Annotated in this window: 56 protein-coding genes (1 of these 56 cut by a window edge); 16 read left to right on the top strand and 40 right to left on the bottom strand. The window is 67.6% G+C overall.

Features of this window, described 5'->3' with window-relative positions:
• Positions 1 to 532: 532 nt before the first annotated feature.
• Positions 533 to 1,822: a tyrosine--tRNA ligase gene (gene tyrS / locus BEMPMBAN_RS15110; RefSeq protein ID WP_159231324.1), complete on the bottom strand. Its 1,290-nt coding sequence runs from the start codon at positions 1,820 to 1,822 to the stop codon at positions 533 to 535.
• Positions 1,823 to 1,841: 19 nt separating this feature from the next.
• Positions 1,842 to 2,453, bottom strand: a complete 612-nt coding sequence (locus BEMPMBAN_RS15115) for a DNA-3-methyladenine glycosylase (RefSeq protein WP_159231326.1) — start codon at positions 2,451 to 2,453, stop codon at positions 1,842 to 1,844.
• A gap of 80 nt (positions 2,454 to 2,533) precedes the next feature.
• On the opposite strand from BEMPMBAN_RS15115, the gene BEMPMBAN_RS15120 reads away from it, so the two are divergent.
• From BEMPMBAN_RS15120 to BEMPMBAN_RS15130, 3 genes are read left to right on the top strand one after another with little or no spacing between them, the layout of a single operon-like run.
• Positions 2,534 to 3,298, top strand: coding sequence for an ABC transporter ATP-binding protein (locus BEMPMBAN_RS15120; protein WP_159231327.1), 765 nt, complete (start codon positions 2,534 to 2,536; stop codon positions 3,296 to 3,298).
• Entirely contained in the window at positions 3,232 to 4,059 is an 828-nt protein-coding gene (locus tag BEMPMBAN_RS15125; protein ID WP_159231329.1) for an ABC transporter permease, read from the top strand. The genes BEMPMBAN_RS15120 and BEMPMBAN_RS15125 overlap by 67 nt, the downstream gene beginning before the upstream one ends.
• Positions 4,060 to 4,064: 5 nt before the next feature.
• Positions 4,065 to 4,688, top strand: coding sequence for a TetR/AcrR family transcriptional regulator (locus BEMPMBAN_RS15130; RefSeq protein WP_159231331.1), 624 nt, complete (start codon positions 4,065 to 4,067; stop codon positions 4,686 to 4,688).
• Here BEMPMBAN_RS15130 and BEMPMBAN_RS15135 read toward each other — a convergent pair.
• From BEMPMBAN_RS15135 to phnD, 14 genes are all read right to left on the bottom strand, one after another.
• The gene (locus BEMPMBAN_RS15135) at positions 4,685 to 4,885 is read right to left on the bottom strand and encodes a Trm112 family protein (protein ID WP_159231333.1); all 201 of its coding nucleotides are present in this window, start codon (positions 4,883 to 4,885) and stop codon (positions 4,685 to 4,687) included. The two genes, BEMPMBAN_RS15130 and BEMPMBAN_RS15135, sit on opposite strands and share 4 nt — an antisense overlap.
• 3 nt (positions 4,886 to 4,888) lie before the next feature.
• Positions 4,889 to 5,401, bottom strand: a complete 513-nt coding sequence (locus tag BEMPMBAN_RS15140) for a hypothetical protein (RefSeq protein ID WP_159231335.1) — start codon at positions 5,399 to 5,401, stop codon at positions 4,889 to 4,891.
• Positions 5,402 to 5,460: 59 nt separating this feature from the next.
• Positions 5,461 to 8,451, bottom strand: a complete 2,991-nt coding sequence (locus tag BEMPMBAN_RS15145) for an acyl-CoA synthetase (protein ID WP_234897479.1) — start codon at positions 8,449 to 8,451, stop codon at positions 5,461 to 5,463.
• A gap of 79 nt (positions 8,452 to 8,530) precedes the next feature.
• On the bottom strand, positions 8,531 to 9,712 hold the full coding sequence (locus BEMPMBAN_RS15150; RefSeq protein WP_159231337.1) for an alpha-D-ribose 1-methylphosphonate 5-triphosphate diphosphatase: 1,182 nt from the start codon (positions 9,710 to 9,712) through the stop codon (positions 8,531 to 8,533).
• Positions 9,697 to 10,368 carry an ABC transporter ATP-binding protein gene (locus BEMPMBAN_RS15155; RefSeq protein WP_159231339.1) on the bottom strand — a complete coding sequence of 224 codons (672 nt, stop codon included), beginning with the start codon at positions 10,366 to 10,368 and terminating at the stop codon, positions 9,697 to 9,699. Before BEMPMBAN_RS15155 ends, BEMPMBAN_RS15150 begins: the two co-directional genes overlap by 16 nt.
• Positions 10,365 to 11,207: an ATP-binding cassette domain-containing protein gene (locus tag BEMPMBAN_RS15160; protein WP_159231341.1), complete on the bottom strand. Its 843-nt coding sequence runs from the start codon at positions 11,205 to 11,207 to the stop codon at positions 10,365 to 10,367. Before BEMPMBAN_RS15160 ends, BEMPMBAN_RS15155 begins: the two co-directional genes overlap by 4 nt.
• Positions 11,204 to 12,070: an alpha-D-ribose 1-methylphosphonate 5-phosphate C-P-lyase PhnJ gene (locus tag BEMPMBAN_RS15165; protein ID WP_234897480.1), complete on the bottom strand. Its 867-nt coding sequence runs from the start codon at positions 12,068 to 12,070 to the stop codon at positions 11,204 to 11,206. The genes BEMPMBAN_RS15160 and BEMPMBAN_RS15165 overlap by 4 nt, the downstream gene beginning before the upstream one ends.
• Positions 12,067 to 13,071 (bottom strand): carbon-phosphorus lyase complex subunit PhnI, encoded by a 1,005-nt coding sequence (locus tag BEMPMBAN_RS15170; RefSeq protein WP_159231343.1) that lies wholly within the window; start codon positions 13,069 to 13,071, stop codon positions 12,067 to 12,069. Before BEMPMBAN_RS15170 ends, BEMPMBAN_RS15165 begins: the two co-directional genes overlap by 4 nt.
• Entirely contained in the window at positions 13,071 to 13,631 is a 561-nt protein-coding gene (locus BEMPMBAN_RS15175) for a phosphonate C-P lyase system protein PhnH (RefSeq protein WP_159231345.1), read from the bottom strand. The genes BEMPMBAN_RS15170 and BEMPMBAN_RS15175 overlap by 1 nt, the downstream gene beginning before the upstream one ends.
• The gene (locus tag BEMPMBAN_RS15180) at positions 13,628 to 14,044 is read right to left on the bottom strand and encodes a phosphonate C-P lyase system protein PhnG (protein ID WP_159231347.1); all 417 of its coding nucleotides are present in this window, start codon (positions 14,042 to 14,044) and stop codon (positions 13,628 to 13,630) included. The genes BEMPMBAN_RS15175 and BEMPMBAN_RS15180 overlap by 4 nt, the downstream gene beginning before the upstream one ends.
• Positions 14,041 to 14,775 carry a GntR family transcriptional regulator gene (locus tag BEMPMBAN_RS15185; RefSeq protein ID WP_159231349.1) on the bottom strand — a complete coding sequence of 245 codons (735 nt, stop codon included), beginning with the start codon at positions 14,773 to 14,775 and terminating at the stop codon, positions 14,041 to 14,043. Before BEMPMBAN_RS15185 ends, BEMPMBAN_RS15180 begins: the two co-directional genes overlap by 4 nt.
• Entirely contained in the window at positions 14,776 to 15,606 is an 831-nt protein-coding gene (gene phnE / locus BEMPMBAN_RS15190; RefSeq protein ID WP_159231351.1) for a phosphonate ABC transporter, permease protein PhnE, read from the bottom strand.
• Entirely contained in the window at positions 15,603 to 16,415 is an 813-nt protein-coding gene (locus tag BEMPMBAN_RS15195) for a phosphonate ABC transporter ATP-binding protein (RefSeq protein ID WP_234897481.1), read from the bottom strand. Before BEMPMBAN_RS15195 ends, phnE begins: the two co-directional genes overlap by 4 nt.
• Before the next feature lies 1 nt (position 16,416).
• Positions 16,417 to 17,310, bottom strand: coding sequence for a phosphate/phosphite/phosphonate ABC transporter substrate-binding protein (gene phnD / locus BEMPMBAN_RS15200; protein ID WP_159231355.1), 894 nt, complete (start codon positions 17,308 to 17,310; stop codon positions 16,417 to 16,419).
• Positions 17,311 to 17,437: 127 nt separating this feature from the next.
• Between phnD and BEMPMBAN_RS15205 the strand changes: the two genes are divergently transcribed.
• Both BEMPMBAN_RS15205 and BEMPMBAN_RS15210 read left to right on the top strand, forming a co-directional pair.
• The gene (locus BEMPMBAN_RS15205) at positions 17,438 to 19,201 is read left to right on the top strand and encodes an ABC-F family ATP-binding cassette domain-containing protein (protein WP_159231358.1); all 1,764 of its coding nucleotides are present in this window, start codon (positions 17,438 to 17,440) and stop codon (positions 19,199 to 19,201) included.
• The gene (locus tag BEMPMBAN_RS15210) at positions 19,198 to 20,451 is read left to right on the top strand and encodes a hypothetical protein (RefSeq protein ID WP_159231360.1); all 1,254 of its coding nucleotides are present in this window, start codon (positions 19,198 to 19,200) and stop codon (positions 20,449 to 20,451) included. Before BEMPMBAN_RS15205 ends, BEMPMBAN_RS15210 begins: the two co-directional genes overlap by 4 nt.
• Here the strand turns inward: BEMPMBAN_RS15210 and BEMPMBAN_RS15215 are convergent.
• The 14 genes from BEMPMBAN_RS15215 to pheS form a co-directional block, all read right to left on the bottom strand.
• On the bottom strand, positions 20,408 to 20,920 hold the full coding sequence (locus BEMPMBAN_RS15215) for a hypothetical protein (protein ID WP_159231362.1): 513 nt from the start codon (positions 20,918 to 20,920) through the stop codon (positions 20,408 to 20,410). The genes BEMPMBAN_RS15210 and BEMPMBAN_RS15215 overlap by 44 nt on opposite strands.
• Complete coding sequence (locus tag BEMPMBAN_RS15220) at positions 20,917 to 21,483, bottom strand: hypothetical protein (protein WP_234897482.1); 567 nt, start codon at positions 21,481 to 21,483, stop codon at positions 20,917 to 20,919. Before BEMPMBAN_RS15220 ends, BEMPMBAN_RS15215 begins: the two co-directional genes overlap by 4 nt.
• Complete coding sequence (locus tag BEMPMBAN_RS15225; protein WP_159231364.1) at positions 21,480 to 22,070, bottom strand: hypothetical protein; 591 nt, start codon at positions 22,068 to 22,070, stop codon at positions 21,480 to 21,482. Before BEMPMBAN_RS15225 ends, BEMPMBAN_RS15220 begins: the two co-directional genes overlap by 4 nt.
• A gap of 22 nt (positions 22,071 to 22,092) precedes the next feature.
• Complete coding sequence (gene argH, locus BEMPMBAN_RS15230; RefSeq protein ID WP_159231366.1) at positions 22,093 to 23,505, bottom strand: argininosuccinate lyase; 1,413 nt, start codon at positions 23,503 to 23,505, stop codon at positions 22,093 to 22,095.
• 82 nt (positions 23,506 to 23,587) lie between these two features.
• Positions 23,588 to 24,787 carry an argininosuccinate synthase gene (locus tag BEMPMBAN_RS15235; protein ID WP_159231368.1) on the bottom strand — a complete coding sequence of 400 codons (1,200 nt, stop codon included), beginning with the start codon at positions 24,785 to 24,787 and terminating at the stop codon, positions 23,588 to 23,590.
• 25 nt (positions 24,788 to 24,812) lie between these two features.
• The gene (locus BEMPMBAN_RS15240) at positions 24,813 to 25,298 is read right to left on the bottom strand and encodes an arginine repressor (protein WP_159231371.1); all 486 of its coding nucleotides are present in this window, start codon (positions 25,296 to 25,298) and stop codon (positions 24,813 to 24,815) included.
• Complete coding sequence (gene argF, locus BEMPMBAN_RS15245; RefSeq protein ID WP_159231373.1) at positions 25,295 to 26,221, bottom strand: ornithine carbamoyltransferase; 927 nt, start codon at positions 26,219 to 26,221, stop codon at positions 25,295 to 25,297. Before argF ends, BEMPMBAN_RS15240 begins: the two co-directional genes overlap by 4 nt.
• Positions 26,218 to 27,411: an acetylornithine transaminase gene (locus BEMPMBAN_RS15250; protein WP_272952239.1), complete on the bottom strand. Its 1,194-nt coding sequence runs from the start codon at positions 27,409 to 27,411 to the stop codon at positions 26,218 to 26,220. Before BEMPMBAN_RS15250 ends, argF begins: the two co-directional genes overlap by 4 nt.
• Positions 27,408 to 28,280, bottom strand: coding sequence for an acetylglutamate kinase (gene argB, locus BEMPMBAN_RS15255; RefSeq protein ID WP_159231375.1), 873 nt, complete (start codon positions 28,278 to 28,280; stop codon positions 27,408 to 27,410). Before argB ends, BEMPMBAN_RS15250 begins: the two co-directional genes overlap by 4 nt.
• Positions 28,277 to 29,473 carry a bifunctional glutamate N-acetyltransferase/amino-acid acetyltransferase ArgJ gene (gene argJ / locus BEMPMBAN_RS15260; protein WP_159231377.1) on the bottom strand — a complete coding sequence of 399 codons (1,197 nt, stop codon included), beginning with the start codon at positions 29,471 to 29,473 and terminating at the stop codon, positions 28,277 to 28,279. Before argJ ends, argB begins: the two co-directional genes overlap by 4 nt.
• The gene (gene argC, locus BEMPMBAN_RS15265; protein WP_159231379.1) at positions 29,470 to 30,504 is read right to left on the bottom strand and encodes an N-acetyl-gamma-glutamyl-phosphate reductase; all 1,035 of its coding nucleotides are present in this window, start codon (positions 30,502 to 30,504) and stop codon (positions 29,470 to 29,472) included. Before argC ends, argJ begins: the two co-directional genes overlap by 4 nt.
• A 40-nt stretch (positions 30,505 to 30,544) precedes the next feature.
• The gene (locus tag BEMPMBAN_RS15270) at positions 30,545 to 31,054 is read right to left on the bottom strand and encodes a GNAT family N-acetyltransferase (RefSeq protein ID WP_159231381.1); all 510 of its coding nucleotides are present in this window, start codon (positions 31,052 to 31,054) and stop codon (positions 30,545 to 30,547) included.
• A 7-nt stretch (positions 31,055 to 31,061) separates the two neighbouring features.
• The gene (gene pheT / locus BEMPMBAN_RS15275; protein WP_159231383.1) at positions 31,062 to 33,548 is read right to left on the bottom strand and encodes a phenylalanine--tRNA ligase subunit beta; all 2,487 of its coding nucleotides are present in this window, start codon (positions 33,546 to 33,548) and stop codon (positions 31,062 to 31,064) included.
• Positions 33,548 to 34,591, bottom strand: a complete 1,044-nt coding sequence (gene pheS, locus BEMPMBAN_RS15280; RefSeq protein ID WP_159231385.1) for a phenylalanine--tRNA ligase subunit alpha — start codon at positions 34,589 to 34,591, stop codon at positions 33,548 to 33,550. Before pheS ends, pheT begins: the two co-directional genes overlap by 1 nt.
• A 70-nt stretch (positions 34,592 to 34,661) precedes the next feature.
• Here pheS and BEMPMBAN_RS15285 point away from each other — a divergent pair, with 70 nt between their 5' ends.
• Together BEMPMBAN_RS15285 and BEMPMBAN_RS15290 are read left to right on the top strand one after the other, a co-directional pair.
• Complete coding sequence (locus tag BEMPMBAN_RS15285) at positions 34,662 to 36,245, top strand: FMN-binding glutamate synthase family protein (protein ID WP_425294980.1); 1,584 nt, start codon at positions 34,662 to 34,664, stop codon at positions 36,243 to 36,245.
• Positions 36,246 to 36,491: 246 nt separating this feature from the next.
• Entirely contained in the window at positions 36,492 to 36,818 is a 327-nt protein-coding gene (locus BEMPMBAN_RS15290) for a hypothetical protein (RefSeq protein ID WP_159231389.1), read from the top strand.
• 189 nt (positions 36,819 to 37,007) lie between these two features.
• Here the strand turns inward: BEMPMBAN_RS15290 and BEMPMBAN_RS15295 are convergent, their stop codons facing one another.
• Positions 37,008 to 37,820: an adenylate/guanylate cyclase domain-containing protein gene (locus tag BEMPMBAN_RS15295; protein WP_159231491.1), complete on the bottom strand. Its 813-nt coding sequence runs from the start codon at positions 37,818 to 37,820 to the stop codon at positions 37,008 to 37,010.
• Between the two features lie 209 nt (positions 37,821 to 38,029).
• Here BEMPMBAN_RS15295 and BEMPMBAN_RS15300 point away from each other — a divergent pair, with 209 nt between their 5' ends.
• Genes BEMPMBAN_RS15300 through BEMPMBAN_RS15310 form a run of 3 tightly spaced genes read left to right on the top strand, consistent with a single transcriptional unit; the run spans position 38,030 to position 41,152 of the window.
• Positions 38,030 to 39,043 (top strand): oxygenase MpaB family protein, encoded by a 1,014-nt coding sequence (locus BEMPMBAN_RS15300; protein ID WP_200845992.1) that lies wholly within the window; start codon positions 38,030 to 38,032, stop codon positions 39,041 to 39,043.
• Between the two features lie 4 nt (positions 39,044 to 39,047).
• Positions 39,048 to 40,334 (top strand): acyl-CoA dehydrogenase family protein, encoded by a 1,287-nt coding sequence (locus BEMPMBAN_RS15305; protein WP_159231391.1) that lies wholly within the window; start codon positions 39,048 to 39,050, stop codon positions 40,332 to 40,334.
• Between the two features lie 35 nt (positions 40,335 to 40,369).
• On the top strand, positions 40,370 to 41,152 hold the full coding sequence (locus BEMPMBAN_RS15310; RefSeq protein WP_159231394.1) for an SDR family NAD(P)-dependent oxidoreductase: 783 nt from the start codon (positions 40,370 to 40,372) through the stop codon (positions 41,150 to 41,152).
• Between the two features lie 30 nt (positions 41,153 to 41,182).
• Here the strand turns inward: BEMPMBAN_RS15310 and BEMPMBAN_RS15315 are convergent, their stop codons facing one another.
• From BEMPMBAN_RS15315 to infC, 4 genes are read right to left on the bottom strand one after another with little or no spacing between them, the layout of a single operon-like run.
• Positions 41,183 to 41,926, bottom strand: a complete 744-nt coding sequence (locus BEMPMBAN_RS15315) for a TrmH family RNA methyltransferase (RefSeq protein WP_159231396.1) — start codon at positions 41,924 to 41,926, stop codon at positions 41,183 to 41,185.
• Between the two features lie 23 nt (positions 41,927 to 41,949).
• Positions 41,950 to 42,348, bottom strand: a complete 399-nt coding sequence (gene rplT / locus BEMPMBAN_RS15320; RefSeq protein WP_159231398.1) for a 50S ribosomal protein L20 — start codon at positions 42,346 to 42,348, stop codon at positions 41,950 to 41,952.
• A gap of 49 nt (positions 42,349 to 42,397) precedes the next feature.
• A complete protein-coding gene (rpmI, locus tag BEMPMBAN_RS15325) occupies positions 42,398 to 42,592 on the bottom strand; it encodes a 50S ribosomal protein L35 (RefSeq protein ID WP_159231399.1) in 195 nt (64 codons plus the stop codon).
• A gap of 6 nt (positions 42,593 to 42,598) precedes the next feature.
• The gene (gene infC / locus BEMPMBAN_RS15330; protein WP_159231495.1) at positions 42,599 to 43,210 is read right to left on the bottom strand and encodes a translation initiation factor IF-3; all 612 of its coding nucleotides are present in this window, start codon (positions 43,208 to 43,210) and stop codon (positions 42,599 to 42,601) included.
• 228 nt (positions 43,211 to 43,438) lie between these two features.
• On the opposite strand from infC, the gene BEMPMBAN_RS15335 reads away from it, so the two are divergent.
• From BEMPMBAN_RS15335 to BEMPMBAN_RS15350, 4 genes are all read left to right on the top strand, one after another.
• Complete coding sequence (locus BEMPMBAN_RS15335) at positions 43,439 to 43,798, top strand: DUF1844 domain-containing protein (RefSeq protein ID WP_159231401.1); 360 nt, start codon at positions 43,439 to 43,441, stop codon at positions 43,796 to 43,798.
• A 61-nt stretch (positions 43,799 to 43,859) separates the two neighbouring features.
• Complete coding sequence (gene lysX / locus BEMPMBAN_RS15340; protein ID WP_159231403.1) at positions 43,860 to 47,198, top strand: bifunctional lysylphosphatidylglycerol synthetase/lysine--tRNA ligase LysX; 3,339 nt, start codon at positions 43,860 to 43,862, stop codon at positions 47,196 to 47,198.
• 9 nt (positions 47,199 to 47,207) lie between these two features.
• The gene (locus BEMPMBAN_RS15345) at positions 47,208 to 47,456 is read left to right on the top strand and encodes a hypothetical protein (RefSeq protein WP_159231405.1); all 249 of its coding nucleotides are present in this window, start codon (positions 47,208 to 47,210) and stop codon (positions 47,454 to 47,456) included.
• Between the two features lie 29 nt (positions 47,457 to 47,485).
• A complete protein-coding gene (locus BEMPMBAN_RS15350; RefSeq protein ID WP_159231407.1) occupies positions 47,486 to 48,652 on the top strand; it encodes a winged helix DNA-binding domain-containing protein in 1,167 nt (388 codons plus the stop codon).
• On the opposite strand, the gene BEMPMBAN_RS15355 is transcribed toward BEMPMBAN_RS15350, so the two are convergent.
• Together BEMPMBAN_RS15355 and uvrA are read right to left on the bottom strand one after the other, a co-directional pair.
• Positions 48,629 to 48,898, bottom strand: coding sequence for a GNAT family N-acetyltransferase (locus BEMPMBAN_RS15355; protein WP_234897483.1), 270 nt, complete (start codon positions 48,896 to 48,898; stop codon positions 48,629 to 48,631). The two genes, BEMPMBAN_RS15350 and BEMPMBAN_RS15355, sit on opposite strands and share 24 nt — an antisense overlap.
• A gap of 26 nt (positions 48,899 to 48,924) precedes the next feature.
• Positions 48,925 to 51,825, bottom strand: coding sequence for an excinuclease ABC subunit UvrA (gene uvrA, locus BEMPMBAN_RS15360; protein WP_159231411.1), 2,901 nt, complete (start codon positions 51,823 to 51,825; stop codon positions 48,925 to 48,927).
• Positions 51,826 to 51,978: 153 nt separating this feature from the next.
• Between uvrA and BEMPMBAN_RS15365 the strand changes: the two genes are divergently transcribed.
• On the top strand, positions 51,979 to 52,656 hold the full coding sequence (locus BEMPMBAN_RS15365; protein ID WP_159231413.1) for an MBL fold metallo-hydrolase: 678 nt from the start codon (positions 51,979 to 51,981) through the stop codon (positions 52,654 to 52,656).
• A 46-nt stretch (positions 52,657 to 52,702) separates the two neighbouring features.
• Entirely contained in the window at positions 52,703 to 53,587 is an 885-nt protein-coding gene (locus BEMPMBAN_RS15370) for a fructose bisphosphate aldolase (protein ID WP_159231415.1), read from the top strand.
• A gap of 47 nt (positions 53,588 to 53,634) precedes the next feature.
• Here BEMPMBAN_RS15370 and BEMPMBAN_RS15375 read toward each other — a convergent pair whose 3' ends face one another.
• From BEMPMBAN_RS15375 to BEMPMBAN_RS15385, 3 genes are all read right to left on the bottom strand, one after another.
• A complete protein-coding gene (locus BEMPMBAN_RS15375) occupies positions 53,635 to 54,078 on the bottom strand; it encodes a universal stress protein (RefSeq protein WP_159231417.1) in 444 nt (147 codons plus the stop codon).
• Between the two features lie 167 nt (positions 54,079 to 54,245).
• Complete coding sequence (locus BEMPMBAN_RS15380) at positions 54,246 to 54,884, bottom strand: cutinase family protein (protein WP_234897484.1); 639 nt, start codon at positions 54,882 to 54,884, stop codon at positions 54,246 to 54,248.
• Between the two features lie 155 nt (positions 54,885 to 55,039).
• Positions 55,040 to 56,233: the 3' portion of an MFS transporter gene (locus BEMPMBAN_RS15385; RefSeq protein ID WP_159231421.1), read on the bottom strand. 183 nt of this gene lie beyond the right edge of the window; 1,194 of the gene's 1,377 nt are visible here — the last part of the coding sequence; the start codon falls outside the window, past its right edge; the stop codon is at positions 55,040 to 55,042.

The raw sequence follows: 56,233 nt of genomic DNA on the forward strand, positions 1-56,233 counted from the left end.
CGCCAGCGTTCGTCCTGAGCCAGAATCAAACTCTCCAAACAAAAACTTCTCGCACCCAAAAGCACAAGCAGAATTCGAATCAGAACAAGCCTGACCTAACAAAAAGACACCAAAAACTGGCATCAAAAACAGTCACACCCCCAAACGGGAAAATGCAGGCATGACCAAAAAACAAACAAAAACCACCAAACACACTATTGAGTTCTCAAACAACACACCCGCCCACCCGCGCCACCGAACCCGCGGCCAAAGCCGCGTTCTGGTAGTGCGGACGGTCAGGAAACCACCGAAGTGGTGCTTTCCCTCTGGGAGGCCGTCGCGCTCTGCGGGCTGGGCCCGCGCTGCGACGACTTCAACAAGTTACGTGAGGGAAAACTGAGAGTCAAATGGCCTGCTAGGGCGTGTCTTTCAACCTCGGCCCCGCGTGCGCACCGTGGGGTGCGTCGACTCCTGAACAAGCTCAACGGACCCGGTCCCGGATTTGTTCCCGGACCCCCGACAGGCCTGTGACCACAGCGTTCGCCGTGGTGAATCATCCAACGCGCTCGACGCCGGCGATATTCCGCTTGCCCCGCCGCAGCACCAGCCACTTGCCGTGCAGGAAGTCCGACGGCTGCGGAACCCAGTCGTCTGTGGCGATCTTCACGTTATTGACCGAAACCCCACCCTCGGCGATGGTCCGCCGGGCGGCGCCCTTGCTCGCCGACAGCCCACTGGCGACCAGCAGATCGGTGATCGTGTCCGGACCGTCGGCGACGTACTCGGCCACCTGGCTGTCACTAGCCTCGCGCAGCGCCGCGGACAGGGTGGCCTGGTCGAGTTGGGCGAGTTCCCCGCGCCCGAACAATGCCTGGCTGGCGTGCTCCACCGCGGCGGTCGCCGAGTCCCCGTGCACCAGATCGGTGAGCTCACGGGCGAGTCGGCGCTGGGCTGTGCGCTCGTGCGGACGATCGACGGTGGCCTGCTCGAGTTCGGCGATCTCGCCGGCCGACAGAAAGGTGAACCAGCGCAGGTATGGGATCACGTCCGCGTCGGCGGTGTTGATGAAGTACTGGTACCAGGCGTACGGGCTGGTCATGTCGGGATCCAGCCACAGGCTGCCGCCGCCGGTGGACTTGCCGAACTTCTTGCCCTCGGAGTCGGTCACCAGCGGCGTGGTCAACGCGTGCACCGCGGCACCGGCCTTCTGCCGGACCAGTCGGACGCCGGCGATGATGTTGCCCCACTGATCGGACCCACCGATCTGCAGTGCGCACCCGTACCGCTGGTGCAACTCCACGAAGTCATTGGCCTGCAGCAGCATGTAGCTGAACTCGGTGTAGGAGATCCCCTCGCCGTCGAGTCTGCGGCGCACCGTGTCCCGGTCGAGCATCACATTCACCGAGAAGTGCTTGCCGATGTCGCGGAGGAACTCGATCGCCGAGAGTTCACCCGTCCAGGCCAGGTTGTTGGCGACCACGGCTCCGGTCGGCGAGTCGTCGAACTCCACGAAGCGCTCCAACTGGCCGCGGATGCGTCCCGACCACTCCGCGACGGTGTCGGCGGTCTGCAGTGTGCGTTCGCCCACGTCGCGCGGATCCCCGATCATCCCGGTGGCTCCACCGGCGAGCACGATGGGTCGGTGACCGGCCTGCTGGAAACGCCGCAGTGTCAGCAGCGGTATCAGATGTCCGGCGTGCAGGCTCGGCGCAGTCGGGTCGAAACCGGAGTAGACCGTCACCGGTCCGTCGGCCAGCGCTTCAGCCAGCGCCGTGCGATCGGTGGACTGCGCGACGAGCTCACGCCATTCCAGTTCGTCGAGGATGGAAGCGGCAGATGTCACGAGTTGTGATCTTTCCGTACTAGTCGCTCTCGCCGGGAGCCGGTGCCCGGGGACTGCGCCGATACGCCGACACCTCCGGATGTCCTGCCAGCCACAGCCGCCACGGTCTGTCGGCGGCTTTGCTGACACCGACCCTGGGCCCCAAAACCCCGGCCTGCCCCTCACCCAGCTCGAGCCGAACTTCAGCGTTCGCATCGAACAGATCGGTTCCGTTGTCCCCCATGGTGATCCCCAGTGCCGAGCACAGGTTCCCGGGGCCGCGCGCCAACCCGGGCGCACTGACCCGGTCGCCCCGACGGTGGCGGGCGGTCTCGGCGCCCCCGCGGATCACCGCAGCTCGCAGCAGCACTGCGCCGGCCACCCCGTCCGTCGCACAGACCACGTTGGCGCATACGTGGATGCCGTGGCTGCGGTAGGTGTAGAGCGATCCCGGCGGACCGAACATCACCGCGTTACGCGGCCCGGGACCCCGGAACGAATGCGCTGCGGCGTCGGGCCACGGGCCGTCCGCCGGCCCGCCGTACGCCTCCACCTCGACGATCACCGCGCTGACCTGCCGGCCGACGAGCACTGATCCCAGCAGTAGGTGCGCGGCTGCCAGCGGGTCGACCGCCAGATGCTCGGCCGCCACGTCAGCGCGATTCTCGGACCATCGCCGACATTTTACGGACCGACATTGACACGCCCACGACCACGGCGCATATTCATTACATGATGACTTCATCGGACGATGAATTAACGGCGCGCGCGCATCCCGCCGCCGTCGACATCAGGAATCTGCGGGTCGTCCGGGGTGGGCGCGTGGCGCTCGACGACGTCAGCGTGACAGTGGCGCGGGGGGTGATCACGGGCATGCTGGGTCCATCGGGCTGCGGAAAGACCACGCTGATGCGCAGCATCGTCGGGACCCAGATCGTCGCCGGTGGATCGGTGACGGTACTGGGCAGCCGGGCGGGGTCGGCGGAGCTGCGCCGCCGAGTCGGGTACGTCACCCAGGACCCCACGATCTACGCCGATCTGCGGGTCGTGGACAACGTCCGCTACTTCGCCGCGCTCTGCGGGGCCAGCAACCACGACGTCGACGACGTGATCTCCGCCGTCGGGCTGGAAGACCACCGGAAAGCCATGGCCGGCAACCTGTCCGGCGGTCAGCGCACCAGGGTCTCACTGGCATGCGCCCTGGTGGCCCGTCCCGACCTGCTGGTCCTCGACGAACCGACCGTCGGGCTCGACCCGGTGCTGCGGGCCGATCTGTGGGACCGGTTCGATCGCCTGGCGCGCGACGGCACCACGTTGCTGGTGTCCAGCCATGCCATGGATGAAGCCGACCACTGCGAGGACCTGCTGCTGATGCGGGACGGGCAGGTACTGGCCCAGAGCTCACCGACCCGACTGCGAGAGGACACAGGATGCCAGTCACTGGAGGAAGCGTTTCTATCCATCATCCGGCGCGGCACCGCAGCAGAAGCGGTCTGAGCGCGCTGACCCCGCGGGGCTACCTCGCCACGACCACCCGGATCCTGCGTCAGCTCGCCGGCGACCACCGCAGCGTCGCGATGATCCTGGTGGTCCCCAGCCTGATCATCACGCTGCTGTACTTCATGTTCGTCGACGTCCCCAGCCCGCCCGGCCGGCCGTCGCCGTTCACCTCCGCCTGCCTGATCATGCTCGGGGTCTTTCCGCTGATCGTGATGTTCCTGATCACCTCGATCACGATGCAGCGGGAACGCGTGTCCGGAACTCTCGAACGAATCCTGACGACCCCGCTGCGCCGGCTCGACCTTCTCGCCGCGTACGGCACCGCCTTCTCGATCGCCGCTGCCGCGCAGGCCACGCTGGCGTGTGTGGTGTCGTTCTGGTTCCTCGGGCTGGACACCGCAGGCAGCCCCGGGTGGGTGATCCTCATCGCGATCGCCAACGCCGTCCTCGGTGTCGGACTCGGCTTGCTGTGCAGTGCGTTCGCGCGCACCGAGTTCCAGGCCGTGCAGTTCATGCCGCTGGTCATCGCGCCCCAGCTGCTGCTGTGCGGCATCATCGTCCCGCGGGGGCAACTCCCCGATTGGCTGCAGTGGATCAGCAACGTGCTCCCGGCCAGCTACGCTCTTGAGGCGCTACAGGAGGTCGGTGCACACCCGGAGTTGACGTCGGTCGCCACCCGAGACATCGCGGTGGTCATCGGGTTCGCGGTGGTCGCACTCGGCCTGGCCGCTGCGACCCTACGGCGAAGGACACCCTAGACAGATTGACGACCAATCCGGACCGCAAGCGTCCCGGGCGGCCACCTGGCGCCTCGGATACCCGCGATCGCATCCTCTCCAGCGCACGTGATCTGTTCGCGCGCAACGGAATCGACAACACCTCGATCCGGGCCATCGCTTCCGGCGCGGGAGTGGATCCCGCGCTGGTGCACCACTACTTCGGCACCAAGACCCAGCTCTTCGCCGCGGCGATCCAGATCCCGATCGACCCGATGACGATCATCGGACCGCTGCGTGAGGTTCCCGTCGATCAGATCGGTAGGGTGCTGCCGTCACTGCTGCTTCCGCTGTGGGACTCCGAGCTGGGCAAGGGCTTCATCGCCACCCTGCGATCGATACTGGCCGGCAGCAACGTCGCCGACGTCTCGTTGTTCCGGGCCTTCCTGCAGGACGTGATCACCGCCGAAGTGGGTAGCCGCGTCGACGATCCGCCCGGCAGCGGGCGGATCCGGGTGCAGTTCGTGGCCTCGCAGTTGGTCGGCATCGTGATGGCCCGCTACATCCTGCAGCTCGAACCGTTCAAATCGCTGCCGGTGCAACAGGTCGTCGACACCGTGGCGCCGAATCTCCAGCGATATCTGACCGGTGAGCTGCCGGATCTGGTCTAGGCCGACCCGGCCGCAGCGACCAACCGCTGATGCTCGTCATCGTCCACTGTGACCGCCTCGTCGACGAGCAACACCGGGATACCGTCGTCGATGCGGTAGCTGCGCCGTAATCGCGGGTTGTAGAGCCGTCCGTCGACGTGCAGAAGCGGACCGCGGTCGGCGGGGCAGACCAGGATGGCGAGGAGCTGGGCGTCCAACTCTCAGCGACCGGGCATGTCGAAGATGGGCGCGTCGTCGCGCTGCATCGGATTGCCGGGACCCCACGCCGGCCCCATCGAGGAGTGCGGACTACCCGGGGTAGCCACAGGTGGCGCGCCGGGAGCCGGCGCGGCGACGCCCTGCCGCGAAAACTGCGTGCGCTGGTCGACCAGTGTCGCCTGCAGTGCCTCGATCAGCGGTTTCTGGTTCGGCCGCGCCTCGAGGCCGGCGGCCAGGGCCCTGGTGCTGGAGATGGACGGTCGGATTCCGCGCGACCGCAGCGTGATCACCTGTTCGATCAGCTTGGACACCTGGCCTCCGCCGGAGCCCGTCTGATACTCCTGGGAGATCATCATCAGGATCTGGTCGGGCGACACCGGCGCCCGGTTCTCGGTGGTCGGCTCGGCAGGCTGTGCACCCGCCACCGGAGCAGCGAAGCCCGACACGAGGCCGCCGACCAGCGCTGCGCCGACCAGCGCGGTCGCCGCAGAGCGGCGCCAAATTCGTGGTGACATCGATCCTCCTCGTGGAAAAGCAGCCAGCGCGAGCGTAACAGCGCGGCCGCCGCCGGGCATCACTCCTGACTACCGACGATCTCGCTGCGCACCGCAGCTGTCAACCGCCTGTACCGATGGGTATCGGGGTCGCGGTACCAGGCGTTACGCGACGGCTTCGGGATGCCCTGCTGCCGCAGCGGACCGGCCAGCGGGCGGTAGGTCGCCGACAGCGTCATCTCGGGGGCCACGTGCACGATGTCCGGCGCATCGCCCACCGGGAGTCCGGCCAGCGCCTCGGACAGGTCGGCCGAGGGCACAGTGCCACCGGGACGCAGCGCCAGCGCCGTCACCGCGAGCGTCTCACCGTCGGCATCGACACCGTAGGTGACAGCCATGTCGACGGCGCCCAACCGGCCGACGGCGTCGTTGACCGTCGCGGCGAACACCGGTCCGCGCGCCGTGTGGATCACCCCGTCACGGTTGTCGACCAGCCAGTAGTCCCCGTCTTCGTCGCGGCGGAACAGATATTCGGTGGACACCCAGGTGTCGGCGGGGGCGAACACCCCCCGCTTGACCGAGGCCAGCGGGTCGACCGGGCCGCGCGGGTGCGCAAGCAGCACGCCGACCTCGTCGGTCTCGGCCAGTCGGACGAACCCGCGGTCGTCTTCGAGGATCAGGTTGTCCTCGGGGTCGTAGGCCGCCAGCGCGATCTCCCCGCCGCCGGGCAGCGGGCGGCCTTTGCTGCCGATCTTGGCGCCCGAGACGTTGGCCAGCACGGCCTGACCGTCGGTGGTGGCGAAGAACTCGACGACCTGGGCGGGGCCGAACACCTCCACCACCCGTTTCCACAGACCCGCAGGCATTCCGGACCCGATGAACAGCCGGACCGAATGGGACCCGGTCAGGGAGAACGCCGGGTCGTCGATGACCTCCCGCAGCATCGCCCAGGTGTAGGACACCACGGTCACGCCGTACTGGCGGATCTCCTGCAGGAACCGCTCCGGGCACGGGCCCCGCGACAGCGCGACCCGGGCGCCGCCGACGACCGCACCCCCGAGACTGACCAACAGGCCTGACTGGTGGTGCAACGGGGTGAGGCAGTAGACGGTGTCACTGCGGCCGAGGTTGGCGGCCGAGGCGGTACCGAACGCCGACAGCGCCCACCGGTAGTTGGTGATCTGGCGGGCGATCAGTTCGCCGCTGATGGTGCTGAACCCGATGAACGCCAGGTCGCGGGCCAGGCCCGGGTTGGGTCGGTACCACCCGGGCAGGTCCACCTGGTCGGGGTCGATCTTCTCCATGTCGACGACGTCGGCATCCTCGGCCAGGTTCAGGTCACGCGCCTCACCGCCGCCGAGCACCAGCACCCGCATGTCCAGGGCGCGTGCGGCGTCGAGGTTGCTCGGGTCGGCGATGATCTCCGATACCGCGCCGAGGCGGGCGGCCGTCGCCAGATCGGCGTCGGGGGGCATCAGCACGGCGACCGCACCCAGCCGCGACAGGGCCGCGATGGCGACCAGGGCGCTGGGCCGGGTCTCCATCAACACACCGACGCGGGCTCCCTGCCGGACCCCTACCCCGATCAACCCCCGCACGACGTTGTTGATCCGCCGGTCGACCGCCTCGTAGGTGTGCACCCGGCCGTCGAACAGCAGCGCCTCCCCGTGTGGGGCGTCCCGCGCCTGCTCGGACATGATGCGGCCCAACGAGATCCTGGTGTGGTCGTTGACCTGACCCAGCCGGGCCAGCCGGGGCAACGTGCGTGCGGTCTCGACTGCCAGGGTGCGTGCCGACTTGTTCGCGGCGACCAGTGCGCCGGCCGCCGAACGGGCGAGGCTGAACGCCATCTCGGTGGCGGCGGCGGTGCTGTGCGCCACCCGCGAGGTCAACGACACCCCGCTCTCGGTGTTCTCCGACGGCTGCAGCGGCATCGGCGACACACCTTCGGGCATCTCGCCTCCGCTGTCCAGCCAACGCACCCACGCGGCGACGGTGGGCCAGGTCTGGGTGGCCGCCTTGGACCCGACGACAAGGCCGAAATGCCCTGCGCGGATCAGGAATTCGTAGACATCAGCTTGCGGGGCGGCCCGCTTGATGCCGCGCACCGACGCCGGCTGGCCGATGTCGTCGACCTCCCCGATGACCGCGAGCACCGGACAGTCGATGTCGGACAGCGTCACCAGGTCGCCGTGGATGGAGAAGCCGCCGGTCATCATCCGGTTGTGGGCGATGAACTGCTTGAGCAGTTCGGAGATCGCCGGACCCGACCAGGCGATCCAACCCTCGGAGGCCAGGAACCGGCGCTGCTGTTCGCGTGGCAGCAGGGCCTCCCTGTCGTGCAGTTGACGCAGGAAATCCAGCCGCGACTGGGCGGTCTTGAGCGGGTCGAGCATCTGGAACCCGGTGCGTGCCAGCCAGCCGGGGATGTCGATGCGGCTGAAGACGTGATCTGCCATGAAGTCGGCGGCGGCTGGCGCCAGGCTCGCCGGCAGGTTCATCGGCAACGCGGCGAGGGTGTCGACCGGCGAGCCGAACCCCACGATGCTGGCCAGGTCCTTGGACCGGCGGTAGGCGGCCGTCTGATAGGCGAACATCCCGCCCTGCGAGTAGCCCGCGAGGTGGACGTCGCGGCCGGTCACCTGCTTGACCGTGTCGATCGCCTCGCTCAGCGCCACGACGTGGTCGGCGAGGTTGCGCTGCATGCCACCCTCGATCTTGTCGGGCGAGCCGAAGTCGATGACCCACGGGTCGACCCCGGCCTTGTGCAGGATCCCGACCGCGCCCTCGTCGCGGGTGACGTCCCACATGTCGGCCGACATCATCATCGGGTGCACCATCAGCACCGGGGGTCCGGCGGGCTTGGCGCCCGGGCGGCTGTCGGGCGGGAAGTAGCGCCGCAACCGGTACATCGGGACGCTCTCGATGATCTGGAACGGTGACGGAACGGCACCCGTCTCCAGCCCGCCGTAACGCAGTACCTCGAGACCGTTCTGCGCGGTGGCCACAAGACGCCCGACAGGCCCGGTGATCGCCGAGAGGTCCACCAACCCTGAGCTCCCCTTCTGCATGTCCCATCACCGTCGTTGCCTCGGTCATCATGGCACAGCGGTGCTCGGCGACCGCGGTGATTGGACATGCAGAAGGGTCCTAGACGGCGTTCAGGGCGATCTCGAATTGCCGCGAACCCCGACCGAACACCAATCGACCCGAACGCCATAGCGCCACTCCGACGTTTCCGGTCGCTTCGCGCTGGTCGGGCTGAAACCGCCGTAGGGAAGCGGTCAGTGGCCGGCCGACCTCGATGGTCATGGGCGCCAGGCCCAGGACTGCTGCCGGGTTCGCCGAGATCAGATCGATCGCCGTCGCCAACGGCGCATGCCCGCGGTCCGCCAGCACATGCGGTGCGGTCTGCAGCGAAGACGGCAGGTAGTCCGAGCACAGGATGTCGCAGACCCCCGCGGTCACCGCATCCGCGGCGAGGATGTTCCCGGAGGAGGTCGACCGGCCACGGGTGGCATTCGGTGCACCGAGAACCACATGCATACCCAGTTCGTGCGCCCGCCGTGCGGCTTCCATCGTCAGGGGGAACTCGGCGACGCGGGCACCGAGATCGAAGGCTTCCTGGACATGGTCGCAGGTCCGGTCGTCGTGGCTGGCGAGCGCGATGTTTCGCTCGACGGCCAGCGCGGCCACCTCGCCGCGGCGTGCAGCGACCAGTGACCCGGCCGCCGGGTCGATGGTGAACACGTCCTCGACCTCCGACTCGGACACTCCCCAGTCCTGCGCGTAGAACGCACGGGTCTGCGCCAGGGAGCCGAACCTGCTGCGCTGAACCGTGGTTTCGATCATCGAGATCAGACAGACCCGGGTCGAGTGCTTCAGCACCGCGCGCAGTGAGTCGACGCCGGCGGCGTCGGTGAGTTCTACCCGGGCGTGAATTCGCCAGTCGCAGCACAACATCGGGGCCAGGGACTCTACCGCGGCGGCGAGCAACACGGCATCGGCGATGTCGATGCCCTTGCGGGGGGAGTCCTCGCAGCGGGCCGCGATGCACACCGTCGCGATTCCGGCCGCAGCACATTCTGCGTCCAGCACGGAGATGACAGCCTCGTGATCGAGTGACACGGTGGCCCTCGGTCGGCGACGCTGGACCAGATTGTCCAGATGCAGGTCCACCGCGCCCGGTACCAGGTACAGGTCGCCCGAGGAGCTCCCCTCCCCGATCTCGGCGACCACCCCGTCGTCATCCAGAACCACGACGGCTCCCGGAATGACCGGCCTGCCACCGCCGGGCACGAGCGTTACTCCGTTGATCACCGTGTGTGCCATTGGATCCTTCCGTTGGATAGTTCGCCGACAACCGTTGCGGTCGAGGCGAGCACGCTGTCCGGCGTGGCCGTCACGACGACGGCTACGCCTCGGTCGGCAAGGCGGCGCAACCACGCGGCGAGGACTTCCGGATCGACGAATCTCGCCGGTTCGTCGAGCACCACGAACGGCCGGTCGGCGGTCAGTGCCGCCATCAGCGAGACCGTCAGACGGTCCGCCGGTCTGAGACGCCCGATCGGCACGGTCGCCAGATCGTCGACACCGAACCGGGCGAACATCCCGACGGCGGCCGCGCGGTCGCGCCGTGCCGACCGCGCCGCAGCAACCGCAGCGGGGATCCGCGGCGCAGTGACCATCACCTCGTCGAACGACGAGATGTGGTGCGCGCGCAGCCAGGCCACGGTGCGGGGGTCGGCGCTGGTGAGGTTGGCCGAGGACCGTCCGAGGCGATATTCGACGGTGCCGGCTTCGGGACGGTAGACCCCGGTCAGACAGCGGACCAGTGTCGACTTGCCGGCGCCGGACTTACCCAACACTACGGTCAGCGAACCGGCCGGTGCGGTCAAGTCGACCCCGTCGAGTACCTGATGCGCGGGCGAGAAGCGCTTCGCCAGTTTCCTGGCGACCACCTCGGAGACCTCGGTCACCGGCGTCATGTCAGCCTCGAGGAGACGAGCAGCTGGGTGTAGGGGTGCTTCGGGTCTTCCAGTACCTGCTCGGAGATCCCCTCTTCCACGATGCGTCCGTGATGGAGCACCAGCACCCGCGAAGCCAGGACTCGCACCGCGGCGAGATCATGGGAAACCACGATGGTGGCCGAGGTGAGCGCCTCGGTGACCCGCTGGAAGACGTCGAGAAGGTCCGCCTGCACGGAGGGGTCCAACCCCGTCGTCGGCTCGTCCAGGAGCAACAACTGCGGTGGGTCGACCAGCGCACGCGCGAGTTGCACGCGCTGCTGCATGCCGCCGGAGAAGGTGCGCAGCGCGTCGGTGTGCCGCTGGGACTGCAAGCCGAGTTCGCCGAGCAAACCGGTGGCCCGCCGGTGGATCTCGTCGAAGTCGCGAGAACCGTTGCCCAGCAGCCGCTCGGCGACGTTGGACTCTGCGGCCAAGTGTGGATACAGCCCGGCGGCGAGAGCGTTCTGGTGCACCATCATCACCGTTGATCGGGCCACTGCCTGCCCGTCGACCAGTATCGAGCCCGACTCGGGGACCAGGTCGCGGTAGAGGCAACGCAGCAGCGTGGTCTTGCCGGATCCGGATTCCCCCACGACACCGAGCACTTCGCGCGGACCCACGTCGAAGGAAGCGTCGTGTACCGCCACCACCGACCCGCACTCCCGACACACGTTGGTGCCCGTGGCCTCCCCGGTCAGTGCCACACAACGCGAGCACCCGGGACCGAAGCGACGGGACACTGCACGCACGGACAGGACGGGGGTAGGCGGCAGTAGCGGAATCGCGTCCGGCGAGTCGGCGACCGCAGACGAGGTCATCGTCCGCCCTCCGCCGCGCGGGCCTGGCAGGCGTCCACATCACTGCAGCACCAGCGGGGACCGGCCGGGACGCGAAACGAATTCGTGCTGCCGCACCGGCCGCACGGTTCACCGGCCGCTTCAGGATCGATCGGGATGTCGGCAAACGCCAAGGGCCGAACGGAGGTGTAGGGCGGCAGCGCCGTCAACCGGGCCCGACGCCCGGCACCCAGCAGGATGGGATGTGGCCGCTGGTTCATCCGGAGCACGTCGTAGCGCGGGATCGGGCTGGGGCTCATCAGATGTGACCCCGCCACCAGCACAGGGTGATCCGCAGCTGTCCGGGGGCCACCGAGACGAGCCTGTGCGTCGTACAGGTCCAGCCAGGCCGGGGTGTAGTCACGCTCGGAGTGATGCCGCAGGGCGGCGACGTCGTCGGCCACCACACGCCGCAACGGTTCGGGGTGCGGCACCTGCAGCACCAGCAGTTGGTCGCCGCGCAGGGCGATTTCGGGGATGCGGTGGCGGCTTTGGATGATGGTCGCATCCGACGTGCTGGTGGTCGCCGCGCATTTCGCGGCCGCGCTGATGAGATTGCGCATCCCGACTGCGTTCACCGAGTGGTCGTCTCCTTGGTCGATGACTTTGACGACGTCAGCGGGCCCGACCACGGACAGCGTCACCTGGAGCCCCCCACTCCCCCAGCCCCGCGCCACCGGCATCTCCCGGGAGGCGAACGGCACCTGCCAGCCGGGAATCGCCAGGGCCTTCAGGATTGCCCGACGCACGTTGCGTTTGGTGCCCTCGTCGAGGTACGCATAGGCATCGGGCCGTCCATGGCGGGCCGCCAGATCGGCGACGGTGGCCACGGGATCGACCTTCACGGCGTCGTCCCCGTCACGCCCGAGACGTAGGCGCTGAAGGTGGCGTAATGCGGCAACCGGATGTGTTCGACGAATCCGGCTGTGGCGGGACCGTCCGAGGCGGCCACCAGGGTCTGCTCGTCCAGGGTCAGCTGTTCGCCCAACTCACCGTCAGCACGCATCGCCGCATCAAGAAGCGCCAACGAGATCGCCCTCCTTTCAACGGTTCCCAGTGACGCACCCCATCCCATTGCAAGTCCCGGCCTACCGTCGACATCGGCGTCGACGACGACCTCGACCTCGGTTACCGGAACCTCCGCGATAAGGCACGGCACCCCACTGCGCGGATGTGGCGTCCGGACCCCCGCCACTGCGACTCGCAGTTCGACCATGACCGCCTCCTGACGCCGACCCAGGACCAACGCGGCCAGCGCCGCCAGTGCGCCGGTTTCGCCCCGGGCCAGCATCGCCAGGCGGTTGACCCGGGTGTACGGCGGCGTCAACACAGTTCGCGCCGGGTCGTCCCCGTCACCGTCGGCCGGTTCCGCCGACATCCGGGTGTTGCCGATCAGGTCCCGGACCCGCGGGGTACCTGCCTGAGTCGGGGCTGACGTCGCTGGTTGTTCCGCGCGGATCGGAGCTTCCTCGATCGAGTCTTCGTTCCAATTCAGTTGCCGCGGTACAAGATCAGGCGCCAGACCGAGCCACTGGCCTCCGGGTATCTGTGGGTACGCAGAAGTCAATCGCCGTAGGATCGCCACGTCCTGCGGATCCACCGGCAACGCCGGCACGTGCGGTTGGGTGGCGGCCCAGACGCGCAGCATCGACACGGCATGGGCAGTGTCGCCCCGGGACTGCCCAAGGGCGCGCCGTGCCACCGCAGTCTCCCAGAGCCCCGCCTCGGCGCAGACCTGTTCTTCGAGCAGGCTGACGTTCAGCTGATTCCCGGCTGGGATGGTGGCCTGGCGGGCCAGATGGCGCGCCGCCTCGAGTGCCGGGTTCTCTTGCATGCTCGCGTACATCAGTCGGAACCCACTGACACACTGCGGGGCAGGCTGATTACCCGGTTGCCGGTGACGACGAGCAGGTCCACCCCACACGGAGCGTCCGCGTTGGCTGCAACGAAGGCACGCAAGGCCACTGTGTCGAGCGGAACCTCGGGTCTGGTGGTACCCGACACTCCGGGCCCGGACAGCGTCATCGTCGCGGTGACGCCCGATGCCGCGATCACGATCGTGGCGCCGGCCTCCGGCATGAACGCAGTTCCACGCGGCGCAAGCGCGATGGTGTCACCCGCGGGACCGTCGACCAGGATCCAGTCGGCCTGCGCAACGTCGGTGGAGGTGGCGCCGGTGAGCTCGGATACCGACGCGGCCACTCGGCGCGCTGCGGGTGTGCCCGAGACACCCAAATTCAGACCTTCATCCAGCAGCGCCAACAGAATGGCTGCCGCCCCGTCCAACTCGGCACATGCGTCCAAACCTGGTGTGCTCGGGATGTCGACCGCGGTACCGGGCGCACACACTGCCCGCATGCACGCCAGGAACACCGAGCGTCCGTCGTGCACCGAGTTCCATTTCATTGCACGTCCAGTTTCGTCATCGCAACGAGGTCGGCACGTTCGCGACGGCGATCGGCCACTGTTCGCTGTGTGAGCGCGCACAGTTCGATCACGTCGGCCGACAAGGCGCCATCCCGCTCACTTTCGGCGTCGCACACGGCGGCAGCCACTGCTCCGGCAAAGTCGCATCCGGGTCGCATGCCGTCGCCGGGTGTCCCGGCCACCACGATGCTGCAGCGGGTGAGGGCAAGATGGCCGACAACAACCGTATTCCCCTCATCGCCGGGCATCGGGATCCGCACCGGAGCGCTCACCGATTCCGGTCCGTTCGTCACCGAGACCGAAACACCGGCGGCGAGTATGCGATCGGCGAGTTCCTCGAGCGCGGCGGCATCTGCAGCCGCAAGGGCCTCGTAACGCTGTTCAGGTGTCATAGCAGATCCACGGTGAACTGCACCCGGTCCCCCCGGAATCGATGCGCTACGAGGGCGACCGGCGCACCATCCTGATCGATGTTGAGTCCGTGCATCTCCAGCACCGGAGCACCGACCCGGATCTTCAAATGTTCGGCCTCAACCGGTTCGGCGAGCCCGGCGGTGAAAGTTCGGTGCGCACGCCGCATCCGGACACCGTGGACATCGAGTAGGAAATCGAACAAGGAGGTCTCACCCGACCAGTTCTGCTCCAGGCCTGGAAAGCGTTCCACCCCGATGGAAGTCGTTGAGTATGACCACGGTTGCTCGTCGACCATTCGCAGTGTCTTACACACCAGCACGTCCCCGGCGGTACCCAACTCGGTTCGCAGCGACTCGGATCCGACCCGTTCGGCGGACAGCAGCCGGATGGCGACGTCGTGACCCAGTTCCCGCATGGCGTGCGTCAGGCTGGCGTCACGGCCGGCGGAGATGCTGTATCGAACCACCGGGGTGGCGACGAAGGATCCCTTGCCGTGCACTGTCTCGATCAAACCGCGCTGGTTGAGTTCGTCGAGTGCTCGACGAACCGTCAGGCGGTTGACGTCGAACTGTTGCGAAAGCTCGGCCTCGCTCGGCAGCCTGTCGCCAGGGCGCGCCTGCTCGGCCAATCGAGCCTCCAGCAGATCACTGAGTTGCCGATAGACCGGGCGATCCGAGTAACGGTTGATCACGTCTAGAAGATTACTCATCTACACCTCCACCCCGCCAAGGACGCGCCGCCGGATCGTCGACGAAACCCGTTCGAACGCAACGACAACCACGAGGATAGCCAAGATGATGGTGGCTGCCTCGTCGAACCGCAGCAGGGTCATCGAGGTGGCCAGTTCGATGCCGATGCCGCCTGCGCCCACCAATCCGAGGACGACCGAGGAACGCGCAGACGACTCCAGCGCGAACATCGACGTCGTGACGAACGATGGCAGGCACGCCGGAAAGACACCGCCTACCAGAACCCCGAAACGCGAAGCCCCCACCGCCCGAAGACCTTCGATACGACCGGGGTCGATGTCTTCGATGCTCTCCGCGAAGAAGCGGCCACAGAAACCCATGACGTCGACGGCTATGGCCAGCACACCGGCCTCGGGCCCGAGCCCGACGGCGATCACGAAGATCAGGCCCCAAACCAGGTCGGGGATCGTGCGACTCACCGTCACCACTGCCCGGCTCAGAGCGTACAGCGACCAGTGAGGTGTGGTGTTCCGCGCCGCGAACACTGCGACCGGCAGGCTGAGGACGACCCCGATGGTTGTTCCCAGCAGCGCCATCTCGACTGTCACGAGCAGTGCGTCCAGGATCGGGCCGAGCCGACTCACATCCGGCGGGACGGCATCCTCGACGAACTCCCCCAGGCGCAGGACACCGGTGGCAAGTGAATCGGGACGGACTGCGACCCCCTGGGTCCAGCCGTGGGCCAGTAGCCCGCCGACGACCAGCAGGATGACCAGTGACAACAGGCTGGGCCGACCTACCCGCCGCGGCGTGTCCGGCGGCAGCGTTCCGACGGTCCTCGTCCTGCTCACCGCGGTGTCGTTCGGTAGACAGTCTGTAGCTGCGCTGCATCACAGTCGCCAGCAGCACTGTCGAACTCCAGCACCCCGTCGCGCAATCCGACGACGCGGTCGGCGAATTCCAGCGCCAACGGCACCTGATGCAGTGCCATCACCACGGTGACACCGCGCTCGGCGGCCACCGCAGCCAACAGATCCAGGACAGACCTGGCCGAAACCGGATCCAGGCTGGCCACCGGTTCGTCGGCAAGGATCAACCGCGGCCGCTGCATCAGCATGCGGGCGATGGCCACCCGCTGCTGCTGTCCGCCGCTGAGGGTTTCGGCCCGGCGATCGGCGAGTCCGTCCAATCCGACCCGGTGCAGGGATGCCATAGCCTCCGCGCGAACGTCGTCCGGGCTGGCCACCGGCCAGGCGCACCGGCAGCCACGGCGTCCCATCGCACCGTGCATGACGTTGTGGAAGACGCTCAGCCGCGGGATCAGCTGAAATCGCTGGAAGACAAACCCGACATCTTGGCGGATGTTGCGAAGTGCCCGCCGCGAGGCACCGGTGACCGGTCGTCCGCCGATCGTGATCGATCCCGCTGCCGGTTCGATGAGTCGGACCAGACAGCGCAGCAGCGTGGACTTACCGGCGCCGTTTGTCCCTATCAGAGCAACTGTCTCACCTTGGCGCACAATGAGGTTCACACCCGAGAGGGCGGCCGTGGCGTTGCGCCGGTAGCGCACCGAGAGGTCGGTGACATCGATCGCGGTGGACGTCTGCGAGTGATTGAAGGAGCCATCTGTGTCGACAGAGGCTTCGGCCGGGGCTCCCACGTCAGTCGCCCAGAAAATCAGAGAAATCATTGACTCCGACGGCCTGGTACATCGAACGGACCTCGTCGTAGTCCTCGTCGGTCACCGAAACCAGTTTGGCGTTCGCATATTTCGCGTTGTCCTTGCCCTCCAACATGGCAGGCAACAGCGTGTCGAAATGCTCGGTGAAGGTGTCCCGGATGGTGGCGACGGTCGCCTCGTCGAGACCCGCCCGCCCCATCAACAGATCAGGCGGCAACACCGGGCCTTCGGCGAGCACCCGGTAGTTCGCGGGATCGTCCACGGCCATGAACTCTTCGTAGTCGTGATATCCGACGCCGACGGCATCGACGTCACCGCGCTTGAGCGATTCGTGTACGGCATCACCGACGGTGAGAACCTCCACCTCGGTGGTGGGATCCAGGCCGGCGTCAGCGAGGATCTGAGACGGCCCGAGGTGGCCGCTGGTGGATCCGACATCGCTCATTGCGATCTTGCTGCCGCGCAACTGGTCGACGTCGGTGATGCCGCTGTCGCTCCGCGTGTAGATCGCGGACCGGTAGCCGTCCCGTTCGATCGCGACGATCGGTTCCGCCCCGGTTTTCTCGTGGATGACGACGTACTCCGCCGGACCGGTGAACACCACGTCCACCCGGTCGGCTGCCAGCGCTGCTGCGGCGGCCGTTCGGTCGTTGACCGCGAAGAAGTCGAGGTTCAGCCCCGACTGTTCCTCGAATTCCTCCTCGAAAGCCCCGAACTCCCGCTGTAGCTCCTCGAGGCCCTGGAGATCGGTGACGGTAAGTCGTAGCGTAGGCCGCTGATCCGGTTGCGCGGTATCACCGCTGCTGCAACCAGACCCGACCGCCGCAGCGGTCAGCAAGGCCATGACACTTGTGATCACGCGGTGTGCAGACATCGGAATCCCATCTCTTGGCCGGTTTGGCTTCATCTAGATGTCTAGATGAGCACTTCGAACTGTGGGTTAACGCCCAGCGACCGCGAGTGCAAAGCCTAGTGTCGGCCCCGCCTATCATCGGCGGCTGATGGCAAACCTGATCAACCTCGAACGGGCCACGGTCGGCTACGGCACCCGCACATTGCTCGACGCAGTCAGCCTGGGCGTCGAGGAGGGTGACGCGATCGGTGTGGTGGGCCGAAACGGCGACGGTAAGACGACGCTGCTCAAAGTGCTGACCGGTGTCGGCGATCCGGATTCGGGCCGGGTCACCCACACTTCGGGTCTGTCGGTCGGCTATCTGCGCCAGGCCGACGACTTCCCTGTCGGCGCCACCGTGCGGGGCGTGGTCGCCGGCGGCCGCCCCGATCACGTCTGGGCAGCCGACGCGGATACCCGCGCGGTAGTCGAGAACCTGCTGGCGGAGGTCGCCCTCGACGCCGAGGTGGCCGGCCTCTCCGGTGGTGAGCGGCGCCGCGCGGCGCTGGCCGAAGTGCTGCTGGCCGGGCACGACGTGCTGGTGCTCGACGAGCCCACCAACCACCTCGACGTCGAGGTGATCGGTTGGCTGGCCGGCCACCTGGGATCCCGTCCGGCCCGGGCGCTGGTCGTGGTCAGCCACGACCGCTGGTTCCTCGACGCGGTGTGCAGCAAAACCTGGGAGGTCCACGACGGCGTCGTCGACGCCTACGACGGTGGATACGCCGCCTATGTGCTGGCCCGCTCCGAACGCATGCGGGTGGCCGCCGGCACCGAGGCCCGGCGCCAGAACCTGATGCGCAAAGAGCTGGCGTGGTTGCGGCGGGGACCACCGGCGCGGACGTCGAAGCCCAAGTTCCGCATCCAGGCTGCCAACGAACTGATCGCCAACGAGCCGCCGCCGCGGGATTCGCTGGTGCTGCAGCGCTTTGCCACGGCCCGACTGGGCAAAGACGTGTTCGACTTGCACCGGGTATGCCTCGAGGTGGGCGACCCGCCGCGCACCCTGCTCGACGGCATCGACTGGTCGATCGGACCCGGGGCGCGCATCGGACTGGTCGGCGTCAACGGCAGCGGGAAGACGTCGGTGCTGCGCCTACTCGCCGGCGAGGACTCCCCGACGGCCGGAACCGTGAAGCGAGGCCTGACACTGCGGATCGGCTACCTCAGCCAGGCGCTGGGGGAGATCGACGGCGGACAGCGGGTGATCGACGCGGTCGCCGAACACCGCCGCATCGCCGAACTGGCCGGCGGCCGGGAGATCAGCGCGGACACGTTGCTGAAGGATTTCGGCTTCGTCGGCGACAAGTTGATCGCCCGCATCGGTGAGCTCTCCGGCGGTGAGCGCCGCCGCCTGCAGTTCCTGCGTATGCTGCTCGACGAACCCAACGTGCTGCTGCTCGACGAGCCCACCAACGATCTGGACATCGACACCCTGACAGTCATCGAGGACTACCTGGACGGTTGGCCGGGCACGCTGATCGTCGTCACCCATGACCGGTACTTCCTGGAACGGGTCAGCGACGTGACGTATGCGTTGACCGGCGGGGGTCGCTGCGATCTGTTGCCGGGCGGCATCGAGCAGTACCTCGCCGACCGTGCCGCGGCTGACACCGCGACGTCGGCCAAACCGGCGCCGGAGCGTGGTGAGACCGCGGCGGCGCGGGACCGCCGTCTCGGCAAGGAGATGGCGCGGATCGAGAGCCAGCTGGCCAAGCTCGACGACCGGATCGCGTCGCTGCACGAATCGATGGCGGCCGCGGCAGCTGATCACGTGCGGGCGGGTGAACTCAACGCCGAGCTCGGTGAACTGCTGGCCCGTAAGGACGGTCTCGAAGAGGCGTGGCTGGCCGCGGCCGCGGACGGCGTATGACCCATCTCCTGCGTCCGGTTGTGTTGTGTCTGCGCTATTGGCCGCAGCTGGCCGCGTGCTATCTGCTCGGATTCCTGGGTCGCCGGGGTGCCATCGAACTGGCGGCTTGGCTCGGGTACGACAACAAGCTGTGGGCGTCGCTGATCATGCCGCTCGCCGGTATGGCCCGCCTGGGGTCCTATGTCGCGATGTTCCTGGTGTTGCGATCAGGCATTCCCGTGCTGGCGGAACTGCCCCGGCGGTCGGCGCGCCAGATCGACGTGTTCGCCACGGTCATCGTTCCGTTTTTCGCGATCTATCTGGCATGGCAGATGTTTCGCGAGGACTGGCTTGCATACGAGGCGGCCACGCTGAACTACATCATCGGCGAGGCCATGATGACGCCGGGAATGACTGAGCTTCATCCCGACTCGTTACCGGTCAGCACGGCCACCGGCGTGGTGATCGCGGCAGCGCTGCTGGCCCGCTACCTGTTGACGTGGTTCAAGGACAAGCTGCCGCGCTGGTTCATCGGGGTTCGCATCTATGTCGATGCGCTGTGGGTGTTCCTGGTGCTGACCTTCTCGGTGAATCAGGGTCTGACGATCCTGCTGAACCCCGCGGGCTGGCTTGCACAACGTCGGATCGTGGTGTGGTTCAACGACACCAGGGAAGCGGCGTTCTCCCACTTTCAGCTGCTCGAATCGGTGTGGGACGCCGCCATGTGGGCGCTGCGCACGGTCCTGGGCGGCGCCGCGGTCCCGCTGATCTGGCTGGCCCTGGCCGGCATCGTGTACGGGGTCTCGGCGACGGCGGATTGGCGGTCGACGGTGCGTGAGGTCGCCGGCAAACGCGTGCACACCCGATGGGGGCGGGTTCCTAAAAAGCTCCGCAAGGAGTTCAGCCAGTACACGGAAACACAGCTGGGGAAGTTCAAACCGATCGCGGACTCGGCGAAGCTCCTGCTGCACGCCGGTGTGCTGGCGCTGTCGCTGTATGTGTTGGCCTATCTCGGCCTGGCGTGGCTGGAGATGTCGGGCAGTTTCTACCGGCCTCAGCTGGGGTCGGGATACCTGTACCGCGGCATGGCCTGGCTGATCGGGCCACGCCCCTTTCTGTTCTGGGACGGAGCCATCAACGCGTTGTCGCTGATCTCACTGCTCATCATCGAGCCGCTGCGGATCTGCCTGATCGCCTCGATGCTGGCGTACTGCCTGCAGCGCGCTCCTACATCTGCAACCGCACCAGAATCGCCCCGCCCAGCGTCGTGACGTCAACGGCGGTCGGCACGGTGTCGGTGGGATGCAGGAAAGCCCACTGCAAGGGTCCGGGTTTGGTGCAGTTGAAACCAGCGCCCGGAGCCATCGGTATCGAGTAGGTGATGGGCGTTTGGCTGCGCCAACGATGTTCGCCGTCGGTGAGGACCCCTTGACATGACTGGTCGGGTGGCGTCACACCGGTGCGCTCGACCGTCACCAGGGTCAGCACGGTGCCCTTCGGCAATGGCGGCGCATAGGGCGCCGGGCTCTGGCCGAAATGCTTCACCTCACCGATCGACCAGGTCTGCCCGTCGATGGTCTGCGATTGCCGCGCGGCCACGACATGCCCTGGACGGACGGTGTCGCGGTAGAGCTCCCACGGCGGCCATATGTCAACGAGGGCGTAGCCGGTCAGCGCGGCGGCGGCCACGATGGCCCCGATCAGATTGCGCTGCCACAGCGGCAGCGGGCGGCGGATCATGAACCCACCCGGACGGGTTCCAGTGCCACCGGATCGTCGTGGCGGGCATCGGAGATCGGGATCGACACCACGAGGCGGGAGTCGAGGCGGCCGTCGCCCTGCGAGACTCGCAGTGTCACCGGGACCGATCCATCGAGCAGGTCCGGCGCCACGTCGAACACCCAGGAGCCGCGCTGCTCGATCCCGGGCGCCAGCTCGGTACCCAGCGGTGTGGGCAGGAACCGGTCGGAGGGGATGTAGGTGTTCGGGCCGACGCGAAGGTCCGCGTTCGGTTTGACGAACTCCGACGTGGCGGACAGTTCGGCGTCGACGACCACCCATTCGCCGACGGCCGGCACCGGCGGCTTCGACGGCTTCTTCACCTGAGGACCGACCCGCACTCCGGTCACGGTCATCTCGATGGCGCGTCCGCCGACGCGTTCCCCCATCGCGCCGTGGACGTCGATGGGTCCGTACACGTCCATGGGCTCGGGGAGGTGGTGCCACACGGTTGCGGCGGCGGCCACCGCGGCGACGGTCAGCAGCGCGGGCACCGCTGTGCGCAGTCGCGTGCCCGCCGTCACTGCGCGCCCCCGACGGGGACGACGACCTCGCCGTACTTGGTCTCGCTCTCCAACCACAGCTCGCCGTAGATCACGAATCCCTGCTTGAACGTCTTCTGCCACACCCGCAGGGTGGCGAAATCGCCGGGAGCAAGGGCATCTTCGGGCACCTCCCACACGAACGCGAGTTGTTCCTCCAGGCCCGCCCCCAGCGTGATGATGTGGGAACTGTCGGCGAGACGCATCACCCCGACGAGTTGACTGTCGGGTTGGTCACGAAGATCGAACTCGTTCGCGAGGCGACCCGGAATGGTGCCGTCGTTGCGTAGGGTCGCCACCACACCGAGATAGGCCCTGCCCGGTTTTGCGGGCGCCACAACGCGGCTTCCGGCGCGCACTTCGGGGACCACCCTGGCCCGGTCGATCGTCAGGGTGAACTCTCCGTCGCTGAACTTCTCGCCCGGCTTGAACGACGTCACTGACGTGTTGACGGTGTCGAGGCCGCCGAAGAGCGCCGCGATCGCCAGAATCACCGCGACGCCCGCCTTCCGCCATTGACGCAGCTCACGCTCGGACAGCCATCGCCGCGCGCGCTGACCCACGTCCATACCCGTGGATGCTAGCGACCCGCTAGCGCCGAAGGCGGATCCGCAAGCGGTTGCTGGTGTCGTGGACCATGCTGAGCTGCTTGGCCACCTGGATGGGTGCGGTGCCGCCGCGGGCGTCGCGGGAGTTCACCGAGCCCTCGACCGTGAGAACCTCGCGAACCTCGGCGGTCAGCTCCGGGTGGATGCCTGCCAACTCGGCGTCGTCGAGTTCCTCCAGGCCGACGCCGCGGGTCTCGGCCGCCCGCACGGCGGCGCCGGCGGCCTCGTGCGCCACCCGGAACGGCACCCCCCGCCGGACCAGCCACTCGGCGACATCGGTGGCCAGGGTGTAGCCCTGCGGGGCCAGTTCGACCATCCGATCGGTGTCGAAACGCAGCGTGGCCACCAGACCGGCCATCGCCGGCAGCAGCATCTCCAGCTGCGCCACCGAGTCGAACACCGGTTCCTTGTCTTCCTGCAGATCACGGTTGTAGGCCAGCGGCTGGGCCTTGAGCGTGGCCAGCAGTCCGGTCAGATTGCCGATCAACCGGCCCGACTTGCCGCGCGCCAACTCGGCGATGTCGGGGTTCTTCTTCTGCGGCATGATCGAGCTGCCCGTCGACCAGGCGTCGTGCAGCGTCACGTAGCCGAATTCCGTGGTGCTCCAGAGAATGATGTCCTCGGCCAGCCGGGACAGGTCGACACCGATCATGGTCAGCACGAACGCCGCCTCGGCGGCGAAGTCCCGTGAGGCGGTGGCGTCGACGGAGTTCTCCGCGGCGGTGTCGAAACCGAGTTCTTCGGCGATCGCGTCGGGATCGAGGCCCAGCGAGGATCCCGCCAGCGCACCCGAGCCGTACGGCGACACCGCGGCGCGCTTGTCGAAGTCGACGAACCTGTCGACGTCGCGCAGCAGCGGGTGGGCGTGTGCCAGCAAGTGATGGGCCAGCAGGATCGGCTGGGCGGACTGCAGGTGGGTCTTACCGGGCAGGATCGCGGTCGGATGTGCAGCGGCCTGGGTCGCCAGCGCCGAGACGACCTCGAGCACGCCGTCGGCGACCCGCCGGATCGCGTCGCGCAGCCACATCCGGAACAGCGTGGCCACCTGGTCGTTTCGTGAGCGGCCGGCACGCAGCCTGCCGCCGAGTTCGGCGCCGACACGGTCGATGAGGCCCCGCTCCAGCGCGCCGTGCACGTCCTCGTCACTGACCAGTGGGCCGAAGCTGCCATCCGCGACGTCGGAGCCCAGGCTGTCCAGACCGGCGAGCAGCGCGTCGCGCTGCTCCTCGGTGAGCAGCCCGGCCCGGAACAGCACCCGGGCATGGGCTTTGGACGCCACGACGTCGTACGGGGCCAACACCCAGTCGAAGTGCGTCGACTTGCTCAGCGCCGCCAACGCATCCGACGGACCGTCGGCGAACCGGCCACCCCACAGCGAGCCCTCGTTGGTGCTCACAGGCATGTCCCCAATGCCCCGCGAGTGCGCGGTTTTGTACGCAGTCTGCGGCGCGTTGCTGTGCAAACACGCTCGCTCGCGGTCACTGGCCCAGGTCCCGGCGTGCTGACAGGCTCGAGGAGAGGCCGTGCACGTGCACGAAACCCTTGGCCGCAGACTGATCGAAGGTGTCTCCTTCGTCGTAGGTGGCGAGGTTGAAGTCGTACAGCGACTCCGCACTGCGGCGCCCGTTCACCGCGATGTGGCCGCCGTGCAGCACCAGGCGGATCTCACCGGAGACATGCTCCTGGGTGTGGGCGACGAACGACTCGAGCGCGGTCTTCAGCGGCGAGTACCACAGGCCGTCGTACACCAGCTCGCCCCACTTCTGATCGGTGTTGCGCTTGAACCGGCCGAGTTCGCGCTCCAGCGTGACGTGCTCGAGTTCGGTGTGCGCGGTGATCAGCACCATGGCGCCGGGGGCCTCGTAGATCTCCCGGCTCTTGATCCCGACGAGTCGGTCCTCCACCACGTCGAGCCTGCCGACGCCCTGCGCTCCCCCGCGGCGGTTGAGTTCCTCGATGGCCTCCAGAACCGACACCGCGCGGCCGTCGATGGACACCGGCACGCCCTTGTCGAACCCGACGACCACCTCGTCCGGGCTACTCCAGTTGACGGTGGGATCCTCGGTGTAGTCGTACACGTCCTTGGTGGGCGCGTTCCAGAGATGTTCCAGGAAGCCGGTCTCCACCGCACGGCCCCACACGTTCTGGTCGATGGAGAACGGTGAGCGTTTGGAGACGTTGATCGGGATGGCGTTCTCCTCGGCGAAGGCGATCGCCTTCTCCCGGGTCCACGCGTAGTCGCGGACCGGCGCAAGAACCTCCAGATCGGGTGCCAGCGAGGCGAATCCGACCTCGAAGCGCACCTGGTCGTTGCCCTTGCCGGTGCAGCCGTGCGCCACGATGCCGCCGCCGTGCTCACGCGCGGCCTGAACCAGGTGCTTGACGATCAACGGCCGGCTCAACGCCGACACCAACGGATAGCGGTCCATGTAGAGGGCGTTGGACTGGATCGCCGGAAGGCAGTACCGCTCGGCGAACTCGTCCCGCGCGTCGACCACCACCGCTTCCACGGCACCACAGTCCAGGGCGCGCTGCCGCACGACGTTCATGTCCTCACCGCCCTGCCCGAGGTCGATGGCGACCGCCACCACCTCGCGACCGGTCTCCTTGCCGATCCAGCTGATCGCCACCGAGGTGTCCAGACCGCCGGAATACGCGAGGATGACGCGCTCGGACATAACAAACTCCTTCTTCAGTGTTACTTCAGGCTCGGGAAATGTTCTCGAACGTGGCGGCGAGCTCGGCACCGGTCATCGGTTCGCGGGCGACCACCAAGATGGTGTCGTCGCCCGCGATCGTGCCGACCACGTACGGTAGTGCCGCCCGGTCGATGGCGCTGGCCAGGTAGTGCGCGGCGCCCGGGGGCGTGCGCAGCACGGCGAGGTTGGCGCTGGCGTCGGTGGACACCAGCAGGTCCACGAGCAGACGCGACACCCGTTCGGTGCCACCGGTGACGCCGCGCACCGGGCTGCCGTCCTCGGGCACCACGTAGACGCCCACGCCGCCGTCGGCGCCCCTGAGCTTGACCGCGCCGAGTTCTTCGAGGTCCCGCGACAACGTCGCCTGCGTGACGTCGATTCCCTCGTCGGCCAGCAGCGCCGCCAGCTCGGTCTGGCTGTGTACCGAGCACGCAGACAGCAGCGCGACGATCCGGGCCTGCCGCCCGGCGCGGGTCGCAGCGCTGGTCACGGCGACGCCTCGAGCAACCACACCAGCAACGCCTTCTGCGCGTGCAACCGGTTCTCTGCCTCGTCCCACACCCCGCTCTGCGGGCCGTCGATCACCTCATCGGTGATCTCGTGTCCGCGGTGCGCCGGAAGGCAATGCAGTACAACAGCTTCGGAGTCCGCACGGTCGAGAAGGGCGGCGTTGAGCTGGAAGGGCCGGAACGGGCGGACCCGGTCCAGGCCGTCGTTTTCCTGACCCATCGACGTCCAGGTGTCGGTCACCAGCACATCTGCGCCGGCCGCTGCCGACACCGGGTCATCGGTGAGCGTGACGGTGGCCCCGATCTGCGCCGCGCGCGCCTCGGCGGCGGCGACGAACATCGGGTGCGGCTCGAAACCGCGAGGGGCAGCGATCGTGACGTGCACCCCTGCGGTGACACCACCCAGCATCAGCGAATGCGCCATGTTGTTGGCGCCGTCCCCGAAGTAGGCCAGCCGCAATCCTTTCAGCGCCCCCTTGCGCTCGGCCAGCGTCTGCAGGTCGGCCAGCACCTGGCACGGGTGGAACTCGTCAGACAGCGCGTTGACAATCGGGACGGTCGACCCCGAGCCCATCGCGGTGAGTCGCTCCTGGGCGAAAGTCCGCCACACGATGGCATCGACGTAGCGGGACAGCACCTGCCCGGTGTCCTCGAGCGTCTCCTCCCGGCCCAGCTGGGTGCTGCGACCGTCGACCACCACGGCGTGACCGCCGAGCTGCGCGATGCCCACCTCGAACGAGAACCGGGTGCGCGTCGAATTCTTCTCGAAGATCACCGCCACACCGCGGGGTCCCTCCAGCGGGCGACGGGAGAAGGGGGATGCCTTCAGCTCCGCGGCCAGCGCCAGGACCTCTGCCTGCTCCTCGGGGGTCAGATCGTCGTCGCGCAGGAAATGCCGGGTCATTTGCCCTCCAACTCAGTGCCGGCCTGATCGAGGATGGTGGGAAGCGCGGAGAGGAAACCGTCGACCTGTGCCTCGGTGATCACCAGCGGCGGCGCCAACCTGACAACGTCGGGGGCGGCCGCATTGACCAGGTAACCTGCCTCGCGCGCGGCGGTCTCGACGGGCTTGGCCGCCTCGGCGGTGAGCACGATGCCGAGCAGCAGCCCGCGGCCGCGGACGTGGTCGATCAGCGGATGGTCCAACGCTTCTGCTCCGTGGCTGATGGTCTTGCCCAGCACGTCGGCGCGTTCGACCAGACGCTCGTCGGCGAGCACACCGAGAACCGCCAGCGCGGCGGCGGTGCAGACCGGGTTACCCCCGAAGGTGCTGCCGTGCAGGCCCGGGGTGAGCAGGTCGGCCGTCGCGCCTACCGCCAGGCAGGCGCCGATCGGCAGCCCTCCGCCGAGCCCTTTGGCCAGCGTCACGACATCGGGGGTGACGCCGTCGTGCTGGTGGGCGAAGAAAGCACCGGTGCGCCCCACCCCGGTCTGGACCTCGTCGAGAACCAGCAGCGCGCCGTGCGCGGCGGTGATCTCGCGGGCCCCCGTGAGGTATCCGGCGGGGGGCACGACGACGCCGCCCTCGCCCATGATCGGTTCGAGGAACACCGCCGCGGTGTCGTCGTCGACCGCGCCCGCGAGGGCGTCGAGGTCTCCGTAAGGCACGTGGGTGACGTCTCCGGGCAACGGGGCGAACGGCGCCTGTTTGGACGGCTGGCCGGTCAAAGCGAGCGATCCCATCGTGCGGCCGTGGAATGCGCCTTGCGCGGCAACGAGTTTGGTTCGGCCGGTCAGCCGGGTGATCTTGAAGGCCACCTCGTTGGCTTCGGTGCCGGAATTGCAGAAGAACACCCGGGCGGGAGCGCCGAGGAGCCCGACGAGCGCTTCGGCCAGCGCCACACCCGGTTCGGTCGCATACAGGTTGGAGGTATGCCCCAGCGTGGCCATCTGGCGGGTGACCGCTTCGATGACCGCGGGATGGCCGTGTCCCAGAACGTTGACCGCGATGCCACCCAGGAGATCGACGTAGGACCTGCCATCCACATCGGTGACCACCGCGCCGTCGCCGCTGGCCAGCGCCAACGGCGGGGTGCCGTAGTTGTTCATCATCACCGCCGACCACCGGTCCAGCAGCGGAGTCTGCGCGCTCACGTGCCGACCACCTTTGTGCCGGCGCCGCCGTCGGTAAACAGTTCGACCAACACACAGTGTTCGACGCGGCCGTCGATGACGTGTGCGCTCGGGACACCGCCACCGACCGCGCGCAGGCAGGCTTCGATCTTGGGCACCATGCCCTCCTCCAGGGTCGGAAGTAGTTGTGTCAATGCCGCGGCGTCGATCTCGCTGACCAGTGAGCCGCGATCGGGCCAGTTGGTGTACAGGCCCTCGACGTCGGTGAGCATCAACAGTTTCTCAGCACCGAGCGCCTCGGCGAGCGCCGCCGCCGCGGTGTCGGCGTTGACGTTGTAGACCACGCCGTCGGCGTCGGGGGCGATCGTCGACACGACGGGGATGCGGCCTGCGTCGATGAGGTCCAGCACAGCGTCGGTGTTCACCCGCGCGACGTCACCGACGAGGCCGATGTCGGTGGCGACACCGTCCACGAGCACGGTGCGGCGCACCGCGGTGAACAGTTGCGCGTCCTCACCGGTGATGCCGACGGCGTAGGGGCCGTGCGCGTTGATGAGGTTCACCAACTCCCGGCCCACCTGGCCGAACAGCACCATCCGGGCCACGTCGAGCACCTCGGGAGTGGTGACCCGGAAACCACCCCTGAAATCGCCTGCGATGCCCAGCTTTTTGAGCATGGCACTGATCTGTGGCCCGCCGCCGTGCACTACGACTGGGTGGATACCGCAGTTGCGCAGGAAGACCATGTCGGCCGCGAACGCCACCTTGAGCGTGTCGTCGGTCATCGCGTTTCCGCCGTACTTCACCACGACGATCTTGTCGTGCAGGGCCTTGAGCCACGGCAGCGCCCCGGCGAGCACCGCGGCCTGCTCGGAGGTCGTCGGAGTCATGAGCTGTAGGCCGAGTTCTCTTCGACGTAGGCATGCGAGAGGTCGGTGGTACGGACCTCGGCCGACGCTGATCCGACGCCCAGGGCGACGGTGACCGTGATGTCGTCACCCGACAGGTCGACCTGGCGTGCTCCCGGCGCGCCGGCGCCGTCGACGCAGACCGGGAAGCCGTTGAACGACACGGTGATCCGTTCGGGGTCGAGGTCGACCGGCGCCATACCGACGGCAGCCAGCACGCGTCCCCAGTTGGGATCGGACCCGAACAGCGCGGTCTTGACCAGGCTGTCGCGGGCCACCACCCGCGCCGCGGTGAGCGCGTCGTCCTCGGTGGCCGCGCCGGTGACCTCGATGACGATCCGCTTGGTGACGCCCTCCGCGTCGGCCTGCAGCTGGATGCACAAGTCGTCACACACCTGCAGCACGGCGTCGTCGAGGTCGTCCTGGCTCGGCGTGATCTCGCTGGCACCCGAGGCCAGCAGCAGCACGGTGTCGTTGGTCGAGCAGGACCCGTCGATGTCGAGCCGGTCGAAGGTGCGCGAAGCGGCGTGCTCCAGCGCGCGTTGCAGCGCTGCGACATCGGCGACGGCGTCGGTGGTGATGACGCTGAGCATGGTGGCCAGTGACGGAGCCAACATGCCCGCGCCCTTGGCCATTCCGCCCACGGTCCACTTGTCCTGGTGGTGCAGCGCAGCCTGTTTGGGCACGGTGTCGGTTGTCATGATCGCGCGCGCGGCTTCCTCGCCGCCGGTGAGACCGCCCGCCATCTCGTGCACGATCTCTTTGACGCCGGCCAGCACCTTCTCCATCGGAAGCCTGTCACCGATGAGGCCGGTCGAGCAGACGGCCACCTCGATCGCGCCGGTCTCGGTTCCCCAGTCCGACAGCGCGGCGGCCACCGCCTCCGCAGTCGCGTGGGTGTCCTGGAAACCACCGGGGCCGGTGCAGGCGTTGGCGCCACCGGAGTTGAGGACGACCGCGCGAAGCCGCCCGGCGGTCAGCACCTGCTGAGACCACAGCACCGGCGCGGCTTTGACCTTGTTGCGGGTGAACACCCCCGCGGCGGCGTGGTCGGGCCCCTCGTTGAACACCAGCGCAAGGTCCAGCGCGCCGGACGCCTTGATACCGGCAGCGATCCCGGTCGCGCGGAATCCGGCCGGCGCCGTCACACCCTGGGTGCGCAGCAGCCGGGTCACGGCGCCACCCCCACGATCGACAGTCCGTCGGTTTCGGCCCACCCCAGGGCCAGATTCATCGACTGCACGGCTGCTCCACCGGTGCCTTTCACGAGGTTGTCGATGGCCGCGATCGCGACGAAGGTCGCCGCGTCCTCGTCGACCGCGACTACGAGTTGTGCCGCATTGCTGCCGATCACCGCGCCGGTCTTCGGCAACTGACCGTCGGGCAGCAGGTGAACGAACGGCTCGCCGTCGTAAGCCTTCTCGTACGCGGCCCGCAGCTCCGAGACCGGCGCGGAGGTGCGCGCCGTGCAGGTGGCCAGGATGCCGCGTGAGGTGGGGATCAGCACCGGGGTGAAAGACACGGTGACCTCGCCTGCGGTCACCGCACGCAGCCCCTGGGCGATCTCGGGCGTGTGCCGGTGCGTACCGCCGATGTTGTACGCACGTGCCGATCCGATGACCTCGGCGCCGAGCAGATCCACTTTGGCGGCTCGGCCAGCCCCGGAGGTGCCGCTGACGGCGACAACGGTGACGGCGGGGTCGATCAGGTCGGCGGCGAGCGCAGGCCACAGTGCGAGCAGCGCGGCGGTCGGATAACAACCGGGCACGGCGATGCGCTTGGCATCCCGCAACCGGTCGCGGCCACCGGGCAGTTCCGGCAGTCCGTAGGGCCAGCTGCCGGCATGCGGGGAGCCGTAGAACCGCTCCCAGTCGGCGGAATCGGTGAGCCGGAAGTCGGCACCGCAGTCGATGATCAGGGTGTCCGGTCCCAGTTGCTCGGCCAGCACCGCCGAATGTCCGTGCGGCAGCGCCAGGAACACGACGTCGTGCCCGGCGAGCACGTCGAGTTCGGTGGGCTCCAGCGTCCGCGACGCCAGCGGTAACAGGTGCGGGTGGTGCTCGGCCAGCGTGGTGCCTGCACTCGCGGCCGCCGTGAGTGCCCCGATCGTCAACCCGCCGGAGGCATACGCGGGGTGGCCGAGGAGCAGTCGGAGGATCTCTCCACCGGCATAACCACTGGCACCGGCGACGGCGACTGATGTCATACAGCGATGGTGCATGATTATGCAGGAACTTGCAAACTCATTAACTCGGGACGCCGAATGCCGGGTGAAACGCAACCGTCCCGGCGGGGACACCGTCCTGCAGTGTCAGCGTCAGGACGTTCTCGGGCGGCACCTCCCGCACCACCAGTGACGACGCGTCGCTGGTGAACCCGAACCTGCGGTAGTAGTCGGGGTCGCCGACCACCACGCAACCCCGCGCCCCGATCTCGCGCAGTCGGTCGAACGCCGCCCGCACCAGTGCCGTGCCGATGCCGCTGCGCTGCAGATCGGGCCTCACCGACAACGGGCCGCCGCCGTACCAGCCGCAGTCGGTGTCGCCGTTGATGGAGATCGGCGACACGGCCACGTGGCCGACGACGTGATCACCTTCGTCGACCGCCACCAGTGAGAGCGTCAGATCCCCCGCGGCCCGCAGTGCGTCGATGATGGCGGCTTCGGTCTGCCGACTCTGGGGCACATCGGCGAAAGCCGCCGTGGTCAGCGCGCGAATGGCCCCGGCGTCGGACTCGCGTTCGTTACGGATGATCACCCGGCGCTCAAGACCGCAGCGCGGCGTTGACCCGGCCCGCCGCCTCTGCCACGGCGGCGTCGCGCGCGGCACTGGCCTCCTCCTCGGTGAGGGTGCGATCGGGGGCGCGGAACCGTAGCGCCAGTGCCAGCGATTTGCGCCCCTCACCGACCTGCGGGCCGGTGTAGACATCGAACAGGCGGACGTCCTCGAGCAGCGGTCCCCCACCCGCGCGCACCGCGTCGACGACGCTCTGGGCCGCGACGTCGGCGTCGACCACCAGCGCGACGTCCTGGAACACCGCGGGGAACGGCGACACCAAAGGCGCAGGCAGCGTCTCGGTGATCGGAACGACGTCCAGGTCCAGCTCCAGGGCGCAGCTGCCCTTCGGCAGGCCACAGCGTTCGATCACCGCGGGGTGCAACTGACCGGCGTGGCCCACGGTCGCCGCACCGAGTACCACCTCCGCACAGCGACCCGGATGCCACGGCAGGTGCTGCGCCGGCCGCAGCGTCAACTCCACCCCGCAGGCCCGGCCGATGATGCGCACCGCCTCGAACGCATCGGAGGGATGCACCGGGCGGCCAGGACCCCACGGACCCGCGGGCTCGCGCAGGCCGGCGAGCACTGCGGCGACATGCCGCGGTTGCCGGGGCAGCGACGCGTCCAGAGCCGCGATCTCGTCGTCGGTGGGACGGCGATCATTCGGAATACGCTCGACGGCCCGGGTCTCCGAGGTGGGTATGACCACCTGGGCGATCCCGAACAGTGCGACGTCGGTCGCACCCCTGGACACATTGCGCGCCAACGCCTCGAGCAACCCGGGCAGCAGCGTGGTGGCCAACTCGGGCCGATCGGCCTCCAGCGGGTTGAGCACCCGGGTGGTGCGCCTGCGTTCGTCGTCGGCGGGCAGCCCCCACAGGTCGAAGACGTCGCCGGCGAGGAACGGGGTGGCAAGCACCTCGACGTAGCCGCTGAGCGCCAACGACTTCCCGATCGCCCGACGGCGCTTCTGGTCCGGGGTCAGCCCGCGCCCGGCCGGTGCGGGCGGTAGCACCGACGGGATGACGTCGAGGCCCTCCAGCCGCATCACCTCCTCGACCAGGTCGGCGGGCTGGCGGATGTCGGGGCGCCAACTCGGCGGTGTGGCCGTCAGCCGGTCACCGTCGACGACGACATGGGCACCGATCTGTGTCAGCCTCTTCTGCGCGACACCGGCGGGGTACGACACCCCCGCGGTGCGATCGGGCAGGTCGACGGGCATGCTCACCGGCGGATGTGACCAATTGTCCGCGGGCGGGTCCCCGCGCCAGTCGGTGAGCGTGGGTTCGACTGTGCCGCCGGCTATCTCGGCGAGCAGTGTGGCGCAGCGGTCCAGCGCCGCGACCGACACCGCGGGGTCGACGGTGCGTTCGTAGCGGCGGCCGGCCTCGCTGTGCAGGTGCAGACGCCGCTGGGTGCGCGACACCGCGGCGGGATCCCACACCGCGGCTTCCAGCAGCACGTCGGTGGTGCTGTCGCGGACCTCGGTGGTGCCCGCCCCCATCACGCCGCCGATGGCGGCGGTGGCGGCGTCGTCGACGATCAGCACGTCAGCAGGGTCCAGGCGGCGGTCGACGTCGTCGAGCGTGACGACCGTCTCCCCCGGTTCGGCGAACCGCACTCGGAACCCGCCGGTGATCAGGCCGCGGTCGTGGGCATGCATGGGGTGACCCAGTTCCAGCATCACGTAGTTCGTGACATCCACCGCGGGCGAGATCGCCCGGATGCCACTGAGTAGCAGTCTGCGCTGAATCCACCACGGCGACACGGCCTTCGGGTCGATTCCGGTGACCGGCCGCAAGCCGAAGCGAAGCACGCCGGTGCCGGGCTCGATCGCCACCGGCAGCGCCTCGCCCTCGACGGGCAGCGGCGGGACGTCGGCGGGATCGACGTAGTCGAGGTCGTAGGCGTTGGCGATCTCCCGGGCCAGCCCCCGCACCGACAGGCAGTAGCCGCGGTCCGGGGTGATGGCGAGGTTGAAGACCACGTCGTCGAGGCCGAGCACCTCGGCGGCAGGTGCGCCGGGTTCCGCGGTGCCCGGTGGCAGCACCAGGATGCCGGAGTGGTCGGAGCCCAGGTTGAGTTCCGACACCGAGCAGATCATCCCGTCGGAGGTGCGGCCATAGGTCGTACGGGTGGCGATCGTGAAGTCACCCGGCAGCACGGTGCCCGGTAGCGCCACCACGACCAGGTCACCTACGGCGAAGTTGGTGGCACCACAGACGATGTCGCGCGGCCCCGGTTCTCCGACATCGACCTTGACCGCCCTGATGGGCTTCTTGAACTCGGTGAGTTCCTCGATCTCGGCCACCCGGCCCACCGTCAGCGGACCGCTGACGGGGCCGGCCGGGATGACCTCTTCGACCTCATGGCCGATGCGGATCAGCGTGTGTTCGAGTTCGTCCGGGGACACGTCCCAGCCCGGCGTGCCGGCTCGGACGATTTCGCGCAGCCAGCTGTAGAGAAGGCGCATCAGGCTCCCACCCCGAACGGCAGCGAGAAGCGCACGTCACCCTCGACCATGTCCCGCATGTCGGGGATGCCGTTACGGAACTGCAGGGTGCGCTCCAGGCCCATGCCGAAGGCGAAGCCCGAATACACCTCAGGGTCGATGCCGCAGGCGCGCAACACATTCGGGTTGACCATGCCGCAGCCGCCCCATTCCACCCAACCGGGCCCGCCCTTCTTGTTCGGGAACCAGATGTCAACCTCGGCCGATGGTTCGGTGAACGGGAAGAAGTGCGGCCGGAACCGGGTCCGGCCCTGGGGTCCGAACTCCGAGCGCGCGAAGGCGTCGAGTGTGCCGCGCAGGTTGGCCATCGTGAGGTTCTTGTCCACGGCCAGGCCCTCGATCTGGTGGAACACCGGGGTGTGGGTCGCATCCAGTTCGTCGGTGCGGAAGGTACGCCCGATCGAGATGATGTAGACCGGCAGTTCCCGCTCCAACAGCGCCCGGATCTGCACCGGTGAGGTGTGGGTACGCAACACCTGGCGTGAGCCGTCGGGCGCCACGTGGAACGTGTCCTGCTCGCTGCGGGCAGGGTGGTCCGGCGGGAAGTTCAGCGCATCGAAGTTGAACTGCTCCGTCTCGACCTCGGGTCCCTCGGCCAGTTCCCAGCCCATCGCGACGAAGGTGTCGGCGATCCGCTCGGCGAGGATCGTGATGGGGTGACGCGCGCCGATCGGTTGCCGGGTTGACGGCAGCGTGACGTCGATCCTCTCTGCGACCAGGACCGAGGCGTCCCGCTCCGCGCGCAGCACCGCCAGACGCTCGTCGTAGCCGCGCTGGACATCGGCCCTGACGACGTTGACCCGTTTGCCGGCGTCGGCACGGTCGGCCTTGGGCAGCGACCCCAGGGCCTGGCGCGCCAAGGCGATCGGCGACCGGTCCCCGAGGTGCTCGGTCTTGGCCCGCGCGAGCGCGTCCAGGTCCGATGCCTTGTCGAAGGCATGCCTGGCTGCGCTGACCGCATCGGCCAGCGCATCGTCTGATAGGTCTACTGGCTGCTCAGCCACCCGGCGATCATAGGCGATGGCTTCGGCGTACTTCGCGTGCGTTTGGCAGCCGGCGCGATACCCTCACGCCGTGCTCACCCGGCCCCTCATCGTCGGCGGTGTGTGGGTGCTCGCGATCACGGCCACCACATTGACGGTCACCCGCAGTGCTTGGTGGGCCGTGCTCGCGGTGATCCTGCTGGTGGCGGCCGCGCTGGGAACGTGGGATCTGCTGCAGACGCGGCACACCGTCTTCCGGCTGTATCCGATCCTCGGACGCGCCCGCCCGCTGATGGAGGCGGTCCGCCCGCAGATCCGCCAATACTTCATCGAGTCCAACACCGAGGCCTCACCCTTCGACCGCGAGACCCGCGACATGGTCTACGAGCGGGCCGCCGGCACCAAGGGGGACGAACCGTTCGGCACCGAGCGCGACGTGAACGCCATCGGCTACGAGTTCCTGCGCCACTCACTTCGAGCGCGGTTCGCCGACGACCTCGATCCCCGTGTCCGGCTGGGCGGCACCCGCTGCACCCAGCCCTACGACATCGCGCTTCTGAACGTCTCGGCCATGAGCTTCGGGGCGTTGTCCGCCAATGCAATCGAGGCGCTCAACACGGGAGCCGCCCGCGGGGGCTTCGCCCATGACACCGGTGAGGGTGGGATCAGTCCCTATCACCTCCGCGGCGGTGGAGACCTGATCTGGGAAATCGGTTCCGGATACTTCGGATGCCGGGGCGACGACGGCCGCTTCGATGCCGCGCAGTTCACCGAGAAGGCCCGGCTGCCCTCGGTGAAGGCCGTGTCGGTGAAACTGTCGCAGGGGGCCAAACCGGGTCTCGGTGGGGTGCTGCCCGGCGCCAAGGTCAGCGCGGAGATCGCCGCCACCCGCGGCGTGCCGGTCGGACGAACGGTGATCTCCCCGCCGGCACACAGCGCGTTCGGCACCCCGATCGAGTTCGCGGAGTTCATCGCGACGCTGCGCACACTCTCGGGCGGCAAGCCCGTGGGATTCAAACTCTGCGTCGGGGCGCGCTCTGAGTTCCTGTCGATATGCAAGGGCATCCTGGCCACCGGTCTCGCGCCGGACTTCGTGATCGTCGACGGCGCTGAGGGTGGAACGGGTGCAGCGCCACAGGAATTCGAGGACCACGTCGGCATGCCGTTGACCGATGGACTGATGTTGGTGCACAACAGCCTGGTGGGCACCGGGCTGCGCGACCAGATCAAGATCGGCGCGTCGGGCAAGGTGGCCAGTGGCGTCGACATCGTCAGTCGCGCCTGCCAGGGCGCCGATTTCACGTTGTCGGCGCGGGCGATGATGTTCGCGGTCGGCTGCATCCAAGCGCTGAAGTGCAACACCAACCACTGCCCGACCGGGGTGGCCACTCAGGATCCTGCGCGCACCAGAGCCCTCGATGTCTCCGACAAGAGCACCCGAGTGTTCAACTTCCAACGCGCCACCGTGGCGAGTGCCGCGCAGATCGTGGCGTCGATGGGGCTGGCAGGATTCCACGAACTCTGCCCCGCCATGCTCAACCGCCGCGTGGAGGGCCAGCGTTCCCGCACCTACGCCGAGATCTACGACTGGCTGATGCCCGGCGAGCTGCTCGAGGATCCGCCGGAGTCCTGGCGGTCCGACTGGATCGAAGCCTCCGCCGACGAGTTCCGCTGACCCGCTGCCCACCCGCCGGAACGGTATTCCAGCAGGGCCTCTCTCGGCATTTCGCTGCCGGAATACCGTTCCGGCGGGGCACAAACCGCCGTGTTTCTGCCAGCGAGCGCGCAATTCCTGCCACCGGAATTAAACCCCTGACCTGCTGGTTTAAGCCACCAGAACCACAAGAAAACACCACAAAGCGTCGAAACCGCGAGATTCGCTCCACGGCTCCGATCCGACACAGAGGGAAGAGCACAAACAATGAAGAACATCACCACCACCGCCATCACCGCCGCCACCGCCGCTGGATTCGCCGCCGCCTTCATCGGGCTGGCCGGCCCCGCCGCCGCCGGACCCTGGCCCCCCAAAGCCGCGCCCTCCGGCAACAGCGCAGCGGACACCATCGCCGCACTCGAAGCCGACGGCAACCGCGTCATCGTCAACCGCCAAAGCGCCACCGCACTCGACAACGCCGACGTCGTCTCGGTGCGCCAGGGCCAGCCCATCCGCGAGTACGTCTGGGACGCCCAGGGCGACGACCGCGTCCTGCGGACCACCGGCAACGTCGTCTTCGTCGACGTCAAGTAACCCGCACAGAACAAGGGGCACCTCCATCAGGAGGTGCCCCTTTCTGCTACCGGCGATCGACACCGGAGCACGGTGTCCGCACGCGCTCACCCACTCGCGTCAGGGAGTGAGCTCCTCTTCGCAGATGTCACTGAACACTTTGGCCAGCTACGTGATTCGCCACGCTCAGCCCCGGACGCGGCAAGGACGCTAACCGACCGAGCCATCCTCGGCGGCTACGCCCGCCGACGGCCTACGGGTGCGCAACCGGTACATGGCGAAGTCGGCGGGCACACCCTCTTGCTTGGGGGCGAAGACTTGCTTGCGCAGCTTTTTCGCCGTCACCCCGAGGTCGTCCAACTCCTCTGGCGAAATCCGCTGCAGGGTCGCCTCCGAGACGATGAGCTCGCCCCGGGTGGCGCGTTCCATCACCCGCGCGGCCAGGTTCACGTCGATCCCGAGCCAGTCCGAGCCGAGCCGCTGCGGACGTCCGGTGTGGATTCCCACCCGCATTCGTGGTGTGTAGCCCTCCACCTCAACGGATTTGAGCGCCTCCCGAGCGACGAGCGACGCGCGCACCGCAGTGGCGGGCTCGGCGAACACCGCCATGATCCCGTCGCCCATGCGCTTGACGATGTGACCGCCCGACTCGAGAAGCGGTGGTTCCACCACCTGGGCGACCCGACGCAGCAGTTTGAGCGTGGCTCCGTCACCGGCACCGAGCGAGAACGCCGAGAAGCCGACAAGGTCGGTGAACACCAATGTCACCTCGGCGTTGGCGGGCCGACCCGAGACCCGTTCGGTCAGCGCCTGCCAGACCTGAAGGGCGCCGAGGCTGACCTCGCGGGACACCGCTTCACGTTCGAGGATGCGGTCGGCGGCCCGAGCGGCCGCTCGCGGTCCTCCGACACCGTCCACCGACAACGGATCGCCGAACTCCGGGTCGCCGGGCAACGCGCGGCGCGCTCGCCTGAGCAACGAGATGATGCTGGGACTGTGGTTGGCGTCCCTGAGCCAGCCCATCGGCCCTGACGAGCCCCCGCCCACGTGTTCACCCGGCGGCTCGTCGTCCACACCGCCTACCCTAATCCAGCCCGGACGGCGGCATAAACGGGCAGGTCACGACAGTGTGGCAGCGCGGTGCCGCGTCAGTAACACTGTTGCGGTCCGCCCGCGGAATCGTAGACAACGATTGTTGTCACGCCTATCGTGATGAAGTGCGATCAATGGCGATGGCTACGACGGCAAACAGCACTCCCCTGGGTCCTGACTCACTGACGTGGAAGTACTTCGGTGACGTCCGGACCGGCATGCTCGGCGTCTGGATCGGCGCGATCCAGAACATGTACCCGGACCTCGGCGCCGGCGTCGAGGACCATTCGATCCTGTTGCGCGAACCCCTGCAGCGCGTTGCGCGTTCGGTGTACCCGATCATGGGCGTGGTCTACGACGGCGATCGGGCCGCACAGACCGGAGCGCAGATCAAGAGCTACCACAAGACCATCAAGGGTGTCGACGCCGCCGGAAAGCGTTATCACGCACTCGATCCCGAGACGTTCTACTGGGCGCACGCGACCTTCTTCATGCTGATCATCAAGACCGCAGAGTATTTCTGCGGCGGGTTGACCGAGGCCGAGAAGCGCCAGCTGTTCGACGAGCACGTCCAGTGGTATCGGATGTACGGGATGAGCATGCGGCCGGTTCCGGAATCCTGGGAAGCGTTCCAGGACTACTGGGACCGCACATGCCGTGACGAGCTCGAGATGAACCAAGCCACGATGGACATCTTCTCCATCCGGATCCCCAAACCTTGGTTCGTGATGATGCCGACACCGCTGTGGGACCAGATGTTCAAACCGATGGTCGGGGCACAGCGATGGATCGCGGCAGGACTTTTTGATCCGGCAGTGCGCGAACGGGCCGGGATGCGCTGGACGGCCGGTGACGAAGTGCTGCTGCGGCTGTTCGGCAAGATGGTCGAGTTCGCGTTCGTCGCGGTGCCTCACGAGGTGCGGCTTCATCCGCGGGCGGTCGCCGCCTACCGACGCGCCCAGGGCCGGGCCCCGGCGGATGCTCCGCTGGTCGAGGCCCCGGCGTTCATGGCGCCCCCGCGGGATCACCGGGACAATGCCGTGCACTACGTGCCCCCGCAGAAGTCGCTGCTCGACCGCGTCGGCTCACTTGTGCACACGACGTTTTCACTTGCTGGTATCCGCCCCGCGCGTGGTCGCGGTAAGGCAGCCTGAACACATGCTCGAATGGTCTGACGTCGATATCGCCGTGCGCGACGCCGTGCGCGAGTTCGTCGACAAGGAGATCCGCCCGCACGTCGACGCGCTCGAGAGCGGCGAGATGGAGCCCTACCCCATCATCCGCAAGCTCTTCGCCACCTTCGGGATCGCCGACATGGCGCGTGACTCGCTGAACAAGCGCCTCGCGCGACTGCGGGACGGCCACGGTGCCGCGACGGACAAGCCCTCCTCCGGAGGCATGTTCGGCGGCGACGGCGGCTCGGCGGGAATGGGTTTCGTGGTGGTCAGTGAGCTGTGCCGGGTGTCGATGGGAGTCGTCACCGGGATGGGCGTGAGTTTGGGGCTCACCGTGCCGACGATCATGGGGCGCGGCACCCTGGCCCAGCAGGAACGCTGGCTTCCCGATCTGGTCACCTACGACAAGGTCGGCGCGTGGGCGATCACCGAACCCGACTCGGGCTCGGACGCCTTCGGCGGCATGAAGTCCTATGTGGTGCGCGACGGCGACGACTACATTCTCAACGGCCAGAAAACGTTCATCACCAACGGTCCGGACGCCGACGTCGTGGTGGTGTACGCGAAGCTGAATGAGAATGATGCAGGATCAGGGTCCTCGCGCGAGCGCTCGTCCACCTCAAATCAGCGCGACCGCAAAGTGCTGACGTTCGTCCTCGACCGAGGGATGGACGGCTTCGTCCAGTCGAAACCGTTCCGCAAGATGGGCATTCACTCGTCCCGCACCGGGGAACTGTTCTTCAACGACGTCCGACTCGGCCGCGACCGCCTGCTCGGTGAGACCGAAGGTGACAGCGCCGACGGCAAGGACTCGGGCCGCGACAGCGCCCGCTCCAACTTCTCCGCCGAGCGCATCGGGGTGGCGGCGATGGCGCTCGGCGTGATCGAGGAGTGTCTGCGGCTGTGCGTCGACTACGCCAAGACCCGCACCCTGTGGGGCAGGGAGATCGGTCAGTTCCAGCTGATCCAGCTCAAACTCGCCAACATGGAGGTCGCGCGGATGAACGTGCGCAACATGCTGTTCCGGGTCATCGAGGCGGCGCAGACGGGAACCGCCATCTCGCTGGCGCAGGCATCGGCGATCAAATGGTACTGCTCGCAGGCGGCAACCGACGTCGCGATGGAGGCGGTGCAGGTGTTCGGCGGCAACGGCTACATGACCGAGTACCGGGTCGAGCAACTCGCCCGCGACGCCAAATCGCTGATGATCTACGCGGGCAGCAACGAGGTGCAGATCACGCACGTAGCCAGGGGTCTGCTGAGCGACTAGCCTCGAAGGCTCGCCTACTAGCGCAGGAGCGACAGGTGGACTTCAACAACAGCACCGTACTGATCACCGGCTCGAGCGGCGGGATCGGTGAGGAATTCGCCGTTCAGTTCGCCCGCCGCGGCGCGAACCTGATACTGGTCGCGCGGCGGGCAGACAAGCTGGCCGCGTTGCGAGACGGGCTGGTAGCCGAGCATCCGGGGATCGTCGTCGACGTCATCGCCGCCGACCTGGCGGTTCCCGGGTCGGGGGCCGAACTGGAGAACAGCGTGCAGGCCCTCGGGCGGACCGTCGACGTGCTGGTCAACAATGCCGGCGTCGGACTGCACGGGAACTTCGTCGATCAGGACCCTGAGGCCAATGCCGGCCAGATCCAATTGAACTGCGGCACACTGGTCGACCTTACTGCGCGTTTCCTGCCGCCGATGACAGGACGGCGACACGGGCTGGTGCTCAACGTGGCCTCGACCGCGGGGTTCCAGCCCACTCCCGGAATGGCTGTCTACGGAGCGACCAAGGCGTTCGTGCTGTCCTACACCGAAGCGCTCTGGCAGGAGTGCAGGGGCACCGGGGTGAGGGTGCTCGCGCTGTGCCCCGGAGCGACGGAGACCGAATTCTTCGCCCGCACCGGAGAAGAGTTCCTGACCGACGGCCGGCAGACCTCCGAGCAGGTCGTCGACACCGCCTTCGCCGCCCTCGACGGCTCCTCCCCGACCGTGGTCTCCGGCTGGCGCAACAGGCTGCTGGCCTCCGGATACCGGGTGACGCCCAGAAAGCTGATGCTCACCGTGTCCGAGCGACTCCTCAAATCAAACACGTAGCTACGGGCTTGGATCGACGGTCGGTCCCGTTCACCGCCGGGCTGCGCGTGCGCTCTCGTAGAGGCAGATCGCAGCCGCCGCAGCGACGTTGAGGCTTTCGGCGCTGCCGGACATCGGGATCCGCACCCCCGCCGTCGCCAAGTCGACGATCTCGGGAGGAAGGCCGTGGGCTTCTGGCCCGAACAGCCACGCCGTCGGAACGGACAGATCGGCGTCATCGAGGCTGAGCTGACCGTCGAGCAGTGTCGCCAAGACCTGCATCCCGGCGTCCTTCACCTGCGTGACGACGCCGATCGCGTCGGGATCGCTGATCACCGGGATCGAGAAGATGCTTCCGGCCGACGCGCGTAGGCACTTGCCGTTGTAGGGGTCGACACTGTGCCCGGCAAGCACCACGGCGTCGGCGCCCATCGCATCGGCGACCCGGATCACGGTGCCCGCGTTTCCGGGCTCGGAGACGCCCACCGGCACCGCGACCAGCGTCGCCCCGCCGCTGAGCACCTCACCGAGGTCGACGTCGGGAATCGAGCACACCGCCACCAGCCCGACGGGGGTCACCGTGTCCGACAACGCTTTTGCGGCACGTTCGGTGACCAGGTGGACCGGCGCGTCGGCCAGCAGGGCACTGAAACGTGCGGCGGCGCTCTCGGTGGCGAACACCTCCGAGACGACTCCGCGCCGCAACGCGGCCTCGACGAGGTTGGGACCCTCGGCGAGGAAGCGTGCGGCGCGGCGGCGTCCGATGTGACGGTGCAGCTTGGCTGCCGCCGTCACTCGGGCAGAACGCTCGGTGAGGGTCAGGCAGCCTCGCCTGCGTCGGATGACGGCGCATTCACATCGGCGGGCAGTGCGGCCTTGGCGACCTCCACCAGCGCGGTGAAGGCGGCGGCGTCGCTGACTGCGAGCTCGGCGAGGTTCTTGCGGTCCACCTCGACTCCGGCGGCCTTGAGCCCCTGGATCAGTCGGTTGTAGGTGATGTCGTTGGCGCGGGCCGCCGCATTGATGCGCGAGATCCACAACTTGCGGAACTCGCCCTTGCGGGCACGCCGGTCACGGTAGGCATAGGTCAACGAATGCAGCTGCTGCTCTTTGGCCTTCCGGTACAGCCGGGACCGCTGGCCGCGGTATCCCTTGGAGGCCTTGAGGATCGTGCGCCGCTTCTTTTGCGCGTTGACTGCGCGCTTCACGCGTGCCATGGGGGTCTTCCTATCTCATTCGGGTCAGGTTCAGGCTCGGCCGAAAAGGTCAGCCGTTCAGCAGCTTCGCGATGCGCTTCTTGTCGTTGGCGGCCACCTCGGTGCGGCCCTCGAGCCGGCGGGTGCGCTTGCTCGACTTGTGCTCGAGCAGGTGCCTACGGTTGGCCTTCTGGCGCACGATCTTGCCTGTTCCGGTGCGGCGGAAACGCTTGGAAGCGCCGCTGTGGGTCTTGGCCTTGGGCATGATTCCTCAGTTCTGCTGGGTGGTGTCTGGGTTGGCGGTGGACTGCGCTGGGCCAGGCCGTTGGGCCGGGCCGTCCGCATCCTGCGCCGCCTTGGCGCGAGTCTTCGCGCCGCGGTGCGGTGCCAGCACCATCGTCATGTTGCGGCCGTCCTGCTTGGCGGACGTCTCGACGAAGCCGTAATCGGCGACGTCGGCGCCCAGGCGTTGCAGGAGCCGATAGCCCAGTTCGGGCCGTGACTGCTCACGTCCGCGGAACATGATCGTCACCTTGACCTTCGAGCCCGCCTCCAGGAAGCGGATCACGTGACCCTTTTTGGTTTCGTAGTCGTGCGGGTCGATCTTGGGACGCAGCTTCTGTTCCTTGACGACGGTCTGCTGCTGGTTCTTGCGAGACTCGCGTGCCTTCTGGGCCGTCTCGTACTTGAACTTGCCGTAGTCCATGATCTTGCAGACTGGCGGCTTGGCGTCCGGTGCTACTTCGACGAGATCGAGATCGGCATCCGCGGCGACGCGGAGTGCATCTTCGATGCGCACGATGCCTACCTGTTCACCGCCCGGTCCGATCAGGCGAACTTCAGGTACGCGGATGCGCTCGTTGACGCGGGTCTCAGTGCTGATGGGGCCTCCTAGTTGTCCTCAGGAGCCCCCCACGCCGCAGCACTCTGCCCCAAAGAACAGATAAGCCCTGCTCATCGCAGGGCCCAGTGCCGACCAGCACAGACATCACCGATGTCTGTGACCGGACCGCTGTACCTTCGAATGAATCGGTGGCCAGCGGTGGGAGTGGGACTCCACTTACTGTCCCTGGCGTCAGCCGGGACGGTCGCGCGTGCAAGTCTAGCAGGCATGACCGATGATCCAACACGCGCTGCAGAGCCCGGCCCCCCGGCGCGCGAACTCGCCGACATCCCCGCCGTCGAGGTCATCACGCGCGCCGCGGTGATGTTGATGAGCGCGGCCGCCGAGAAGCTGGGCCTGTCGGAGGCGGATCCGGACGAGAGCCCCTACCGCGATCTCGACGAGGCCCGCCGGCTGATCACCGCCCTGGCCGGACTGGTCACGGCGTCGGCCGAGTATCTGGGGCCGCACGCCGGACCGGTGCGCGACGGACTCAAAGGCCTGCAACTGGCGTTCCGCGAGGCCAGCGCCGCGCCCGAGGAACCCGGACACGGGCCGGGAGAGAAGTACACCGGCCCGGTCTGGTGACCCACTCGGCGAAGTCGAACATCCGTACAGGTCGTCTGACGAGCGAATATCCTCGCGCCCTATGACCTCAACGATCCCCGCGAGGGTGCGCGCGACGTCCGGCGTCGGCTGGGTGCCGGCGGCGGCCGGCTGGATCGTCGGTGTCATCGCGACGCTGTCCCTGGTGGCGAGCATCTCGCCGCTGGTCCGGTCGGTGATCCGGGTGCCGCGGGAGTTCGTCAACGATTACATCTTCAACTTCCCGGACACCAGCTTCGCGTGGGCGTTCGTGCTGGCGCTGCTGGCCGCCGCGCTGGCGGCCCGCAAACGCATCGCCTGGTGGATCCTGGTGCTGTACATGGTCGCCGCCATCGTGGTGAACATCGGCGACCTGGTCACCGGCGACGAGTCGGTGATCGAGGAACTCGGCGAGATCATCGGCCTGGTCTTCCACGTCGCCGCCATCGCCTTCCTGGTGCTGGCTCGAGGCCAGTTCTGGGCCAGGGTCAGGCGCGGCGCGTTGATCAAGGCCACCGCGACACTGCTCGCGGGTATGGCAGTGGGAATCCTGATCGGCTGGCTGCTGCTGGAGCTGTTCCCCGGCACGCTCGAACGCGGCTACCGGTTGCTCTACGCCGCCAACCGCGTCGCCGCATTCGCCGGTCTCGACGCCGCGGCGTTCGACGGGCAGCAACCGCACGGATTGGTCAACGCGGCACTCGGACTGTTCGGTGCGCTCGCGTTGATGGCAGCGGCGATCGTGCTGTTCCAGTCGCAACGTGCCGACAACGCGCTCACCGGTGAGGACGAGTCCGCCATCCGTGGGCTGCTGGAGTTGTACGGCAAGAACGACTCGTTGGGATACTTCGCCACCCGCCGCGACAAGGCGGTGGTGTACGCCCCGAACGGCCGCGCCGCCATCACCTACCGCGTCGAGGTCGGCGTGTGCCTGGCCAGCGGCGATCCGGTCGGCGATCCGAAAGCGTGGCCACAGGCCATCGACGCCTGGCTGCAGTTGTGTCAGACCTTCGGGTGGGCGCCGGGGGTGATGGGCGCCAGTTCGACAGCGGCACAGGCGTTCCGTGCGGCCGGGCTCAACGCCCTGCAGCTCGGCGACGAGGCGATCCTGCACCCCGACAACTTCCGACTGTCCGGGCCCGACATGCGGGCGGTGCGCCAAGCGGTGACCCGCGCGCGGCGCGCCGGGGCCGGGGTGCGGATCCGCCGACACCGCGACATCGACGCCGGCGAGATGGCGCAGGTGGTCCAACGGGCCGACGCGTGGCGCGACACCGACGACGAGCGGGGCTTCTCGATGGCGCTGGGCCGGCTCGGTGACCCCGCCGACGGGGAGTGCCTGCTGGTGGAGGCTGTGCAGGGAGGCAGTGACCAGGTGGTCGCGATGCTGTCGCTGGTGCCGTGGGGCAGCAACGGAGCGTCCCTGGATCTGATGCGACGTTCACCCCAATCCCCCAATGGCACAATCGAATTGATGGTCAGCGAGCTGTGCATGCAGGCCGAGGACATCGGGGTGACCCGCATCTCCTTGAACTTCGCGATGTTCCGCTCGGCGTTCGAGCAGGGTGCCCAGTTGGGCGCGGGCCCGGTGGCGCGGTTGTGGCGCTGGCTGCTGGTGTTCTTCTCGCGCTGGTGGCAACTGGAGACGCTGTACCGGTCGAACATGAAATACCAGCCCGAGTGGGTGCCACGGTTCGCCTGTTACGAAGACGCCCGGCTGGTGCCCCGCGTCGGTGTGGCCTCGGTGATCGCGGAAGGCTTTCTGACGCTGCCGTTTTCGCGACGACACGAACAGCCTCACACCGGCCACCACATCACCGCGCCGGGGGTGCTTGTGGACACCGGTCTGTTGCACAGCGACGGCACCGCACCCGACGCCCGCCTGCAGGCCGATCTGCCTGCCGACGACGACCAGCCCCGGCTGCCCGAGCAGGTCCGGGTGCGGATGGCCAAACTCAAGGCCCTGCAGAACGCCGGTGTCGACGCCTACCCGGTGGGCCGGCCGCCCAGCCACACCGTCGGGCAGGCGCTGGCCTGCCCGGAGGGCGCCGAGGTGACGGTGGCGGGCCGGGTGCTGCGGCTGCGCGACTACGGCGGCGTGCTGTTCGCCCAGTTGCGGGACTGGTCCGGGGAGGCCCAACTGCTGTTCGACAACGCAATGCTCTCCGAGGGCAGCACCGCCGACGTCACCCGCACGATCGACCTGGGCGACCTCATCGAGGTGTCGGGAACCATGGGACGCAGCCGCTCCGGCGCCTGGTCGGTACTGGTGACCCGGTGGCGTCTCAACGGCAAGTGCCTGCGGCCGCTACCCGACAAATGGAAGGGGCTGACCGACCAGGAGGCGCGGGTGCGGGCCCGCTACGTCGACCTCGCCGTCAACACCGACGCCCGCGAGCTCGTCAAGGCGCGCAGCGCGGTCCTGCACGCGATCCGCGAAACCCTTGTCGCCAAAGACTTCCTGGAAGTCGAGACACCGATCCTGCAGCAGATCCACGGCGGCGCCAACGCCCGGCCGTTCCTCACCCACATCAACGCCTACGACCTCGACCTGTATCTGCGGATCGCGCCGGAGCTGTATCTGAAGCGACTGTGTGTCGGTGGGGTCGAGCGGGTCTTCGAGTTGGGCCGCGCCTTCCGCAACGAGGGCGTCGACTTCAGCCACAACCCCGAGTTCACGCTGCTGGAGGCCTATCAGGCACACGCTGACTACACCGTGTGGATTGACGGTTGCCGTGAGCTGATCCAGAACGCCGCGCAGGCCGCCAACGGTGCGCACGTGTTCCTCCGGCCCCGCCTCAACAACGCAGGCGCGACATCCTTTGAACAGGTCGACATCTCCGGCCAGTGGGCGGTCAAGACCGTGCACGGCGCGGTGTCGGAGGCACTGGGTGAGGAGATCGGCCCGGACACCGATCTCGCCACCCTCAGGCGGCTGTGCGACGCTGCCGGGATCCCCTACCTCACCCACTGGGATTCGGGCGCGGTGGTGCTCGAACTCTACGAGCGCCTGGTCGAGGACCGCACCACCGAACCCACGTTCTACAAAGACTTCCCGACGTCGGTGTCCCCGTTGACGCGCCCGCACCGCAGCATTGAAGGGATTGCCGAGCGTTGGGACCTGGTCGCCTGGGGCGTCGAGCTCGGCACCGCCTACAGCGAGCTGACCGATCCCGTCGAGCAGCGCCGCCGACTGCAGGAGCAGTCACTGCTGGCGTCCGGCGGCGATCCCGAGGCGATGGAGCTCGACGAGGACTTCCTGCAGGCCATGGAATACGCCATGCCGCCGACCGGCGGCCTGGGTATGGGCGTGGACCGCGTCGTCATGCTGATCACCGGTCGTAGCATCCGTGAGACGCTGCCTTTCCCGCTGGCCAAACCGCGTCAGGCCGCCCCGGAGTAGGTTGGTCGCATGCCGGACGAACCCAGTACCGAACCGGTCGACACCGGCTACACCGCCGACGGTGTGCCGACGTTCGAGTCGGTTCGCGAGAAGATCGAGACCCGGTTCTCGACATCGATCGGATCGGCGGAGCTCGCTGCGGAGACGCCGGAGGGGCGCAGTCTGGAGGATCAGTACGACGCTCGCCAGAAGGCGGCCGCCGAACGCCTCGCCCAGATCCGCCAGTCCATGGACACCAACCGGGACGACGCCGAGTAGTCAGACCCCCGCGGTAGGTTTCGTCAACGATGAGGTCTTTCACCGTTGACGAACGACGAGCCCGACTGGCCCGGCGTCACCAGCTGGCCGGCGGTCTGGCTCCGATCTCCGCCGAGACACTGTCCGGCAGGCTGGTGGGGCTGCACGCGACCGACCCGACAACACCGTATCTGTCCCTGTGGGCCAGGGTTCCGGACTGCTCGGTGGACGGCGTCCGCGCGGCGCTGTACACCGACCGCACGTTGGTCAAGCACCTGGCGATGCGACGCACCCTGTGGGTGGTGCGTCCGCAGGATCTGCCGTCCGTGCAGTCGGCCGCCAGTGACAGGGTGGCCGCCAACGAGCGTCGCCGTCTCGTCGCCGATGCCGAGGCGGCGGGAGTGGCCGCCGACGGGGAATCGTGGTTGGAGACAGCCGCCACGGCCGTGCTCGGTCACCTGCGGCGGAATGGTGCCTGCACCGCGAAGCAGCTGCGCGAGGCGCTGCCTGAGCTGACCGGCAGGTATGACCCGGCCCCGGGCAAGACGTGGGGTGGGGAGAGCCACCTGGCGCCGCGGGTGTTGACGCTGCTCTCGGCACGGGGCGACATCGTCCGCGGGCCCAACGACGGGGGGTGGACCACGTCACGACCGCGCTGGGTGCTGGCTGGCGACTGGCTGGCGGCCGCTCCCGCCGTGGCGCCGGAGACCGCGCGGGCCGACCTGGTCTGCCGGTGGTTGTACGCATTCGGGCCGGCGACCGTCACCGACATCAAGTGGTGGTTCGGCAACACCCTCGGCTGGGCACGTCAGGCACTGCGCGACATCGATGCCGTCGAGGTGGACCTGGACGGGACACCGGGTTTCGTGCTGCCCGGTGACGATGAGCCCGAACCCGACGTGGCGCCGTGGTGTGCGTTGCTGCCCGGCCTCGACGTCACGACGATGGGCTGGTTCGACCGGGACTGGTACCTGGGACCGCACCGCAGCGAGGTGTTCGACCGCAACGGCAACGCAGGCCCGACCGTGTGGGTGGACGGTCGCGTGGTCGGCGCCTGGCGACAGGACGGTGACGGTCGGGTGGAAATGGTCCTGCTCGAGGATGTGGGGCGCCGGGCCGCCCGGGAATTGTCTTCGCGCGCCGACGAACTCACCGCGTGGCTGGACGGAGTCCGCATCAAGCCCCGCTTCCCGTCACCGGCCTGCCGGGCCGTCTAGGCTCCGCTGCAGCAGGAGGGTGTCCAGCCACTTGCCGTGTTTGAACGCGACCGCCGCCAGACGTCCGGCATCGGTGAAACCACGCTGCCGGTGAAGCGTCCGGGATGTGACTGCGCCGAACCTGCGCAGCAGTTCCTCCCGGTCGGGAGCAACGACTTCGAACGTGGCGACACCTGAGGCCACGTACTTCGAGTAGATCGCGCCAATGGCGTCGATGTCGTCGGCCGTGGTCGGCCGAATCGTCACGCGGGCAGACACTGTCGCTCGCGACGCTAGGCGCTGACCTTGCGGCGGGCCTTGCGCGGCTTGGGCCGCGCCACGCCCAACGATTCGGCCAGGAAGTGGCCGGTGTAGCTGTCCACGTTGGTGGCGACGTCTTCCGGTGTACCCGTCGCCACAACCGTGCCGCCGCCCGAGCCCCCGTCGGGCCCCATGTCGATGATCCAGTCGGAGGTCTTGATCACGTCGAGGTTGTGTTCGATGACGATAACCGTATTGCCTTTGTCGACAAGGCCGTTGATGACCATCAGCAGTTTGCGGATGTCCTCGAAGTGCAGACCGGTGGTCGGCTCGTCGAGGATGTAGACCGTGCGGCCGGTCGAACGCTTCTGCAACTCCGAGGCCAGCTTGACGCGTTGCGCCTCGCCACCGGACAACGTCGGTGCCGGCTGACCCAGCCGCACGTATCCCAAGCCGACGTCGACCAGCGTCTTGAGGTACCGGTGGATCGAGGTGATCGGGGCGAAGAACTCGGCCGCCTCCTCGATGGACATGTCGAGCACCTCGGCGATGGTCTTGCCCTTGTAGTGCACCTCGAGGGTCTCGCGGTTGTAGCGGGCGCCGTGGCACACCTCGCACGGCACATACACATCGGGCAGGAAGTTCATCTCGATCTTGATGGTGCCGTCACCCGAACAGGCCTCGCACCGCCCGCCCTTGACGTTGAAGGAGAACCGGCCGGGCTGGTAACCGCGGACCTTGGCTTCGGTGGTGGCGGCGAACAGGGTGCGGATCTTGTCGAACACCCCGGTGTAGGTGGCCGGGTTGGACCGCGGCGTCCGACCGATCGGTGACTGGTCGACACGGACCAGCTTGTCGACCTTGTCCAGGCCGGTCACCCGGGTGTGCCGGCCCGGCACCTGCCGGGCCCCGTTGAGCTTGTTCGCCAACACCGAGGCCAGGATGTCGTTGACCAGCGTCGACTTACCCGATCCGGAGACACCGGTCACCGAGGTCAGCACCCCGAGCGGGAAGGACACGTCGATCTGGCGCAGGTTGTGCTCGCGCGCTCCGATGACGGTGAGCTGGCGCTTGGCATCGGCGAGCCGGCGCAGCACCGGGACCTCGATCTGCTCCTTACCCGAGAGATATGCACCGGTAATCGAATTCGGGTTCTTCAGCAGATCCGCATAGGGGCCGCTGTGCACGATCTGGCCGCCGTGCTCACCGGCCGCCGGACCGATGTCGACAACCCAGTCGGCGTGCGCGATGGTGTCGAGATCGTGTTCGACGACGATGAGGGTGTTGCCGAGATCCCGCAGCCGCACCAGCGTGTCGATCAGCCGCCGGTTGTCACGCTGATGCAGGCCGATCGAGGGTTCGTCGAGCACGTAGAGCACCCCGACCAGACCGGAACCGATCTGGGTGGCCAGCCGAATGCGTTGCGCCTCACCGCCGGACAGCGTCGCCGCCGCGCGTGACAGCGACAGGTAGTCCAACCCGACGTCGAGCAGGAACCCCAACCGCGACTGGATCTCCTTGAGCACCTGCCCGGCGATGGCCTGCTCCCTGGTACCCAGGGTGAGTGCGTTGAGGAACTGCGCGCAATCCGCGATCGACAGTTCGGCGACCTGGGCGATCGACCTCGCACCGAAATCCCCGGCGGTCAGCGTCACCGCGAGGATCTCCGGCTTGAGCCGGGTGCCATCACATTCCGGGCAGGGCACGTCGCGCATGAAGCCCTCGAGACGCTCCTTCATCTGCTCGGAGTCGGTCTGCTCCATGCGGCGGTGCAGGAACGCCATGACGCCCTCGAAGTCCGCGTAGTAGGACCTGGTCCGGCCGTAGCGGTTCTTGTACCGCACGTGCACCTGCTCGTCACAGCCTTCGAGAATGGCTCGGCGCGCTTTGGCGGGCAGCTTCTTCCACGGGGTGTCGACGTCGAAGCCCAGTTGGTCACCCAGGCCGGAGAGCATCCGGGTGAAGTACTCGGCGGTCTGACCCATCGACCAGGGAGCGATCGCTCCTTCGGCCAGGGTGAGGTCGGGGTCGGGCACCACGAGGTCCGGGTCGACCTCTTTCTTGTTGCCCAGGCCGACGCACTCCGGGCAGGCACCGTAGGGAGAGTTGAACGAGAACGACCGGGGCTCCAGATCGTCGACGGCCAGCGGGTGCCCGTTCGGGCAAGCGAGTTTCTCCGAGAACCTCTGTTCGCGGTGTGGATGATCGTCGTCGCGGTCGACGAACTCCAGGACGACGATGCCGTCGGCGAGGTTCAGCGCCGTCTCCACCGAATCGGTGAGACGCTGTTTGGAGCTGGCCTTCACAGTGAGGCGGTCGACGACCACCTCGATGTCGTGCTTCTCCTGTTTTTTCAGTTTCGGCGGGTCGGTCAGGGTGTGCACCACGCCGTCGACCCGGACCCTGCTGTAGCCCTGCGTGTTGAGCTTGTCGAACAGGTCGACGAACTCCCCCTTGCGGGTGCGGACCACCGGCGCGAGCACCTGGAACCGCAGCCCTTCATCCATCGCGAGGACCTGGTCGACGATCTGCTGAGGCGTCTGGCGGGCGATGCGCTCGCCGCACACCGGGCAGTGTGGCGTGCCCGCCCGGGCGTAGAGCAGACGCAAGTAGTCGTAGACCTCGGTGATGGTGCCCACCGTCGAGCGCGGATTGCGATTGGTGGACTTCTGGTCGATCGACACCGCCGGGGAGAGCCCCTCGATGAAGTCGACGTCCGGTTTGTCCATCTGTCCGAGGAACTGCCGGGCGTAAGCCGACAGCGACTCGACGTACCGGCGCTGCCCCTCGGCGAAGATCGTGTCGAACGCCAACGACGACTTGCCGGACCCCGACAGTCCGGTGAACACGATCATCGCGTCGCGCGGCAGGTCGAGATCGACGCCACGCAGATTGTGCTCTCGGGCACCCTTGACGATCAGGCGGTCAGCCAACTCCGTCCTTCCCAACGATTCGCTCGCGCATGCCCAGTTCCCGGCCCGATACAGACCGACAGGCGCCGCACGGATTCATGCTATGCGGCCCCTCCGACAATCCCGGCCAAGCCCCCGTCAGGCTGCAGGAGCCGGGAAGTAACGTGAGTCACCATGACCGTCGTCGAGGACAACTACACGGGCCACGTCGAACCTCAAACGGCAGCCCGACGCACACTTCCCGGCGCCTCCATCATCAAGGTGTCCGTCGGAACCATGGACAACAACGCCTACCTCATCACCTGTTCCCAGACCGGCAAGACACTACTCATCGATGCCGCCAACGACCCCGCCATCCTGCGGGAACTGATCGAGCTGTACGCGCCCGAACTGTCGCTGATCGTCACCAGCCACCAGCACCCAGACCACTGGATGGCGCTCTCCGAGGTCGCCGGATCCACCGGCGCCCCGACCGCCGCGCACCGATTGGACGCCGAACCGCTGCCGGTCACCCCCGACGTGCTTCTCTCAGACGGTGACACCGTCAGGGTCGGCGAGCTCACATTCGACGTCATCCATCTGCGTGGCCACACCCCCGGCTCGGTCGCGCTGGCGCTGAGCGGGCCCGCGACCGATGGCCGGGTGCATCTGTTCACCGGCGACTGCCTGTTCCCCGGCGGCGTCGGCAAAACCTGGAAAGAAGGTGACTTCGAGCAGCTGCTGGGCGACGTGACCAGCAAGGTGTTCGACGTCTTCGATGATCAGACCGTCGTGTACCCAGGGCACGGCGACGACACGACGCTCGGGACCGAACGCCCTCACCTGGGCGAATGGCGCGAGCGCGGTTGGTAAGCGAAGTCACGGAAGCACGGAAGACACGGGAGAAACAGAAGAGAACATGAACAGCGATCAGTTCAACAAGGTCCAGCGTGGGGCCGGGTTCATCGCGGCGTTGGATCAGAGCGGCGGCAGCACACCCAAGGCGTTGAAGCTCTACGGCATCGCCGAGGACGCCTTTTCGAACAACGAGCAGATGTTCGACCTGGTGCACCAAATGCGCACCCGCATCATCACCAGCCCCAGCTTCGACGGTGACCGGGTCCTGGGCGCGATCCTGTTCGAGGACACCATGGACCGCGAGATCGAAGGGCGATCGACCTCGGACTACCTGTGGAACGTCAAGCACGTCGTGCCGTTCCTGAAGGTCGACAAGGGGTTGGCCGCCGAGGAGAACGGCGCTGCGGTCATGAAGCCGATCCCGGGCCTCGACGACCTGCTGGCCCGCGCCCGCGACAAGGGTGTGTTCGGCACCAAGATGCGCTCGGTCATCAAGCTGCCCGGCGCCGGCCTGGCTGCCGTCGTCGACCAGCAGTTCGAGATCGGCCGCCAGATCCTGGCGGCCGGGCTGGTACCGATCATCGAGCCCGAGGTGGACATCCACAGCCCGGAGAAGGGCAAAGCAGAGGAGCAGCTCAAAGCGGCGCTGCTCAACGGCGTCGACGGACTCGCCGACGATCAGGCGGTCATGCTCAAGCTCACCCTGCCCGACGTCGACAATCTGTATCGCGAGCTGGTCGACCACCCGAAGGTGCTGCGGGTCGTGGCGCTGTCAGGCGGCTACAGCCGCGATGACGCCTGCGACAAGCTCTCCCGGAACCAGGGCGTGATCGCCAGCTTCTCCCGCGCTCTGACCGAAGGCCTGACCGCTCAGCAGAGCGACGAGGAGTTCAACGCCACCCTGGACGCGGCGATCGCGAGCATCGCGAAAGCCTCCAACACCTGACGCGCGGAAAGCCCTGGGCCGACTCGGCGCCGGCCCAGGGTGTCCGGTCAGGAGGTGTGCACGATCAGCACGTCGGTCTTGGACCGCCGAGCGACGTTGGCGGGCACCGAGCCCAGCAGACGTCCGGCGATGGTGCTCAACCCGACGTTGCCCACCACCAGCAGGTCGGCGCCGACCTCTTCGGCGAGATCCACCAGGGCGTCGACCGGCGCACCGACGACGGCCTTCTCCTCGATGTTCACCGCGCCCGCGGCCTTCGCCCGGTCCCGCGCCTCACGCAGGATGGCGTAGATCGGGGCATTGCCCGACATCTTGTAGCCCTCGTCCTTGAGCACGTCAGCGGCACGCTGATCCTCGCTCTGCGGGAAGTAGGCCGTCGCGACGATGACCTTGGCGTTGGCACCGGCGGCGATCTGACCGGCGCGGTCCACGGCACGCAACGACGAATCCGACCCGTCCGTACCGACCACAACGGTTTGATAGGCGCTCATCGATATCCTCCCAGTGTCAGCTGCAACGCCACAGACCCTAACCCGGCATCAGCCGAACATGGATGCGAATCACCACACCCGGACCGTATTCGCCCAGGATCCGGGCACGTCAGCACCGTCAACATCACCCTGGGCGGTGGGACGTGACGGCGGGTACACCGACGGTCTCAGGTCTCGTTGTTGAGAATCCTGCCGGCGACGAATGTTGCTGCCTCGCTGACCATTCCGTTCCAGGGATACGCGAAGTGTGCGAAGAAGTTGACGCCCCGTGAGCAGTAGGGATCACCGGTGGCGCACTGGTCGATGGTCTTGTGCCCATACAGCGGGCTGATTTCGGTGAGTGGGCCGAGTGTCGGCACATCCCGGGACGGATTACCGAACACCGCGATGGCGGCGACATGATCGACCATCGTGTCCGGCAGTGGTGCAGGGGTGAAGAACCAGATCGTCCGATTGCCGATCGTGATCAGATCGATCACTCCCGCGCCCTGGGACATCCCCCCGAGCACGATCTTCGTGTTCGGGCACATCCCGGCCACGTACTGCACGTGCTTGTTGGCATCAACCGCGCCGGCCGAGGTGGACTTCGAGAAGTTCCAACTGGCCGGGTAATCGACCGCATAGGTGGAGACCCGCTTGCCCAGCAGCTTCCACTTCAGCGAGTCGATGAACGCCTTGCCGACAAACCCGACGCCTGCCCGGTCGCCTGTCCCGCGCGCGAACACGACCTCGACATCGGGGCATGAATCCGATGCAGCAACGGGAGCGTTGACGGTGGAGAGACTCAGGATCGTCGCTGTTACCACCGCGACACTGAGGAAACGGACTAACCGTGACGTTCGCACGCGACAACGTTGACACATTCCAGCAAATGTGCACCCAGCGGCGACGCAACGGTGATCGAACAGTTGCCGATTCGTGTCTCGATTTCGAGATAATTGACGCGCTGTGCGGATAATCCCTACCGGACCGCATGATCATGAGGCTCGGAGTCCAGCGACGTGTCCTTACCCTCCCGCATGACCAGGATCGCGATCAGGCTCAGCGACGCGGCGACGAAGAGGTACAGACCGACCCACCCCACGCCGTACTGGGTCGCGAGCCAGGTGGCGACGAACGGAGCCACCGCCGCACCGAGGATGCTCGCCACGTTGTAGGAGATGCCCGAGCCCGTGTACCGCACGTTGGTCGGGAACAACTCGGGCAGCACCGCACTCATCGGTCCGAAGGTGAAGCCCATCAACGTCATCCCGATGATCAAGAAGGCCAGCATGGTGCCGTACGACGTGTCGCCGGAGCCCAGCATCGGGGCGAAGAGCCCGCCGTAGGCCATGATCCCCGCCGTGACGACCAACAGCAGGCGGCGACGCCCGACGCGGTCGGCGAGCCAACCCGACAGGGGCAGCATGCCCGCGAAGAACAGCACGGCGATCAGCTGCAGCTGCAGGAAGTCGACGTAGCCGAACCCGAGGCCGGTGCCCTCCGGTGGCCGCTTCCCGGTGCCGAAGCTCAGCGCCCACGTCGTCACGATGTAGAACATGGTGTAGGTCGCCAGCATCACGAAGGTGCCGATGATCAGCTGGCGCCAGCTGGAGCGGAATACCTGCGCCAGTGGGCTTTTCACTTTTTCGCCCCGTTCCACCGCGCGGGTGAACACCGGAGTTTCCATGATGCGCAGCCGCACGTACAGACCGATGGCCACCATGACCGCGCTGAACAGGAACGGGATACGCCAGCCCCAGGTCATGAACGCCCCGTCCAGATCGGGATCCGCGGTGCGGTGGCCGAGCCAGAAGATGAGCGCCAGGAACAGACCGTTCGCCAGCAGAAAGCCGAACGGCGCCCCGAGTTGCGGCCACATCGCAGCCCAGCCACGTTTGCCAGGCCTGGCCGTCTCCGTGGCCAGCAGCGCGGCACCGCTCCATTCACCTCCCAGCGCCAAGCCCTGGGAGAACCGCAGGACGGCCAGCAGCGCGGGCGCGACGATGCCCACCTGGGCGTAGGTGGGCAACAGTCCGATCGCGAACGTGGCGATGCCCATCAGCAGCAGCGACCCGACGAGGGTGGCTTTGCGTCCCACCCGATCGCCGAAATGCCCGAACACGACCGAGCCCACCGGGCGTGCGACGAACGCGAGCCCGAAGGTCGCCAGCGA

It is taken from the genome of Mycolicibacterium austroafricanum (assembly GCF_902705885.1).
GTDB lineage: Bacteria > Actinomycetota > Actinomycetes > Mycobacteriales > Mycobacteriaceae > Mycobacterium > Mycobacterium vanbaalenii_A.

What these genes read in the sequence shown, in the direction of transcription:
- BEMPMBAN_RS15160 (WP_159231341.1), bottom strand. Translation starts at nt 11,207, where the DNA reads ATGACCTCGTCTGCGGTCGCCGACTCGCCGGACGCGATTCCGCTACTG.
- BEMPMBAN_RS15150 (WP_159231337.1), bottom strand. Translation starts at nt 9,712, where the DNA reads ATGGCACACACGGTGATCAACGGAGTAACGCTCGTGCCCGGCGGTGGC.
- BEMPMBAN_RS15155 (WP_159231339.1), bottom strand. Translation starts at nt 10,368, where the DNA reads ATGACGCCGGTGACCGAGGTCTCCGAGGTGGTCGCCAGGAAACTGGCG.
- BEMPMBAN_RS15175 (WP_159231345.1), bottom strand. Translation starts at nt 13,631, where the DNA reads ATGAAATGGAACTCGGTGCACGACGGACGCTCGGTGTTCCTGGCGTGC.
- phnD (WP_159231355.1), bottom strand. Translation starts at nt 17,310, where the DNA reads ATGTCTGCACACCGCGTGATCACAAGTGTCATGGCCTTGCTGACCGCT.
- argC (WP_159231379.1), bottom strand. Translation starts at nt 30,504, where the DNA reads ATGACATCAGTCGCCGTCGCCGGTGCCAGTGGTTATGCCGGTGGAGAG.
- BEMPMBAN_RS15305 (WP_159231391.1), top strand. Translation starts at nt 39,048, where the DNA reads ATGCTCGAATGGTCTGACGTCGATATCGCCGTGCGCGACGCCGTGCGC.
- BEMPMBAN_RS15185 (WP_159231349.1), bottom strand. Translation starts at nt 14,775, where the DNA reads ATGAGTAATCTTCTAGACGTGATCAACCGTTACTCGGATCGCCCGGTC.
- BEMPMBAN_RS15205 (WP_159231358.1), top strand. Translation starts at nt 17,438, where the DNA reads ATGGCAAACCTGATCAACCTCGAACGGGCCACGGTCGGCTACGGCACC.
- BEMPMBAN_RS15300 (WP_200845992.1), top strand. Translation starts at nt 38,030, where the DNA reads ATGGCTACGACGGCAAACAGCACTCCCCTGGGTCCTGACTCACTGACG.
- argF (WP_159231373.1), bottom strand. Translation starts at nt 26,221, where the DNA reads ATGACCCGGCATTTCCTGCGCGACGACGATCTGACCCCCGAGGAGCAG.
- BEMPMBAN_RS15120 (WP_159231327.1), top strand. Translation starts at nt 2,534, where the DNA reads ATGATGACTTCATCGGACGATGAATTAACGGCGCGCGCGCATCCCGCC.
- BEMPMBAN_RS15365 (WP_159231413.1), top strand. Translation starts at nt 51,979, where the DNA reads ATGACCGTCGTCGAGGACAACTACACGGGCCACGTCGAACCTCAAACG.
- BEMPMBAN_RS15375 (WP_159231417.1), bottom strand. Translation starts at nt 54,078, where the DNA reads ATGAGCGCCTATCAAACCGTTGTGGTCGGTACGGACGGGTCGGATTCG.
- BEMPMBAN_RS15225 (WP_159231364.1), bottom strand. Translation starts at nt 22,070, where the DNA reads ATGGACGTGGGTCAGCGCGCGCGGCGATGGCTGTCCGAGCGTGAGCTG.
- pheT (WP_159231383.1), bottom strand. Translation starts at nt 33,548, where the DNA reads ATGCGCCTTCTCTACAGCTGGCTGCGCGAAATCGTCCGAGCCGGCACG.
- BEMPMBAN_RS15210 (WP_159231360.1), top strand. Translation starts at nt 19,198, where the DNA reads ATGACCCATCTCCTGCGTCCGGTTGTGTTGTGTCTGCGCTATTGGCCG.
- BEMPMBAN_RS15335 (WP_159231401.1), top strand. Translation starts at nt 43,439, where the DNA reads ATGACCGATGATCCAACACGCGCTGCAGAGCCCGGCCCCCCGGCGCGC.
- BEMPMBAN_RS15170 (WP_159231343.1), bottom strand. Translation starts at nt 13,071, where the DNA reads ATGTACGCGAGCATGCAAGAGAACCCGGCACTCGAGGCGGCGCGCCAT.
- BEMPMBAN_RS15145 (WP_234897479.1), bottom strand. Translation starts at nt 8,451, where the DNA reads ATGCAGAAGGGGAGCTCAGGGTTGGTGGACCTCTCGGCGATCACCGGG.
- BEMPMBAN_RS15350 (WP_159231407.1), top strand. Translation starts at nt 47,486, where the DNA reads ATGAGGTCTTTCACCGTTGACGAACGACGAGCCCGACTGGCCCGGCGT.
- BEMPMBAN_RS15125 (WP_159231329.1), top strand. Translation starts at nt 3,232, where the DNA reads ATGCCAGTCACTGGAGGAAGCGTTTCTATCCATCATCCGGCGCGGCAC.
- BEMPMBAN_RS15290 (WP_159231389.1), top strand. Translation starts at nt 36,492, where the DNA reads ATGAAGAACATCACCACCACCGCCATCACCGCCGCCACCGCCGCTGGA.
- BEMPMBAN_RS15345 (WP_159231405.1), top strand. Translation starts at nt 47,208, where the DNA reads ATGCCGGACGAACCCAGTACCGAACCGGTCGACACCGGCTACACCGCC.
- rpmI (WP_159231399.1), bottom strand. Translation starts at nt 42,592, where the DNA reads ATGCCCAAGGCCAAGACCCACAGCGGCGCTTCCAAGCGTTTCCGCCGC.
- BEMPMBAN_RS15295 (WP_159231491.1), bottom strand. Translation starts at nt 37,820, where the DNA reads ATGGGCTGGCTCAGGGACGCCAACCACAGTCCCAGCATCATCTCGTTG.
- BEMPMBAN_RS15215 (WP_159231362.1), bottom strand. Translation starts at nt 20,920, where the DNA reads ATGATCCGCCGCCCGCTGCCGCTGTGGCAGCGCAATCTGATCGGGGCC.
- BEMPMBAN_RS15235 (WP_159231368.1), bottom strand. Translation starts at nt 24,787, where the DNA reads ATGTCCGAGCGCGTCATCCTCGCGTATTCCGGCGGTCTGGACACCTCG.
- rplT (WP_159231398.1), bottom strand. Translation starts at nt 42,348, where the DNA reads ATGGCACGCGTGAAGCGCGCAGTCAACGCGCAAAAGAAGCGGCGCACG.
- lysX (WP_159231403.1), top strand. Translation starts at nt 43,860, where the DNA reads ATGACCTCAACGATCCCCGCGAGGGTGCGCGCGACGTCCGGCGTCGGC.
- BEMPMBAN_RS15140 (WP_159231335.1), bottom strand. Translation starts at nt 5,401, where the DNA reads ATGTCACCACGAATTTGGCGCCGCTCTGCGGCGACCGCGCTGGTCGGC.
- BEMPMBAN_RS15370 (WP_159231415.1), top strand. Translation starts at nt 52,703, where the DNA reads ATGAACAGCGATCAGTTCAACAAGGTCCAGCGTGGGGCCGGGTTCATC.
- BEMPMBAN_RS15180 (WP_159231347.1), bottom strand. Translation starts at nt 14,044, where the DNA reads ATGACACCTGAACAGCGTTACGAGGCCCTTGCGGCTGCAGATGCCGCC.
- argB (WP_159231375.1), bottom strand. Translation starts at nt 28,280, where the DNA reads ATGACTCCGACGACCTCCGAGCAGGCCGCGGTGCTCGCCGGGGCGCTG.